Origin of the sequence: Mesorhizobium sp. Cs1299R1N1 (genome assembly GCF_037179655.1) — a bacterium.
Lineage (GTDB): Bacteria > Pseudomonadota > Alphaproteobacteria > Rhizobiales > Rhizobiaceae > Mesorhizobium > Mesorhizobium salmacidum.
The window spans coordinates 1-55,757 of record NZ_JAPYKR010000020.1; the positions used below are offsets into that span (position 1 = coordinate 1).

Annotated in this window: 36 protein-coding genes and 18 pseudogenes; 28 read left to right on the forward strand and 26 right to left on the reverse strand. The window is 58.1% G+C overall.

Translation table 11 applies throughout. The features are described from left to right. Positions 1–194 precede the first annotated feature (194 nt). The 5 genes and pseudogenes from O7A70_RS30000 to O7A70_RS30020 form a co-directional block, all read right to left on the reverse strand. Positions 195–884, reverse strand: coding sequence for a response regulator transcription factor (locus O7A70_RS30000; RefSeq protein WP_337143577.1), 690 nt, complete (start codon positions 882–884; stop codon positions 195–197). 654 nt (positions 885–1,538) lie between these two features. After that, the gene (locus O7A70_RS30005) at positions 1,539–2,531 is read right to left on the reverse strand and encodes an adenosine kinase (protein WP_337143578.1); all 993 of its coding nucleotides are present in this window, start codon (positions 2,529–2,531) and stop codon (positions 1,539–1,541) included. Positions 2,532–2,629: 98 nt separating this feature from the next. Beyond that, positions 2,630–3,826, reverse strand: coding sequence for a methionine adenosyltransferase (gene metK / locus O7A70_RS30010; RefSeq protein WP_337143579.1), 1,197 nt, complete (start codon positions 3,824–3,826; stop codon positions 2,630–2,632). 51 nt (positions 3,827–3,877) lie between these two features. Continuing rightward, a pseudogene (gene glyA, locus O7A70_RS30015) lies at positions 3,878–5,216 on the reverse strand (serine hydroxymethyltransferase). 85 nt (positions 5,217–5,301) lie between these two features. Next, positions 5,302–5,736, reverse strand: a complete 435-nt coding sequence (locus O7A70_RS30020; RefSeq protein ID WP_337143580.1) for an ArsR/SmtB family transcription factor — start codon at positions 5,734–5,736, stop codon at positions 5,302–5,304. Between the two features lie 710 nt (positions 5,737–6,446). On the opposite strand from O7A70_RS30020, the gene O7A70_RS30030 reads away from it, so the two are divergent. The 5 genes and pseudogenes from O7A70_RS30030 to O7A70_RS30045 all read left to right on the forward strand — a co-directional run bounded on the left by O7A70_RS30030 (position 6,447) and on the right by O7A70_RS30045 (position 17,568). Further along, the gene (locus tag O7A70_RS30030; RefSeq protein ID WP_337143611.1) at positions 6,447–6,767 is read left to right on the forward strand and encodes a Mu transposase C-terminal domain-containing protein; all 321 of its coding nucleotides are present in this window, start codon (positions 6,447–6,449) and stop codon (positions 6,765–6,767) included. A 143-nt stretch (positions 6,768–6,910) separates the two neighbouring features. Beyond that, a pseudogene (locus O7A70_RS30035) lies at positions 6,911–7,863 on the forward strand (TniB family NTP-binding protein). After that, entirely contained in the window at positions 7,860–8,348 is a 489-nt protein-coding gene (locus O7A70_RS34275) for a TniQ family protein (RefSeq protein ID WP_442921227.1), read from the forward strand. The pseudogene O7A70_RS30035 and the gene O7A70_RS34275 overlap by 4 nt, the downstream one beginning before the upstream one ends. 814 nt (positions 8,349–9,162) lie before the next feature. After that, a complete protein-coding gene (locus O7A70_RS30040) occupies positions 9,163–9,918 on the forward strand; it encodes a 4'-phosphopantetheinyl transferase family protein (RefSeq protein WP_337143582.1) in 756 nt (251 codons plus the stop codon). A 1,875-nt stretch (positions 9,919–11,793) separates the two neighbouring features. Continuing rightward, positions 11,794–17,568: an alpha/beta fold hydrolase gene (locus O7A70_RS30045; protein ID WP_337143583.1), complete on the forward strand. Its 5,775-nt coding sequence runs from the start codon at positions 11,794–11,796 to the stop codon at positions 17,566–17,568. A 115-nt stretch (positions 17,569–17,683) separates the two neighbouring features. On the opposite strand, the gene O7A70_RS30050 is transcribed toward O7A70_RS30045, so the two are convergent. After that, positions 17,684–18,082 (reverse strand): hypothetical protein, encoded by a 399-nt coding sequence (locus O7A70_RS30050; protein WP_337143584.1) that lies wholly within the window; start codon positions 18,080–18,082, stop codon positions 17,684–17,686. Beyond that, the gene (locus tag O7A70_RS30055) at positions 18,043–18,519 is read right to left on the reverse strand and encodes a reverse transcriptase domain-containing protein (RefSeq protein WP_337143612.1); all 477 of its coding nucleotides are present in this window, start codon (positions 18,517–18,519) and stop codon (positions 18,043–18,045) included. Before O7A70_RS30055 ends, O7A70_RS30050 begins: the two co-directional genes overlap by 40 nt. Between O7A70_RS30055 and O7A70_RS30060 the strand changes: the two are divergent. From O7A70_RS30060 to O7A70_RS30070, 3 genes and pseudogenes are all read left to right on the forward strand, one after another. Beyond that, positions 18,509–18,943, forward strand: a pseudogene (locus O7A70_RS30060) (transposase); the annotation flags it as partial. The gene O7A70_RS30055 and the pseudogene O7A70_RS30060 overlap by 11 nt on opposite strands. Before the next feature lie 507 nt (positions 18,944–19,450). Next, positions 19,451–19,573: pseudogene (locus O7A70_RS30065) on the forward strand (IS630 family transposase); the annotation flags it as partial. A 710-nt stretch (positions 19,574–20,283) separates the two neighbouring features. Then, a complete protein-coding gene (locus O7A70_RS30070) occupies positions 20,284–21,048 on the forward strand; it encodes a TetR/AcrR family transcriptional regulator (protein WP_337143585.1) in 765 nt (254 codons plus the stop codon). A gap of 176 nt (positions 21,049–21,224) precedes the next feature. On the opposite strand, the pseudogene O7A70_RS30075 reads toward O7A70_RS30070, so the two are convergent. Further along, positions 21,225–21,970: pseudogene (locus O7A70_RS30075) on the reverse strand (IS630 family transposase); the annotation flags it as partial. A 1-nt stretch (position 21,971) separates the two neighbouring features. Here O7A70_RS30075 and O7A70_RS30080 point away from each other — a divergent pair. The 4 genes and pseudogenes from O7A70_RS30080 to O7A70_RS30085 all read left to right on the forward strand — a co-directional run. After that, positions 21,972–22,453: pseudogene (locus tag O7A70_RS30080) on the forward strand (IS6 family transposase); the annotation flags it as partial. A 284-nt stretch (positions 22,454–22,737) separates the two neighbouring features. After that, positions 22,738–22,980: an SDR family NAD(P)-dependent oxidoreductase gene (locus O7A70_RS34280; protein ID WP_442921228.1), complete on the forward strand. Its 243-nt coding sequence runs from the start codon at positions 22,738–22,740 to the stop codon at positions 22,978–22,980. Beyond that, on the forward strand, positions 22,934–23,422 hold the full coding sequence (locus tag O7A70_RS34285; protein ID WP_442921229.1) for an SDR family oxidoreductase: 489 nt from the start codon (positions 22,934–22,936) through the stop codon (positions 23,420–23,422). The genes O7A70_RS34280 and O7A70_RS34285 overlap by 47 nt, the downstream gene beginning before the upstream one ends. A 367-nt stretch (positions 23,423–23,789) precedes the next feature. Further along, complete coding sequence (locus O7A70_RS30085) at positions 23,790–24,893, forward strand: mandelate racemase/muconate lactonizing enzyme family protein (RefSeq protein ID WP_337143586.1); 1,104 nt, start codon at positions 23,790–23,792, stop codon at positions 24,891–24,893. A gap of 321 nt (positions 24,894–25,214) precedes the next feature. Here O7A70_RS30085 and O7A70_RS30090 read toward each other — a convergent pair. The 8 genes and pseudogenes from O7A70_RS30090 to O7A70_RS30125 all read right to left on the reverse strand — a co-directional run. Continuing rightward, positions 25,215–25,490, reverse strand: a pseudogene (locus O7A70_RS30090) (transposase); the annotation flags it as partial. A gap of 145 nt (positions 25,491–25,635) precedes the next feature. After that, positions 25,636–26,381, reverse strand: a pseudogene (gene istB / locus O7A70_RS30095) (IS21-like element helper ATPase IstB). Between the two features lie 15 nt (positions 26,382–26,396). Next, a complete protein-coding gene (locus tag O7A70_RS30100; RefSeq protein WP_337143587.1) occupies positions 26,397–26,738 on the reverse strand; it encodes a hypothetical protein in 342 nt (113 codons plus the stop codon). 92 nt (positions 26,739–26,830) lie between these two features. Continuing rightward, a pseudogene (locus O7A70_RS34290) lies at positions 26,831–27,031 on the reverse strand (Mu transposase domain-containing protein); the annotation flags it as partial. A 346-nt stretch (positions 27,032–27,377) separates the two neighbouring features. Continuing rightward, entirely contained in the window at positions 27,378–28,370 is a 993-nt protein-coding gene (locus tag O7A70_RS30110) for a tyrosine-type recombinase/integrase (RefSeq protein WP_337143589.1), read from the reverse strand. Further along, positions 28,367–29,233 (reverse strand): tyrosine-type recombinase/integrase, encoded by an 867-nt coding sequence (locus O7A70_RS30115; protein WP_337143590.1) that lies wholly within the window; start codon positions 29,231–29,233, stop codon positions 28,367–28,369. The genes O7A70_RS30110 and O7A70_RS30115 overlap by 4 nt, the downstream gene beginning before the upstream one ends. A gap of 124 nt (positions 29,234–29,357) precedes the next feature. Further along, a complete protein-coding gene (locus tag O7A70_RS30120) occupies positions 29,358–30,626 on the reverse strand; it encodes a site-specific integrase (protein ID WP_337143591.1) in 1,269 nt (422 codons plus the stop codon). A gap of 155 nt (positions 30,627–30,781) precedes the next feature. Next, positions 30,782–31,423: pseudogene (locus O7A70_RS30125) on the reverse strand (helix-turn-helix domain-containing protein); the annotation flags it as partial. Between the two features lie 315 nt (positions 31,424–31,738). Here O7A70_RS30125 and O7A70_RS30130 point away from each other — a divergent pair. From O7A70_RS30130 to O7A70_RS30155, 6 genes and pseudogenes are all read left to right on the forward strand, one after another. Further along, positions 31,739–32,386: a TetR family transcriptional regulator gene (locus O7A70_RS30130; protein WP_337143593.1), complete on the forward strand. Its 648-nt coding sequence runs from the start codon at positions 31,739–31,741 to the stop codon at positions 32,384–32,386. 611 nt (positions 32,387–32,997) lie between these two features. Continuing rightward, positions 32,998–33,774 carry an SDR family oxidoreductase gene (locus O7A70_RS30135; RefSeq protein ID WP_337143594.1) on the forward strand — a complete coding sequence of 259 codons (777 nt, stop codon included), beginning with the start codon at positions 32,998–33,000 and terminating at the stop codon, positions 33,772–33,774. Positions 33,775–33,854: 80 nt separating this feature from the next. Next, positions 33,855–34,754 (forward strand): 3-keto-5-aminohexanoate cleavage protein, encoded by a 900-nt coding sequence (locus O7A70_RS30140; protein WP_337143595.1) that lies wholly within the window; start codon positions 33,855–33,857, stop codon positions 34,752–34,754. 97 nt (positions 34,755–34,851) lie between these two features. Continuing rightward, positions 34,852–36,339 carry a carnitine 3-dehydrogenase gene (locus O7A70_RS30145; RefSeq protein WP_337143596.1) on the forward strand — a complete coding sequence of 496 codons (1,488 nt, stop codon included), beginning with the start codon at positions 34,852–34,854 and terminating at the stop codon, positions 36,337–36,339. A gap of 137 nt (positions 36,340–36,476) precedes the next feature. Beyond that, a pseudogene (locus tag O7A70_RS30150) lies at positions 36,477–36,791 on the forward strand (transposase); the annotation flags it as partial. Positions 36,792–36,811: 20 nt separating this feature from the next. Beyond that, positions 36,812–37,462 (forward strand): annotated as a pseudogene (locus O7A70_RS30155) (MFS transporter). Between the two features lie 98 nt (positions 37,463–37,560). On the opposite strand, the gene O7A70_RS30160 reads toward O7A70_RS30155, so the two are convergent. Both O7A70_RS30160 and O7A70_RS30165 read right to left on the reverse strand, forming a co-directional pair. Further along, a complete protein-coding gene (locus O7A70_RS30160) occupies positions 37,561–38,325 on the reverse strand; it encodes an SDR family NAD(P)-dependent oxidoreductase (protein ID WP_337143597.1) in 765 nt (254 codons plus the stop codon). 632 nt (positions 38,326–38,957) lie between these two features. After that, positions 38,958–39,293 (reverse strand): oxidoreductase C-terminal domain-containing protein, encoded by a 336-nt coding sequence (locus O7A70_RS30165; RefSeq protein ID WP_337143598.1) that lies wholly within the window; start codon positions 39,291–39,293, stop codon positions 38,958–38,960. 386 nt (positions 39,294–39,679) lie between these two features. On the opposite strand from O7A70_RS30165, the gene O7A70_RS30170 reads away from it, so the two are divergent. The 6 genes and pseudogenes from O7A70_RS30170 to O7A70_RS30195 all read left to right on the forward strand — a co-directional run bounded on the left by O7A70_RS30170 (position 39,680) and on the right by O7A70_RS30195 (position 45,904). After that, positions 39,680–41,251, forward strand: coding sequence for an ABC transporter substrate-binding protein (locus O7A70_RS30170; protein ID WP_337143599.1), 1,572 nt, complete (start codon positions 39,680–39,682; stop codon positions 41,249–41,251). Between the two features lie 24 nt (positions 41,252–41,275). Next, a complete protein-coding gene (locus tag O7A70_RS30175; RefSeq protein ID WP_337143600.1) occupies positions 41,276–42,232 on the forward strand; it encodes an ABC transporter permease in 957 nt (318 codons plus the stop codon). A gap of 33 nt (positions 42,233–42,265) precedes the next feature. Further along, the gene (locus tag O7A70_RS30180; RefSeq protein WP_337143601.1) at positions 42,266–43,123 is read left to right on the forward strand and encodes an ABC transporter permease; all 858 of its coding nucleotides are present in this window, start codon (positions 42,266–42,268) and stop codon (positions 43,121–43,123) included. Positions 43,124–43,304: 181 nt separating this feature from the next. Further along, positions 43,305–45,020, forward strand: a complete 1,716-nt coding sequence (locus O7A70_RS30185; protein ID WP_337143602.1) for an ABC transporter ATP-binding protein — start codon at positions 43,305–43,307, stop codon at positions 45,018–45,020. 84 nt (positions 45,021–45,104) lie between these two features. Further along, a pseudogene (locus O7A70_RS30190) lies at positions 45,105–45,431 on the forward strand (helix-turn-helix domain-containing protein); the annotation flags it as partial. Positions 45,432–45,484: 53 nt separating this feature from the next. Then, entirely contained in the window at positions 45,485–45,904 is a 420-nt protein-coding gene (locus O7A70_RS30195; protein ID WP_337143603.1) for a UPF0149 family protein, read from the forward strand. Between the two features lie 348 nt (positions 45,905–46,252). On the opposite strand, the pseudogene tnpC reads toward O7A70_RS30195, so the two are convergent. The 4 genes and pseudogenes from tnpC to O7A70_RS30215 all read right to left on the reverse strand — a co-directional run. Next, positions 46,253–47,025: pseudogene (gene tnpC / locus O7A70_RS30200) on the reverse strand (IS66 family transposase); the annotation flags it as partial. Between the two features lie 205 nt (positions 47,026–47,230). Beyond that, on the reverse strand, positions 47,231–48,046 hold the full coding sequence (istB, locus tag O7A70_RS30205) for an IS21-like element helper ATPase IstB (RefSeq protein ID WP_337143604.1): 816 nt from the start codon (positions 48,044–48,046) through the stop codon (positions 47,231–47,233). Next, complete coding sequence (gene istA / locus O7A70_RS30210) at positions 48,046–49,551, reverse strand: IS21 family transposase (RefSeq protein ID WP_442921230.1); 1,506 nt, start codon at positions 49,549–49,551, stop codon at positions 48,046–48,048. The genes istB (O7A70_RS30205) and istA overlap by 1 nt, the downstream gene beginning before the upstream one ends. A 213-nt stretch (positions 49,552–49,764) precedes the next feature. Further along, positions 49,765–49,953 (reverse strand): annotated as a pseudogene (locus tag O7A70_RS30215) (IS66 family transposase); the annotation flags it as partial. A 145-nt stretch (positions 49,954–50,098) separates the two neighbouring features. On the opposite strand from O7A70_RS30215, the pseudogene O7A70_RS30220 reads away from it, so the two are divergent. Next, positions 50,099–50,492: pseudogene (locus tag O7A70_RS30220) on the forward strand (helix-turn-helix domain-containing protein); the annotation flags it as partial. Then, positions 50,489–50,566: pseudogene (locus O7A70_RS30225) on the forward strand (IS6 family transposase); the annotation flags it as partial. The pseudogenes O7A70_RS30220 and O7A70_RS30225, both read left to right, overlap by 4 nt. Before the next feature lie 62 nt (positions 50,567–50,628). Here the strand turns inward: O7A70_RS30225 and O7A70_RS30230 are convergent. The 3 genes from O7A70_RS30230 to O7A70_RS30240 form a co-directional block, all read right to left on the reverse strand. After that, positions 50,629–51,429 carry an NAD(P)H-binding protein gene (locus tag O7A70_RS30230; protein WP_337143606.1) on the reverse strand — a complete coding sequence of 267 codons (801 nt, stop codon included), beginning with the start codon at positions 51,427–51,429 and terminating at the stop codon, positions 50,629–50,631. Positions 51,430–51,721: 292 nt separating this feature from the next. Beyond that, the gene (locus O7A70_RS30235; RefSeq protein ID WP_337143607.1) at positions 51,722–52,813 is read right to left on the reverse strand and encodes a GlxA family transcriptional regulator; all 1,092 of its coding nucleotides are present in this window, start codon (positions 52,811–52,813) and stop codon (positions 51,722–51,724) included. Between the two features lie 72 nt (positions 52,814–52,885). Further along, positions 52,886–53,578, reverse strand: a complete 693-nt coding sequence (locus tag O7A70_RS30240; RefSeq protein ID WP_337143608.1) for a corrinoid protein — start codon at positions 53,576–53,578, stop codon at positions 52,886–52,888. Positions 53,579–54,162: 584 nt separating this feature from the next. Between O7A70_RS30240 and O7A70_RS34295 the strand changes: the two are divergent. Both O7A70_RS34295 and O7A70_RS30245 read left to right on the forward strand, forming a co-directional pair. Further along, a pseudogene (locus O7A70_RS34295) lies at positions 54,163–54,326 on the forward strand (DUF4158 domain-containing protein); the annotation flags it as partial. 244 nt (positions 54,327–54,570) lie between these two features. Beyond that, complete coding sequence (locus O7A70_RS30245; RefSeq protein ID WP_337143609.1) at positions 54,571–54,912, forward strand: hypothetical protein; 342 nt, start codon at positions 54,571–54,573, stop codon at positions 54,910–54,912. A gap of 96 nt (positions 54,913–55,008) precedes the next feature. Here O7A70_RS30245 and O7A70_RS30250 read toward each other — a convergent pair. After that, the coding region (locus O7A70_RS30250; protein ID WP_337143610.1) for a M24 family metallopeptidase at positions 55,009–55,757 on the reverse strand (749 nt) is incomplete at its 5' end.

Here is a 55,757-nt window from a genome sequence, read left to right on the forward strand (position 1 = left end):
CTGATCAAGTGTGGTAAGGGATTTGCTTGCATCAAAGGATGGTGACATGGGGGCGCTCCTTAGGTAGCTACTCAACAGCGCCGAGGGTGCCACACGCTCGCCGCCGCCCATAGCATCTACAGCGCTATTGAGGGCGCGCTCGCGAGCAGCTTTTGCTCGGCCGAGCTACTACCCCACGGGCTACGATCCTCATTTCAGATTTCCTGCTCTTCGAGCGCGTAACCGCCCGAGCGTATGGTTCGGATGACGTTGTGGGGCGAGAGCGCCTTTCTCAGTCGGCTGATATGGACGTCAACTGTGCGCGGGCCAACATAGATATTTGCCGGCCAAGCGGCGCTAACCAGTTCGTCGCGGCTGCATACCTTGCCAGGGTTTTCCATCAGGTGGCGCAGCATGTTGAACTCGAGTGGGCCAAGATGGAGCTGCTGGCCACTGCAGTGTACCCGGCGGCTTCTGGGCTCCATATTAAGCTGACCGCAGGTCAACGCCACGTCGTTCCCGCCGTTGGGGAGCAGGCGAGTCCGCAGTTTCCCATCTAAATACGCAAGCAATTTACCCGGCGCGAAGGGCCGCAGGAAAGTTTCGTCAATGCCGGCTTTGAGCAGATCGAGCTGCTGGTGCTCGGCGCCGGAGGCGATAAGGGCAATCACGGGCAGTGCGTCGGTTTGCAGCTCGCCTTTCAGCCGGGCGCAGATCCCCGGGCCGCCAATGCTAGCCGGTTGGCAGTCCAGGACGACAGCCTGCGGCTCGCACTCAGTCATCTGCCGGATCGCGTCCTCGACGCCACCGGCCAGCATGGTTGCGAAGCCGTCCACCTCAAGGATGTGACTGAAGAACAGGTAGAACTCGGCATCCTGCGAACAGATCAGGATTAACGGCTTCATCTGCGTCCTACATTAACGGAACATTGAACGCCGGTCGTCACGGAGCTCGCTCGGAATTGCGGCTTTGCTACGCCTGCCCTGGGCTCTGTCAGTGCCACTGGACATTTCCCTCACGGCCAGCGTCCGATTGGCAATTTGGTGCGCCCTGGGAACGAAGATCTACCCAAACACACCACAAGCGGGTCGTTGGCGGCCACGATGGCGACGCCGGATCAGCTGCTCGATCAGGTCGGCCAAGCAGACCCACCCGGTACGATCCGGGCTGGTGCGATAGGGAGCCCACGTAAATCGCAGCGATCATTTCGGCGCAAACTCCTCCGGTGCCACTCGACGCCTCGTTATGCGCGCAGTAGCTGATGCTGACCTGACAAGGTCGGTTGCTACCTTCGTTCCAGTTCGCTCCGCGCCATCAAGTGCCTCTCGGCAGTTCCTTTTCTCAAGACCAGAAGATCAAAATTTGTGCCAACACGAAGGCAGCCGCAGAGAAGATTTTGCGACTTTTATTTCAGCGGTTTAACGGGAATGCAGCAGAAGATCAGGCAGAACCACAATGTCGCGGACCCGACAAAGCGCAAGTTGCTATGGCCCGCCTAGCTTCTTTCGGTCCTCGCGCCAATGACAATGCCGCAGCGGCAGAGTCTTCGAGATGGCTGCCTACAACAACCCCGCCTGCTCGGCCTCTTTGCGCAGATTTTGTCGTGGCCTTGGGCCGATCTGCTGGATCACCAATCCGGCCGCCAGTGAGCCAAGATCGCCGCAGATCTGGAGGTCGCGTCCCTGTGTATAACCATGCAGGAAACCGGCGGCGTAGAGGTCGCCGGCGCCCGTCGTGTCGACCAGTTCCTTGATGGCGGTCGCCTTTATGACCACGGTCTCGTCGCCGCGCACGATGACCGAGCCCTTTTCGGAGCGGGTCACCGCCGCGATCCTGCAATCCTTGCGGATCTGCTCCAGCGCCTCGTCGAACGACGAAGTCTGGTAAAGCGACTTGATCTCGTGGCTGTTGGCAAAAACGATGTCGACCGTGCCTGAACGCATCAGGTCGAGGAACTCGTCGCGGTAGCGGTCGACGCAGAACGAATCGGAGAGTGTCATGGACACTTCGCGGCCGGCCGCGTGTGCCAGCCTGGCCGTCTGCCGGATGGCTTCCTTGGCGCGCGGCGGGTCCCACAGATAACCCTCGAAATAGGTCACCTTGGCGCCCGACGCCTTGTCGGCCTCGACATCTTCCGGCCCGAGTTCGACGCAGGCGCCGAGATAGGTGTTCATCGAGCGCTCGCCATCGGGCGTGACGAAGATCATCGAACGCGCCGTCGGCGGCTCGCCCTCGAGCGGCCTGGTGTCGAAGGCGACGCCCTGCGCGTGGATATCGTGCGCATAGATTTCGCCCAGCGCATCGTTGGAGACCTTGCCGAAGAAGGCGGCGCGTCCGCCGAAGGAGGCGACACCGGCCGCCGTGTTGCCGGCGCTGCCGCCGGAGGCCTCGATCGCCGGGCCCATGCGGCTGTAGAGCAATTCGGCGCGGTGGGTGTCGATGAGGTTCATCGCGCCCTTGATGATGCCATTGGTCTCGAGGAAGTCCTCCTCGCACTGGGCGATGATGTCGACAATCGCATTGCCGATGCAAAGCACGTCATAATCCGGCATCAATGTCTCCGCCAAAAACCCGGTCGGCTCCATGCCCGCGCGGGGAACCCTTCAATTCTACAATGGTCCAGCGCTTGCAGATTGATCAGGCAGCAGCCTCAAGCCGCATCCAGACCTGCCTCCCGCCTCAAGAGATCGGCTCTATCCGTCCTCTCCCAGGTGAACTCAGGCTCTTCACGGCCGAAGTGGCCGTAGGTCGCGGTCTTGCGGTAGATCGGGCGCAACAGATCGAGCATCTTGATTATGCCTTTGGGCCTTAGATCGAACAGCTCAAGAATGAGGCGCTCGATCCATTCCTCTTCGATCGTCGCCGTGCCAAACGTGTTGACGAAAACCGAAACCGGTGTGGCCACACCGATCGCGTAAGCAATCTGCACCTCGCAAACTTCGGCAAGTCTGGCAGCCACGACATTCTTGGCAACGTAGCGGGCCGCATAAGCAGCCGAACGGTCAACCTTGGAGGGGTCCTTGCCGGAAAAGGCACCACCGCCGTGGCGTCCCATCCCACCATAGGAATCGACAATGATCTTGCGTCCAGTGAGGCCGCAGTCTCCGCGAGGCCCGCCCACCACGAACCGTCCCGTTGGGTTGACCAGGAGCCTGACCCCTGTCGTGTCCAGGTCGATCGGCAAGACAGGCTTGATGATCTCCTCGATGACGCCTTCCCGCAGGGCTTCCTGTGAGACCTCCTCGTCATGTTGGGTCGACAGGACGATGGTATCCAGCGCAACCGGGCGCAAACCTTCATAACGTACCGAGACTTGCGATTTTACGTCGGGACGCAGCCAGCTAAGCTGTCCTGCTTTGCGGACCTCTGCCTGCCTTTTCGTCAGGTGGTGAGCGAGCTGGATCGGCAGGGGCATCAGTGTATCGGTCTCGCTGCAAGCGTACCCGAACATGAGACCCTGATCCCCCGCGCCCTGGTCGAGATCAATCCCGCGTCCTTGATCGACGCCCTGGCTAATGTCAGACGACTGTTCGTTGATAGCCAGAACGACAGCGCAACGGCGACCATCAAACCCGATGGCATCATCATCATATCCAATATCAAGAATGGTATCGCGGGCAACTTGGCTGTAGTCAATCTGGGCGTCACTGGTGATCTCGCCAGCCAGCACGACCATCCCTGTCTTCACCAACGTCTCACAGTTTTTCACCAACGCTTCACAAGCGACGCGCCCTTTGGGATCCTTGAGAAGGACCGCATCGAGAATGGCATCCGAGATGTTGTCGGCCAACTTATCCGGGTGTCCGGCGCCCACGGATTCGGAGGAGAATACGAATTGTCTAGCCATGAAATTAGTCTCGCTTCGGGTAGGAGTTGTACGGGTTTGGTTTAGGCGGCTTTAGCGTTCGGTGATGCCGGGCACAGCGAACGGAGCACAGAACTCCGCAACGTCTTTCCGCACGCTGGCATGCACATCTGGGTCCTCGGGATGGCGGCAGACCAGGTCAATGAAGCCGGCAATCTGGAGCATTTCTCCCTCACGCATGCCCATGGACGTCACTGCTGGTGTCCCCAAAGCGGATTCCGCTCGTGACCGCCGGCTCGCGCGGGTCGCCAGGCACCATGTTAAAGTTTGTAATGATGCCTGCCTCTGCCAGGCGCTCGGCATAGGCTTTACCTGACAGCGGCCAATCCCGCAGATCAAGGATCAGCATGTGATTGTCGGTTCCGCCGGTGACCAGGTGGTAACCACGGTCGAGAAGCGCTTGGGCGAGAGCCTTCGCATTCTTGACGATCTGCTGACCGTAGATCCGGAAAGACGGAGTCGCGGCCTCGTGCAGAGCAACAGCCAGTGCGGCGATGGTATTCATATGGGGCCCGCCTTGCAGATGAGGGAAGACCGCGCGATCTAACCGTTTGGCGAGATTGTGCTTGCTCTTTGGATGGTAGAGCGCCTGATAACGATCGTCATTCCGCGACAGAATAAAGCCACCGCGCGGACCGCGGAGCGTCTTGTGAGCGGTGCTGGTGACGACGTCGCAATGCTGCACGGGATTCGGATGCACGCCTGCTGCGACCAGACCGCTAATATGTGCGATGTCGGCGACAAGGTAGGCGTCCGCCTCATGAGCGATCTCGGCCATTGCCGCGTAGTCAAAGAGACGCGGATAAGCAGTTGCGCCGACCCAAATCAATTTCGGCCGTTCCCGCTTGGCTGTCTCACGCAGTCGGTCGTAGTCAATTTGCTGCGTCTTTGCGCTCAGTCCGTAGGGGACGCGTTGATAGTCGGTGCCGGAAAAGTTGACGGCCCAACCATGGGTCAGATGGCCGCCTTCCGGAATCGGGAGGCCCATCACTTTGTCTCCGGGACTCAAAAGCGCGCGATAGACAGCCTGGTTCGCTGGCGAGCCCGAATATGGCTGGACATTAGCGTGCTCACTGCCGAACAATGCCTTTAAGCGCTCGATGGTGAGGTTCTCAAGCTCATCAACGATCTCGTTTCCCGCGTAATAGCGCGCATCCGGATACCCTTCGGCGTACTTATTGGTGAAGATCGAACCGATCGCTTCCAGGACGGCCGAGGAGGCAAAATTCTCGGACGCGATGAGCTTGAGCGTCGTCCGCTCTTGCTGCTCCTGTCTTCGAAGCAGTTCGTGCACGCGGCTATCTACCCTCGCCAGGGAAAACGGTCGCTCGCCACTGAATTGTGCAATTGCGCCGGCGGCGGAGCTGTTCATGGGGCTTTGACCTCCTACCGGGTTGAACTATTCGCGTCAGCCGGGAAATCCCCTTGGATCGCGTCTTGCATCTTTTCGAGGCGTTTTAGGTCCACCTCATGATATCCATCCTGGTAGGGGAGGAGATCGACCAGCAATTGAACGAACCTGCCGTCGTTGCTTCCTCCATTGAGATGAGGACCGCGGACGGTTGTCCGTTGCAGCAAAGAAAGTCAGCTTTTGCGAGCAGCCGCACGTGTCGCTCAACGCGTTTCCGAGGCAGATCGAGAATCTGCGCAAGCTTGCAAACGGTTAGGTCGGAATGCGCGCAAAGGTCCAGAATCCTCAGACGATCAGGATGCGCGGCCGTGATGAGACGTTTCTCAGTATCTTCATCGGCCAGCATCACGCCATATGTCCGCAGACAAGGCATAAATTCGCTGTTCAATTTGGACGAACGTTCTTCTTCTTGCCATTGCCTGTATATCCCGGATTGCAATTCGACCGTCGGAGCATGAATGGCAGCAAATATTGCCGCCATTGGACCTTGGACGTTACGCGGAGCGTAGCATCACAGACGATTGTCGGGCGCGAAGAGTTTATGAATTTCGTTGGAGGATTTGTTGCAACGCAAGCAAGAAGGCCGCCTCGTCATGTCTGCGGCCGTTGCTGTGGTATTGACCGTTGGCGATGGCGTCCGCTGATCCTTGCGCGTCAGCCGCTCGGACGGCCCTGGCTGACACTAGCATTGGACTCGGATGGTGACGAGCCTCTATCTGACCATAGAGGCGCCCTCGCGATTATCGACAAGCCTATGCATATTGCACTCCGTATTCGACAAGTGCCATGTGGTTGCAGGAGAGGTGTATCCATGAAGCGTGGCCAGTGGCCGGACTGCCAGGAACGATACATGTCGACAACGGCTCCGACTTTCGAAGTCATGCATTCGAACGCGCTTGCCGGGACAATGGCATAAAGATCGATTGGCGGCCGCCGGGGACTCCCCATTTCGGCGGCCACATCGAACGGTTGATTGGCACGCAGATGGGCGCGGTTCACCTGCTGCCAGGATCGACCTCCAGCAACATCGAGGAACGGCGCGAGTATGATGCCAAACGCCACGCGGCACTGACACTCCGAGAGCTTGAGCGCTAGATCGCACTTGAGATCGTCGGGCAATACCATCATGCCATCCATGGCGCACTGCGTCGGCCACCGATTGCGGTCTGGCGAGAGCACGAAAATGAGTTGGTGTTGCGTCTGCCGAAAGACCGTATGCAATTCTGGATCTCGTTCCTGCCGGAGGCAGAGAGAACGTTGCGACCGACCGGCATCCATCTTTTCAACATTCGCTACTGGTCGCCCGCTCTGTCTGCCGACATTGGACGGACCAAAGCCCGCCTGATTGTGAAATACGACCCCCGCGATCTGTCGCGCGTTTTTGTCAGGCGACCCTCAGGCAACTTTGTGGAGGCGCGCTATGCCGATGTGACGCTTGCGCCGATTACATTGTGGGAGGCGCAGGCTGCACGGCGTAAACTCCTCCGTTCAGGTGTTGCGACGACCGTTTGAATCCGCCCTCAACGCTGAGGGCAAACGCGACATTGACAGGCACGTCCTTGTTCGCACAGCGCTTGTCCAGCGCGAACTGATCCAGGAGGCGAAACTCAAGACACAAGGGCGTCCGCAGCTTCCGAAATTGGATGTGGATGACGATGAATTGGGCTCGCTTCGCGGCATCGATTCAAGCAAACCTGTTCCCTCCGTCGAAGATCTGGATTGAGCCCCTTTTGACCACGGATAATATCCATCTGACGCACGCGGCCAAAGACCTCCTCACCGAGCCCGACGTTCTGCGCGTTCGCGCAATCCAGGCTCGCCGCTGGATTTTCTATCCGCGCGCCAAGCAGGCGCTCGATCGCCTCAACCTACTGGTCGATCATCCTCGCGGCACACGCATGCCTTCGGTGGCCATCTACGGCGACAGTGGCATGGGCAAGACGATGATCCTCGAGAAATTCTGCGATAATAATCCCTCATGCTTTGATCCGACGACCGGCGTACAGGCTATGCCGGTTCTGGCAATCGAGATGACCGGGAAGCCAGGGGAGCGCCGTCTATATGCCGAGATTCTGGCTGCACTTGGCGCGCCACAGGCACCCCGCGCCGACATCGTGCAGATGGAGCAAGCGGCGTTGCGACTTATGGCGGCGGCGTTCAGGTCCTGGTGATCGACGAGATACGTAACATTCTCGCCGGCTCGTACCGCGAACAGCGGGTCGTGCTGAACACGCTCCGATTTCTCAGCAATCGACTTCAGATTTCCCTGGTTTGCTTCGGCGTTACCGAAGCCCGCGAGGCGATAAGCGGGGACGTTCAGCTTGCCCGCCGGTTCAGCGAGCTGACCTTGAACAGATGGGCGGCCAACGAACAGTTCGAAGCGCTGGTTTCGTCCATATTGCGGAATATGCCGCGCCGCCGACCGACAGTGCTGACGCCGAAATCTCTGCGCCGAATTCTGCAGATCAGCGGCGGCATCACTGCAAATATTTTCCACGCGATCACGAGCCTGGCGGCCGATTCGATCGAGAGCGGCACCGAGCACATCACCGATGAAGCGGTGGAAAGCTGGTCGCCGCCAGTCAGTGCCGAAACAGCATACGCATGATCGGAGAGCTCGGCGGCACGAAGCCGCTTCCTGTCATTCTCGAACCTGTGCCGGATGAGCTCCTGTCGTCATGGATAGCGCGCCATGTGGGTTTCTATGGCGTCTCCCCGCTCACTATGCTCCGCCATGCCATTCCGGAAGCAAAATCTTTGCGGCTGACCGATACAAAGTTGGGGGCAACCGACGCCGGCCACGTTGCGAGGCTGTTTCGAACCCAGTCGTCTGCAATTTTGGCAATGACCACATCAGGTTTCCCAAGTTCAGCAGCACGGCTCGTCACGCGCTATTCAATGTTGCTTCGCTTGTGCCGAGCAAAACAGAGGGCAGGGCGCAACAACTGCGGTGCAGCGAAGTTGGACGCAGGGTTGGCGGATAACCTGTCCCGTCTGCGGACTACGGCAACACGACATAAGAGACGCAGCATCTGCGCTTATAAGCCCGCTATCGCCGTTCGAGGGTCTTTGGAAAGATGCCCTCCACGGTGAACGCCTCATCGATCATGCGCTGAGTGGATCAGCTGCCGGTTGGGCATCGCCGATCGATATCGTCCGATTGCTGCACCCGGCAGAAGGTACCGGAGGGTTCATCGACGAAGGGTCGTTCGCCGCCTATACGGGTTGGAACATGTAGATTGGCATCCCTACCCGGGCAAAACTTCGGCCCGCGGCGACTTCGTTTGGTGTCCGCCTATGGATCCTTCCGGCGCTCCGGAACTGGGCTCTCGCCCGGCATGGTCCCGAGCTCTCAGTGAATTTTCGCTGCGTGAACGAAAACGCGTCGGCCGAAGCCGAATTTTACAAAAAAATACACACCCATCGTCGCACTGGAGTGGTAAACATCATCAAGGAAGGTGGAAGCGATTTCACCGTTGACAGAGAATGTTGGTGAGCATTGGCAATTCGCTCAGGCAATGGCAGCCCTCTGGTTCGTTGCGAAAGGCAGCAGATGCCAGGCCGCCACGACACGATGGGGTCTTTTAGGCTGGAACCTTTAACGATTTCCAATCTTCAGGGAGTTGCCGACGCAATCCAACGAGCAGAAGCAGCAGCACCGAAAGAGGAAGTATCAGAGCATTCCCGTCCGTACTAGCCAAGATCCATCCTCGGGTTATGAATGACGGACGCCCCGCCGGTTTCATCAATGTAACTGACGCAGATCGACCTGCTAAGAGTGCAAGAACACATCAATGTCGTATGCTGTCGCCCTTCGATCCGCATTGACGCCGACAGTCAGGCTACCGACGTCCAAGCACTTGGCGTGATTGACCTTGGTGAGTGCATTCTTCCGCGCCTGTGAAGCATGACCAGCCCTATCGATGGTGAACTTGATCGCCTAATCGCCAGTTCCCGCGGGTTTTTCGTCAATGTCGATTTGCATGATCCCAGGCTGCCCGATGCTATTCTTTTGCATGGGAGGTTTGATTTCGATAGCTTCACGGAGAACCTGTTTGACCTGATGGCGATAGAGCGTCCCATCTGCCTGTTGCGGGCATTGCCCATACGTCGTGCCGAGTTTCTCGCCGGTCGATCGATCGCTCGCGCCGCTTTGCAAATGATGGGTCAAGCCGCTCCCCAGATTCCGATCCGGCCAGACAGGGCCCCTCTGTGGCCTCCAAGTTCTGCGGGTTCGATATCCCACGCACGAGGGCATTGCGCGTGTTTCGCAATCGCCGACGGGACATGGCAAGCCGGCGTTGACGTGGAGGCGCTGGCCAGCGGCCATGCTCTGGAATCGCTTCTGAGCACCACCGTCAACGAGGATGAACGTGCCTTGATAGCTCGACAGTCGGCTGTTTCTTCAGACTGCCTGGTCACGCTGCTTTTTTCAGCGAAGGAAACGCTATTCAAAGCGCTCTATCCGACTGTTAGGGACTTTTTCGGATTCGACTGTGCCCAACTGCACACGGTGCCTCGAGACGGGCGTCTACGACTGCATCTGACACGAACCCTTTCTCAGGAATTGCCCAAGGGCGGACACTTTGACGTTAGCTTTGAAATCAAAGCGGGCCACGTGTTGACCTGGTTGGCGGTGCGCCGCGATGACGTGTCGAGATAGGTCCTGTCGGCTAGCGTGGTTCAGTACGAAGGGACGTGCAATCTCCTACGCGCCCGAGCGAACGTCGTTCCTTAACCGTTAGCCAGCCTGGCGCGGAAGGGGCGACGAAGTGCCGTCGATGGCAATGAACGTGTGCAGCTTGCCAGGTTTCGGACACCTCTTGCTGCGCAAAAAAGCACGACTCCGACCTTTGACGTCTTTTGGGGCGCACGTTTACCGCCAGCTCTATGCCTGATGTTGCTAGTCCATTGGCCATCTCAAAGAAGCGACGTACTTTAAGGGGACTGATTGCCGCCCGACCGACGCATAGGTGCACGTCTCCTACGTTGATCGGGCCGACCTGACAAAATGCCTTTTCCAGCCGCCCAATCATCGTCTGAATTCCTTCTTCGAAGACGTCAAGACGGCACGTATACCCGTTCGATGGCCCGCGACTCTCTTTCAGCGGCAGGGCGTCATACTGGCGGATCATACGCGCTCTCACGGTGATTGCCGCGCCGCACCTAGCCGCTGACCGCAGCGATCATCAACGAGCGCCGATCTTGAACGAGACCAAGCAGTAGGTGTTCGCTTTTGCTTCGACAGCGGTGCTCACACACGGCGGGCAGCGCTCAAAATACTTTTAAAATGACAAAATAGCTTCGAGTTCGGCGGCATAAACATTTGAACGATTGCATTAAGATTGTGATAAAAGCTTTACCGTCACTGGAACTTAGTTACGCACAATTAACTTAAGATTTACAAACATGCCTTCCCGAAGTCGCATCGCATTGCTATCCTTTGTGTCGAAAAGCCCGGTCTAACTTGGGGACCCAATCCGATCTCGCGGGTATAGCTGGCTTATTGGGGATGAGTTGATGCGAGACCGCGTCGCGTAAACGAAGAATTCCTCGCTGATCCCGTCGTACGGATCAAGGAGAGAGTGGAATGATGTTTCTGCTGAATAACGCCCAACTGAGCGATTTCCAGGTAGCTTACCGGAGCCTTTTGTGCCGCGCCACCCACCTCAGCCGCTTATTATCGAGGAGCCCAACGAATCCGGATGCGTCATGGTCGTCAATGGTGGCGCAAATAGCGTGGAGCCTGGGTACTTCGGTCTGTTCCGTCACGATAACCGCATCGCGGCCAAGTACTCACGGAAGAAGTCTCATGAGAACCTCGGATCAAGCCGCGCTAGAGCGCATCAAAGCTTCGCATGCACTCGACGCCGCCGCCGCTCGGTTGGCTAACTTTTATCGCGGCTGGGCGAGGTCCTATGATTCGAATGTCGGCCGTGAGGAGTATCGCGCCGCGGGTCTTTGCAGATCTCGCAAGCGCCGTGCAGACGGCGTATTTGCCCAAAGACCGTGCAGTCACGGAAATCCTAGGCGCAGGGTGCGGAACCGGCCTCGTCGCTGGGCAGATGAAGCGCCTCGGGCTCAGGTACCCGATGGTTTCGAGTCTCAGATGAGGTGGTCGAGTAGGCTCGGCAAATTCGTGTCTACCTCCATGTCAAAGGCGATGTCGATCTCAACGGGGCCGCGTTTCAATTACCCCAGTTCGAGTACGACACCACAGTTTGTCGCGGCGTTTTCACGCTCGGGTATGTCTTACCCGACGGACTGCGCGAACAGGTTCGCGTCACCATTCGAACGGCTCCGTTATCACAAGAACTCGCAGAGCTATGCGACGGAACATATTTTGAGACGTGTGCAACGTATGCAGAAGGTGGCATCATTGCACGATGTACTGTGTAACAGTTTAGAGTTACATCGTGTATTGTTGACTGTCTGTCTCATAAAAGACAATATAGAAGTATTCGAGTTGTTGGGAATTATGAGCAAAACAGAGTTCGAGGTATATCGTAAATTCGATTGAAGTGGAGTGATATGAAAAATGGAACAATCTTGCATAGAAGCTGAGGAATTGCTGAATGTTGTGAAGAGTTCAATTGATCCGTCGTATCGGATAATTTGTTTCCCTCATGGAGGGGGGAGCACCCAGTCGTTCCGTACTTGGTCGGAATATCTCCCCGACGACGTTGAGCTTATTTGCCTCGATCTTCCCGGACGCGGCAAACGGTCAGCTGAGCCCCTCATCCGCAGCATGGACGTACTGGTATCCATGGTCACTGAGGCGCTCCGCGGATACAGCGACCGGCCTTTTGTTTTCTTCGGTCATAGCGTAGGTGCCCTCGTGGCTTACGAGATCGCCCGCTCCCTGGAGAAGGCCGGTCGGCCATCTCCCTTCCATGTTGTCGTGTCTGCTCACCCGTCGGCGGATGTGCCGGCGGATGATCCTCCCATGTATAAATACGCGGATGGCAAGTTAACCGATGTAGTCCGGAGCCTGGGGTTGGTTTCCAAGGAGGCGCTGGCAAATGAGGAACTCCTCCATAACTTTATCTTGCCTCCAATGCGGGCCGACTTTGAACTTGCGGAGACCTACGACCGGAACTTACCAACGCCTCTCGGAGCTGCAATCACCGCAATGGGGGGAGTGCAAGACGAAACGATGAACGCCAATGACCTAGGCGAATGGCGTCGGCTTACGATGTCGCGCTTCGCCCGGATTATGTTTGATAGCGATCACTTTTACACCCATTCCATGACGGAGGAAGTGGTGTCTACCCTCCTGCGTGAAGTTGGGGAAGTAAAGGCACAACTCCCAGCTTCCATTCGAATTGGCGAGACCTTGCCTTATCCCGAACTACCACTGCATGAACAATTCCGTAAACAAGCGGCGCTCAATCCGGAGGCCCCTGCCGTCGTCTCCGAGATTGGGGTCTTAACCTACCGTGAGCTCGACGACCTGAGCGAGATTCTATCTAGACACCTCCTCGGACACGGTCAGAGCCGAGTTTCGCGCGTTGGTATCCTAATGGATACCTCACCTGAATACGCCGTGGCGCTGTTCGGCATTCTTAAGACAGGGGCGGCTTACGTCGTTCTTGACAAAGCTCAGCCCATTGCAGCGCTAAATCGGATGCTTGAGAAGGCATCTGTGGAAATCGTCGTCACCAACAACCGTTTCGCAGGTAGACTCCCGCCTGACTGGTCGGGTCTTGCGCTGTCGCTCGATGATGGTTGGGTAGCGAAACTCGGCAAGGGCAGTCCGGCCAATCCCCCAGCGGTGGATCTCGATGCGCCGGCCCAGGTCGTATTTTCGTCTGGAACGACTGGGGAGCCGAAGGGGATCGTCTGCCCACACCGAACCAATGTATGCTCTCACGAGTGGTACTACCACGCGCTGCCATACGCGCCTAATGAGCGCGAGGCCGTTAATATCTTCTTGGTCTGGGAGATAATGCGGCCGATCCTCGCCGGGATGCCAGCCTATCTGATCCCGGACGACGTTATCTACGATCCGTACCAGCTGGTCGACTACCTAGAACAAAATCGAATTTCCAGAACATTGTTAACCGCTTCCCTGCTTGATGTGCTTCTCAGCAGCGGCGTCCTCGACGTCCCCTCCCGCCTTCCGGATCTCCGATTGATCTACCTAGCAGGCGAGGTGGTAACAGCAGCGTTGCTTGCGCGTACGAAGGACGCATTGCCGCATGTCAAAATTATCAATACCTATGGCATAGCGGAGACACATGACGTCACGCATATTGATTTGAGCGAGATCGATCTTGCGACAGTACAAAATGTCGTCCCGGTCGGTCCACCTCAGCACAATGTCAGTGTCTATGTCCTCGGGGAGCAGCGCGATCCCGTACCGATGGGCTTCCTCGGCGAAATCTTCGTCGGCGGCGATGGAGTGGGGCATGGATATCTCAACAGCCCGGAGATGACACGGGAAAGGTTCCTTCCCGACCCATTCCGCGCTGGTGGCACGATGTTCCGCACTGGCGATCTTGGCCGCATGCTGCCCGGTGGCCAATTGGAGGTTATCGGGCGTTGCGCTTTCATGGTGAAGATCCGAGGTTATAGCGTCGTCCCCGGGTCTGTAGAAGCTGCTTTACTTCGGTACTCCGCGGTCTGCTCCGCCGCCGTACTGCCGGAGCTCGACCCGACCACCGGCCGGCCTGATCGACTGATCGCCTATGTGGTCTTGCGGAATGGGGCCAAGGGCTGGGAGGCTGCTTTGCGGGCTCATTTGAAGTCTGAGCTGCCACACTACGCGATGCCGTCGGACTTCGTCGCGGTGAGGGAATTGCCCATCGCTGCCAATGGGAAACTTGATCGGTCGCGCCTCCGCGAGCTGGCGGAACAGGCGTGCGCTCCAGTGACAGGTGCCGATGAGGTCGAGGCGGCACTTCGCGCGGCTTGGCGCGGCCTTCTCCAGGCTGAAGCTGCTGATCCGGGCGACAACTTTTTCGACTGCGGCGGACACTCCCTTCTGGCTGCCCGTCTCTGCACCCAGCTTCGTGAGAGTCTGAAGGTGCAACTCCGCGTAGTGGAGGTCTTCCTCAATCCGACTTTCAAAGAGCTCGCGGCTCTTCTCCACAAGCGCCGCGGCGAGCAGGGACATCCCCAAATCCGGAAGCTTCCTAAAGCACCGCCAGTCTCAGCGGGCAGGGCGAATACTAAGGCGTTCGACGGGCGACGCGGCTCCGGGATGGACATTGCGGTGATTGGTCTGGCCGCGCGTTTCCCCGGTGCGGAGACCGTCGATGCGCTCTGGGAAAACCTCTGCCAAGGGGTCTGCTCGATCGCCCCGCTCTCCGCGCAGGAACTCAAGGCTCGGGGCATTCCGGAGGTTATCCTGAAGCGCTCCGATTATGTGCGCGTGGGTGCCCATCTGAACGATGTGGATCTTTTCGATCCGGATTTCTGGAACCTCTCAAGGCGTGAGGCAACCCTGATGGACCCGCAGCATCGCCTGTTCCTCGAATGCTGTTGGAAGGCACTTGAGTCGGCCGGGTATGCGCCCACCCAGGATGAGGGTCGGACGGGTGTGTTCGCAGGGTCGTCCTTCCCCCTCTATCTACTACACCACTTGAAGGGCGGCGGCCTCATCGATTCCGTTAACGCTCCGCTCGCTTTCCTGACGGAGCTCGGCAACGATAAGGACTATCTTGCCTCGCGCGTTTCCTACATGCTGAACCTCAGAGGCCCAAGCATGGCGGTGCAAACCTCATGCTCTACTGGGCTGGTGACGATTGCGGTCGCCGCTCAGTCGCTCGCGGCCGGCTATTGCGACATGGCTCTGGCAGGCGGGGCGAGCATCACCTTCCCTCAAGCGGGTTATCAGTTTGTCAAGGACTTCATCAATTCTTCGGACGGTGTGTGCCGAACCTTTGATGCCGATGCCAGCGGCACGGTGCTCGGAGATGGGGTAGGGGTCGTCGTTCTCAAGCGCCTCGAAGATGCGCTTGCGGCGAACGACCCTATCCACGCAGTGGTAAAAGGATGTGCCATAAACAACGATGGCCGCGCCAAATCGTCCTTCTCGGCGCCTAGCGCGCGAGGCCAGGCCGATGTTGTGCGCCAAGCACTAGCCTCCGCGGCACTCGGCGCTGAAGACGTGGAATACATCGAGACGCATGGCACTGGCACCAAGGTCGGCGACCCGATCGAGGTCCGCGCCTTGGCAGACGCTTTCGCGGGGCAAGTGGAAACGGGCGGCGCCTGTGCGCTCGGGTCAATTAAACCGAACATCGGCCATGCCAACTTCGCCGCTGGGGTCGCGAGCTTTATCAAGACAGTTCTCATCCTTCAGCACGGGGTAATCCCCCCGACTATCAACATCAACCAGCTGAACGAAGATCTGGGTCTGGAAGACACGCACTTCTTCGTCAATGAGCAGCTGAGATCTTGGCCCCGTCCGCAGGGGCGCCTTCGAACTGCCGGAGTCACTGGCCTCGGTATCGGTGGAACTAACTGCCATGTCGTGCTGCAGGAATGGAACAGCGACAGCGCAAGGGCTTGGCCCGGATCGGTCGCGCGGGGATCTCACGCCCTTTGCCTTTCTGCAAAGACTCCCTCGGCGCTACGCCGGGCCTGCCGGAATCTAGCCGTGTTCCTGCAGCGCAAGCGCGAGATCGATCTCGGTGACGTCGCCCACACGCTACGCGTTGCGAGATGCCAATTCGATTATCGAACAGTCGTTGTGGCGCGCAACTTGGACATGGCCATCGCGAAGTTAGAAGAAAAGGCGGATCGTGCAGCTGATCGGACCCTTTCCTCACCGTCGATCGGGTTCATGGTGCCAGGCTGCGGAGTGCAGTACACGCGAATGTTCAAGGATCTCTTCGATCACGTGCCGGACTTCCGCAATGCTTTCCTGACTTGTGCGGCCGCTAGTCGCCCCGTTCTGGATCGTCACCTGGAGACGGTTATGTTTGGAGAGGACGCCGGATACGCGACCGCTTCCTTCGAAGAAATCAGTGTCATGATTTTCTCAGTGCAATACGGCGTGGCGTGTTTGCTAGAACTGTGTGGAGTGCGTCCCGATTATCTCGTTGGACACACCATGAGCGAATACGTCGTGGCCACCCTTGCGGGCATACTGAAACTTGAAGATGCTATTCGGCTGACAGTAGTTCGTAGCCGCGCGATGGCGAATGTTGGTATCGACGGTGCTATGCTTGCGGCCAGATGCGGCCCGGACGAGGCTGAGCGTATGCTTATGGAGGACGATTGGCGTGATCGAGCTGAAGCTGGCGAGATCAGCGTTGGTGTCGTGAACTCAAATACCGGTGTCGTTTTCACTGGCAAGCGAGAACTTATCCAAAAGCTTCAGGAGAGGCTCGAACAAGTACGGTTTCCCAACCAGGTCATTAATCCAGCTGGCGTCCTCTTTCATTCTCCGCTGATGAAACCAGCGGCTGAGATCATCGATGCGCAGGTCCGCATCGTTGAAAAGCGGTTGCCGGATGTGGCCATTGCTCTGAATTCAGGATCCCTGCATGGGGTGAAAGTGCCATTACCGCAGAGCCACTGGAGCGGGCAAGCAACTGGGCCTATCCGATTCGATCGCTCTATCCAGACCATGGTCGCGGCTGGTGTAACCGCACTCATTGACCTTGGCCCTTCGCGCGATCTGGCGCGTTTCGCACATGGAGCGATCAACCTAGAGGATCGCAAGACCAGAATCCCATCGATTGTCCCTGCCGCGCGCGACGAGAACGATGAAGAGTCCACTGACCGCCATGTCCTGCTGGAATGCCTTGCGGCACTCTGGGCCGCGGGTGTTGCGGTGGATTGGAGGCGGGCCAGTGATCAGTTGGAACCGTTCGGTGCTCGTCGGCGCCTTTCCCTTCCAACGTACTCATTTGACGGTCACCGTTGCTGGCCGGATAATCAGACGGCAGGCCCGACGCTTCCACGGCAGCCTGGGGAGCGAGAACGGCACAGGGGGGGGCAATGGGTCGACCACGTTCGGACGATCAAGCCCAACAAGAAGCCAGACGAGCAGCCAGACAAAGAGAAAAGATCTCCGCGCGAAGAAGTCGAAACAAGTAAGGACAACATGTTGCGGAACGGCGATCCGAGGAACCTCTTCCTTGATGAAGTCAAGACTCTTCTCGGCCCCAAGGAAATAGGGTTGGACGACAACTTCTTCGATGTTGGGGGAGACAGCCTTCTCGCCGCAGAACTTCAAGCTCATTTGACGAAAAGCGACCGCTGGAGGTCGCCGAAATTGGATGAGATAATTGAGGCGGCGACATTCGGCGACCTGTACGAGCGAATATGCAGCCGTAACGATCACCCGTCGCAATAATCACAGCGGAAAGAGTGGGAGCATAATACGCTCCCGTACTTCATGGCTGCTCCTTCCAAATGTTTGTGGCGACTCACATCGATCACGTTTTCACATTTCGACAGGAGCGCCGCCATCATCTGGTTCGGCCGAGACCCCAATCACCCCATTTGTTTGGAAAATCGGAAAATTGGGATTGATCGGGATAGGGGGACACCTCGCGGTGCCGCCCCCTCCCACACCACCGGGCATACGGGTCACGTACCACGGCGGTTCGACCGGTCATGCTTGTGCAGAGACAAAGAGACGGGGGAGACCGAGTGACTCGAAGTATTGGTTGCGCAAGGCCTGTTGGACCGCCGGGTGTCCTGACATGCGTCAGAAACCCGTCGGTGAACCCGGCGGCAGGCGCGGCACTGAACTTTGGCACGCCACGACGGCGTAGTTCCTTGAAGCGGTTGTGCCCGTTCCCCCATTGCCGCCAAAGATACGAGCCTAGTCTTCGGCGGATCCACGCTTCCAAGTTGGTGAGCACCCGAGGGGTCTGGCAGAAGCCAAAGTAGCCGCGCCGATGAGGTACGGCTTCAGCTCCTTGATCAGCTGCGGCAGACTGATCCCCCGTGTCCGGCGGGTCATGTCCCGGATCAGCGCCTTGAACTTGTCGAGGGCCTTTGGCGCGATGCGCCGCTCGCTCCCGTCGTTCGAGATGCTGAATCCAAGGAACTTCCGCTCCTCCGGCCGCGCCACCGCGCTCTTCGCCTCGTTGACCTTCAGCAGCAGCTTCTTGGTCAGGAACCGGCTGACCGAGGCCTTGACCCGTTCGCCGGCGCGGCGGCTGCGAACATAGATGTTGCAGTCATCCGCGTAGCGGCAAAAACGGTGACCACGTCGGGCCAGTTCCTTGTCGAGGTCGTCGAGCAGGAGATTGCTTAGGAGGGGCGAGAGCGGGCCACCTTGCGGGGTTCTCGACATCGTCAGCAATGAAGAAGTCTGCAGGCGGCTGAAGAGCGCGCCGGGCGTCGGGCCGATCACCGCGCTCGCCTTCCGCGCCACGATCGACCGGCCTGAGCGGTTCGGCTCGTCGCAGGCGGTGGGGGCGCATCTGGGACTGACGCCGGCACGCTACCAGTCCGGCGAAACCGACATCCAGGGAAAGGTCAGCCGATGGGGCGACGAACTTGCACGCACCGCGCTTTATGAGGCGGCCCACACACTGCTGGTGCGATCGAAGAAGTGGTCGAGCCTCAGAGCATGGGGCATGAACATCGCCAGGCGGCGCGGCATGGCACGAGCCCGGGTCGCGGTCGCCCGCAAACTGGCCGTCATTCTGCATCGCATGTGGGCCGACGCGACCGAGTTCCGCTTTGGAAAGGAGCCTGCCGCGCTGGAGGCGTAAGCCGCGACGAACACCGAAGGAGCAAAAGCAAAGCTTTCGCCCGAACGGGCGATGCCCGGATCGTTCCGTGGGACGATGGGCGAGGCGATCTCGTTAAGAGTCCCGAACCTGCCGGCCAAAACTCGGCAAGGTCGTGAAACAGATTGAGACGCCTCGCTCTCCTGACCCCAACATGCGGCGGCCCAAGCGCCGACCGCGAAGAGAAGCGAGTGACCCAGGAACGGTCCAGAAAAACGTGCAGGAGCATCTTGACCAAAACGACCCCAATCAGAGAGGACTCTAAGCACCGAATGGGGAAGCAATGCATCCAGCGGGGCGACCGGGCGGCGCTGAAGCGGTTGCTGGCGGTGCTGCGCGACGCGGGTATGACTGCACCTGAGCCACTGCCGGGGTTCGTCGCAGAGGATCAGGTATTTGCCGGGTTCAGCAATCGTCTGCTCAGGAACGCCCGCTGGCGTGAGATTCCCATCCGGAAACGTCAAGGGGGCCACATAGGTGGATATTACGCTGCGCGCCGAAGCCGAGCGCACAATCAAGCCTCTGTGGAATGCCGTCGGCCCGCTTCTCGACAAATTCCCACCCGCCGAATGCGAGGACTACTTCAAGGCCGCAGGATATGACCCGGATTAAACCGGACGCGCCAGCCGCTGAACGCAGCGATTGTCAACGAGCGGATTTGAACGAGACCAAGCAGCAGGCGTCGCTTTTGCCAACAGCCGCGCATCACGTGCAGCTGATGTGCTGCCCAGAATATCTCGTAATTAGCTAGCCGCCTTCAATAGCATGTTAACAGTTGAATGAACGCTCTGAATTGTTACAGAAATGTTACGATCGGAAGAAATTATTGCACTTGTATAACTTAACATTTACAAATGAGGTCTTCCTGAAAGTGCCTGCCACTGCTATTCTTCTTGTCCATAAGGTCAGTCTAGCTTGGTGACCCAGTCAGATATCGTCGCGGAGTGTCACTGGCTTATTACGGAGGATTTTATGCGGGACTGGCGTCGCCTAAACCAAGATTTCCTCGCTGATCCCGTCGAGAGCTGGATATATGTTTCTGCGAGATGGGTCCAACCGAGTGCCTCCAGATAGGCTACTGGAGTCTTTGTCTGGCGCTCCCTGCCACGTCAGCCGCCTGATCATCGAGGAACCGACGAACTCGGAAGCGTCGTGCTTTGGCCTGGTCGATCGCCATTAGCGAGCAGGTGATGGAGCATTCAGGCACGATCTCAAACGTGCTACGAGTTTGCGCTTCGTGGCCATCGATGGCCTCGGTCGGAAAATCGGTGCGGCCACGACATTGAAATTTGCCGCTCAGGTAGAAAACCGTCTGGAAGGCTATGCCAAAGATTATTGATGTTGAGCTGACCCGACTTCGTATCGCCAAGGCAGCCGGTAAGGCGATAGCTGCAAAGGGCATTTCCGCAGTTACGATGGCCGATATCGCCAACGCCGCGGGCGTAACGACGGGAATGATTACTCATTACTACGAAGGCAAGGCGGACATTATCGCGGCTGCCTTGCGCGTCCTCTTTCTTAACATGGAACGCAAGATCGCACATCTGCTGGAACAAGGGGAAACCAATCTGGCGGTCCTTCTTGACGCTGCGATACCAGCGTCGAAATCTCATGTCGAGGATAGTGTAATCTGGGTTAATTTTTGGGGCGTCATTGGCACCGATCCTGACTTTTATAAGCTCAATGCCACGCTGCACCGCGAGGGAAAGAAGATCTATGACCAAGTTATCAGGGCGGCTTGGCCGGAGAGCGAAGAGTGGCCAACGGACGTCTTTGAGACTGCACTGTGCTCGATCGTTACATTTGTGTTCGGGCTGAACGCCGGTGGCGTGACAAGTTGTGCCGTTTGGACAGCTTCCGTTCTGCGCTCCCAACTAGAGATACACTCGAGGATGGTTCGATATTGGGCACAAAAACAAGCGCTTATGCGCTATAGAGGCGAGTTTGGCTCAGGAGCAATTGATTCTTCTCATATGTCTATAGAGGGCCAGGAACTCGGCTCGCCGCAAAGGTGTACATCTTCATATTCCGGAGTGTGCCCCTGCTCATTGTTCCTTTCCTCTTTTACTGGGGTCTGCCACGGGTGACGATCTGCCACGAGTGACCTGGTTGCGAGGAGCTTTTTGGGATCTGGTCTTAATCTCACCGGTCCTGACCGCAGTCTTCGTGCTGATCAGTAACAACGCCGCGTATCTAGGGAGATGATCCGAGGTGACCTCAGGAGGGCCCGCAGGAATATTTTAGAAGCCGCCGCATGGCAAAAACGCATGCCGATTGATGTGATGGTCTCGGAAGCTGCGAGGAGTTTCTGCCAGGCGTCGCAGGCCGCATTGATGATACCGTCATAGCTGTCGAAGACCAGTTCTGGCGCATATACTGCCAGACGTTCTCGAGCGGGTTCAGCTCCAGCGCGCGCGACGGCAGGAAGATTGGGGTGATGTTGTCCGGTATGCTGAGGTTTGCGGTGGTGTGCCATCCGGCGCGATCCATGACGAGTACGGCATGGGCGCCCTTTTCGACATGGCGGCTGATCTCGTTGATATGGAGTTGCATGGCGTCGGTATCGGCAAACGGCAGTGCGAGAGCCGCCCCGGTACCACGTGCTGGGCAGATGGCGCCGAACAGGTAGGCGCCCTTGTAGCGCTGGTCGGCCGGCTGTCGCGGCCTCGTGCCGCGTCTGGCCCACTGCCGTACAATCCCGTTCTTCTGGCTTGCGTCGTCCTGAAACCAGATCTCCACCTTCCTGCGCGGCGGCACGTCGCAAAGATGCGCCTTCAGCGTGCGAGGCCAGTTTTTTGAATTCCTCGATTATATGGGCATCCTGCGCCGGATGACGCGGCCGCACATTCATGTGGGAGAAGCCGAGCTTGTGCAGCAGCTTCCCGACATAGCGAAGTCATAATCAATGCCGAAGCGGTCCTTGATGGCTTTCTTCAGGTCGATCCGCCGCCAGCGAACGACGCCATCGACGGCACGATCCGGGCCCTTCTCCACAAGCGCGGCGAGTTGCCGAAACGATGTCTGGCACCTCGACGAGGTCATCATCGCCATCGCCGGCAGGAAACACTTGGCGTGGCGCGCCGTCGACCAAGATGGCTATGTGCTCGACGAAATCGCCCAGAATCGCCGCAACACCAAAGCGGCCAAGCACTTGCTGACGCGGCTGCTGAAGAAGGAAGGCGTCGCGCCGAAGCGCATGATCACCGGCAAGCTGCGCTCCTATGGAGCAGCCAGGCGACAGGTGATGCCGGACGTCGAGCATCGGTCGCACAAGGGATTGAACAATCGAGCGGAGACTGCACATGCCGCTGCGAAAACGGGAGTGGATGATGCAAGGCTTCCGATCCCCAGGAGCACTGCAACGCTTCGTTTCGATCGAATCGGCTCTGAGCAATTCTCCTCGTCCCGCCCCGCTCAAAACGCTCCGCTCTCGCTACACATATTCACCGCCTGCAGGCCATGACGCAATTGAAAGGCCGTGGCCGTGGTTAGCTGACATCAGCGCCGCAGATCTCAACGTGTTTATATTCAGACCACGTGACATCGCCGAGACTGGCAACGGTCAGAGGACCGCTCCCAAACCGCGGCGACCAACTTGACGGTGATCTATCCATTATATAACATCCATGCTAAATTAATGGTCGCTGTTGCCGACATAATGTCGCTTTGCCGGACAGTTCCTCGTGCGGATTAAACGTCAACGACCGGCTGTGATCGGGAAAAGCGTCACAGCAGCCCATCTGCAAAGAAATAAGCTAGAACCTGAAAGGACACACATGATAAACGTTGATCTGTGCAATAAAAAAGCCATTGTCACGGGAGCAGCCTCTGGCATCGGTCTTGCGACTGCGACAAGGCTAGCAAGGTGCGGAGCTAGTGTTGCGATGAACGACCTTGGCACAAACGAGAAGCTGGGCGCGGAAGTCGCAAGATTGAAGGGCGAAGGCCTCGAGGTGTACAGCGCTCCCGGTGATGTCAGCCAGCCAGAATCCGCAGCGCAAATTGTCTCACCTGCCTAATCTGCTCGGCGGCCTTGACTATCTGATTAATAATGCAGGTGCTCCGGCACGAAATTGCCGATGCTCTGATACCCGCGTTCTGGAGGAAGATGCTGGATGTGAATTTGTTGAGTGCATTTTGGATGACCAAGGCCGCTCGTTCCGCACTGGTCGAACGCCAAGGCTCAGTAGTCAATACGGTGTCAGCAAGCGCATTTGCGAGACATTTGGCCAAGGCTCTGGCGCCCCGGGTGAGGGTCAACGGGATAGCACCCGGAATGGTAATTCTCCTTGGGAATGCTCATTCGGAGACCAGGAGGAGGATGCGCGAACGGCCGTTCCGCTTCAGCGCGTCGGTCAAACCGATGAGTACAACGAACTCATTGCTTTCCTTGCGGCGGGCGCGCCGTATATAACGGGCCAGATTATAGTAGCGGATGGTGGCGTGCAGCTTTTGGAATGATGGAAAAAACAGGACCGATCCAGGCAGCCCTGCTCGTGCACGGACGCGGGCCCTTTAGCCGGAGACCCAAGTTCGACCTCGGAACCCTATACACTTACCACGATCCTCTACCGCTGCGGCACGCGAAATCCTGGCAAGCGTAGATGAAGGTCAAGCTTGAACGTACCTTCTGGGGGAAGATCCTCCTTTCTTCACGCAATGACGGTAGCAAGCCGTCCAGTGACAGTTTCGGTCGAATCCACACCTTTGGTCATGAACTCTTACTTATGTGGGCGGCCATAAATACTAATTTGAACGAGCCCTGCTATTTCCTGTAAATAAGGCAGATTGGCTAAACGCGACCAAGACGGCGTCTGGAGTTTTAGCAATGAAAATTAAGCGCATCCGCGTTTTCGAGAAAAAGCTATCTATCCCAGGGGGGGAGGTCAAAGTTGGACAGGCGACACTTTCAGAACTCGACTCCACAATAGTCCAGGTTACTTCAGAATGCGGCGCCGTCGGCTGGGGTGAGACTTGTCCAGTTGGTCCAATTTACGGCCCGAGCCATTCGCTTGGCGCACGTGCGGCCATCATGGAAATGGGTCCGGGTCTAATTGGCGCGTCCCTCAGTCCGGTTTTGCTGCACCGTAAAATGAACTCCCTACTGAATGGACATTCCTACGCGAAGGCAGCGTTCGATATAGCGGCACACGATCTGATCGGCAAGAAAACGGGAATGCGGGTTGCAGATCTTCTCGGAGGTGCAGCAACGGAGCATGTTCCTTTTTACTTTTTTGTTGGCATTGGCGGAGTTGATGAGGTTGTCCGTTCGGTTAAAGACGCTCAGGCCGAGGGGTATGTTCGCATCCAGACAAAGATTGGCGGGCGCCCGGTCGAAGAGGACATAGAGGTAGTTCGGAAGGTCGGTGAGGTTTTGAAAAAGGGTGTGCGTTGGGCGGTTGATGGGAACAGAAGCCTGCCTGTACGAGATGCGATTTTCTTGAGCCGTCAATGCCAAGATCTCCAGTTTGTCTTGGAGCAGCCCTGCAACACAATCGAAGAGATTGCAGCCTTGCGTCCTAAAGCGCAACATCCAATATATATTGATGAGAGTGGTGTTGATTTAAGCACGGTTGTTCGGGTTATTGGATCCGAGCTCTGCGATGGTTTTGGAATGAAAATTACACGGATCGGAGGTCTGCAACCCATGGCAACCTTCCGAGATATTTGTGAAGCCCGCTCCATGCCTCACACCAGCGACGATAGTTGGGGTGGCGACATCATTGGGGCGGCATGCGTGCACCTCGGCGCTACAGTTAAACCAAGCTTGTTTGAGGGTTGTAGTTGGGTGAACGAGATACTGGATGAAAGTCACTATGATCCAAATAGTGCACTTCGTGTTATTGATGGTCATGTTCTGCTCCCCGCCAGGCCGGGCCTAGGTCTGGAAATTGATGAAACAATGTTCGGCGCCGCTATCGCAGATTTCTGAAATAGAGGGGTTTTCGGACTGTTGGAGTAAATATGGTGTCTAGCAGGCTTCTCTGATAGGGGTCGTTGAGGTCAAGCTCCTGATATTTTTCCGGATCTTGTCGCCCCGCGGGTCACTCGCTTCTCTTCGCGGTCGACGTTAGGCCGCCGCATGATGGGGTCAGTAGAGCGCGGTGTCTCAATCTGTTGAACGACCTTGGGAGAGTTCGTCCCAGGATCGTGCCTGCTAACGAGATCACCTTGCCCATCGTCCCCACGGGAATCCGGATCACACCCTTTCGGGCTGAATCAACTCCTTCTTCGTTGGTCCGTTATCCTTGTTTCATGCCGATACGTGGCCCGGCGCCTTGCCGAAGCGGAATTCTGTTGCATCGCTCCACATACGATGCAGGATGACGGCGAGCTTGCGGGCAACAGCAACTCGGGCACGGGCCATACCGTGCCGCTTGGCCACGTTCATGCCCCACGCTCTGAGGCTCGACTATTTCTTGCTGCGCACGAGCAGCGAATGGGCCGCTTCATAGAGCGCGGTGCGGGCAAGCTCGTCGCCACATCGGCTGATCTTGCCCTGAATGTCGGTCTCGCCGGACTGATAGTGCGTATTCCAATGATACCGGACAGTGATTCCGAAACGAAACCGGACGCCTATTCCGATCGATACCGGACGCGATTCCGAGGCGAAGCCGGACGGCTTAGAGCGCCTCTGGGTCGTTTTTGATATTTGTCGACGAAGTCGTTTTCGGTCAAGCAGGAGTTGCGTCTGGGACTGGCAGGACTTTGTGTTTGCGCATGCTTTCGCCGGAAAGTTCGATGCGGTAGGCGTTATGAACAAGGCGATCGAGAACGGCATCGGCGATGGTCGGATTGCCGATCATGTCGTACCAGTGATCCACGGGAATTTGACTTGTGACGATGGTGGAACGCTTCTCGTAGCGATCCTCGACGATTTCCAGGAGATCGCGGCGTTGCTCGTCGTTGAGCTTCTCAGGCCCCCAATCGTCTAAAATAAGCAAATCGATTTTGGCCAGGCTCTTGAGCAGCTTCGCGTAACGGCCGTCTCCGCGGGCAAGGGTGAGCGTGGCGAAGAGGCGCGGCACACGGTGGTATGCGACCGAAAGGTCCTCGCGGCATGCCTTGTGGCCGAGCGCGCAGGCCAGCCAGCTCTTTCCGACGCCGGCCGGAGCAGGCTATGGCGCTGTCTGATCCAGTCGCATGTCCCCAGGTTCATGAAGAGATTGCGATCGAGGCCGCGAGTTGCACGGAAATCGGCATTCTCGAGCTGGGCGTCATGACGTAGTCTGGCGGCTCGCGCTCTGGCCTCGAAGCGCTTCTGACGGCGCGTTGTCGCCTCCCGTTCGAGCAGGAGGGCAAGCCATTCGCCGTGCTCGAGGGCTCTTGCCTCCGGTTGCATCTCCAGTTCCCAGAAAGCGCTGGCCATGCCGGAAAGACCGAGGTCGCGCAGCATGTCGATGGTGGGGTTGGTCAGCATCGTTGATTGTTTTCCTTAGTGAAAGTAGCCGGGGCCACGAAGATTGGCGTGCGCGCCGACGGCGGCAGGTTCGGCGGTGTGCCTGGGCGCTTTGTAGGTTTTGATGAGGGCGCTGATGCTTTTGCAGTTCAGGCCGCCGATCTCGAGCGCACGGGCCGAAACGGCTTCGGCCTGCGCCGTGTCGATCACCTGGTAAAGCTTGAGAACGCCAAGGCATGTTCTGAAGCCCTGTTCCGGATGCGGCCGGCTGGCAAGGATGGCGATGACGAGCCCCTCGGTCTGTGGACCGATCGAGCGAGCCCAGCGCCGGAAGCGCTCCGGCGACCATTCCGCGTAGCGGCGGTGCGAACTGGGCATGTGGTCCGGATCGGTTCCGAAACTGTCCCCACATAGCGGCGCTGATGGGCAGCGACGCGTTTGCCCTTGAAGAAGATCGCGATCGTTCGGCTCGTCGCCCGGACATCCACCTGCTCTCGAATGAGGCTGTGCGGTACGGAGTAGAAATAGCGCTCGAACTCGACATGATAGTCTGTCGATACACGCGCCAGCCGCCACTCGGCGAACTCGTATTCCTCAGCTGGCAGCACGGCGAGCGCTGGACGTTCCATCGTCTCGAACAGGTCGCGACGGCACTGGCCAAGTCGGCGCATGACGTGGGTGTTGATCCGCTCGACAGCCTCCCGGATTGCGGCATTGGCTTCGTCCAGGGAAAAGAAAGTCTGGTTGCGCAGCCGGCCGAGAATGCAGCTTTGAGCGAAACGGACGCCGCTTTCGACGCCTCGGCCGCGCCGGCACAACCCCGACACCGTAGTGGGAAGCCATCATGCCGAAGCTGCGATTGATCTCTGGATCGTAGAAGCTCGACCGGTTCACGCCAGACTTCAGGTTGTCGGGATTTTGTGTCCGACGCCATTATGTGACCGGCAACGGGTTTGAGCCGGTCTTCGAAGGTGGGCCGCGGGCGAGAGGACACATAATGCGCTACAGCGAGTTGAGTCAGTTGAGGAGGGTTTTATCATCCTTCCAGGCAACACGTGGTCGGTGCACCGTTGAAATACCTGAACCACTCACTTCGCAGGCGCGCAGCGCCTCGGCTTTGGCACGCAGCGTCAGCTCGGCATAACGGTTTGTCGTGTCGAGACTCACGTGCCCGAGCCAACTGCGTATGACATTAACTTCGACACCGGATTCCAGTAGGTGGCAGGCAGCGGTGTGCCGGAATAGGTGCGGGCTGACTCGTCGGGATTTTGGCCCGTGTGTATCGAAGGATGCGCCGTGTCGTCGGACCATCTTATAGATCCCGAACCTCGTTAGAGGACGAGCCTTCGGAGCGCAGAAGACTGGCTCGCCTGGCGCTGCGCGACGCGGAGCCAGCATTGCCTGGATATGCTTCACTGTCTCATCCCAAAGCGGGCAGGTCCGCCACTTGTCACCTTTGCCGTGCAAGTGGACTTTGGCCGGCGGCTTGAGTTCGAGGTGCTCGATACGAAGATCGGCAACTTCCTGTACCCTCGCGCCGGTGTTGTAGAGGAAGAGCAATAGTGTGTGGTCGCGCAGCGCGAGATGCCCTTGCCGAGGCAGCGAACGAAACAAGGCCGCCACCTCCTCCCGCTCCAGGAAGTGCGTATCGGGAAGTGATGTGCGCTTGACGGGGATTGCCGCGACTTGCTGACAAACCGCCAGCATCTCGGGTGCACGCACAGCGAGGTAGGCAAAGAAGGTGTTCAGTGCAGCGCGACGTTGATTGCGAGTACGTACCGAGTTGCCGCGTTCTTGTTCCAGATGCTTCAGGAACGCCAGACTCCGTTCGAACGTCAGATCATCAAGGGCCAGCGCAGTAATTCTGCGGCCACGCTGCTCGGACACGAAGCACAGGAACAGGCGGATCGTGTCACGATAACTGCGGATTGAACCGAGCCGCAGCCCCTTCTGTACCGGGAGATGATCGGCAAAAAATGACTGGACCAGTGTACCGAGGGAGAGGGTCATGACCGATCCTCCCCGAGTGTTGCCGCGGCAAAGGCACGGAAGCGTCGGTTGGCGTGTTCGAGAAGCTCCTGGGTCGGCGTCAGATACACCGCAGTGGAACTGATGTCGCCGTGCCCCATGAAAGTCGAGAGTGCAAGAAGCTTTGTCTGAGGATCCAGGCCGAGCCTGTACCAGCGCGTGAGTGTGCCAATGGCAAACGAGTGTCGAAGGTCGTGCAGACGTGGGGGCGAAATGCCAGGTGGGATCCTCAGGTTTAGGCTCGGGATCATAGCGTGAAAGGTCTGGCTGATGGTCCCAGGATTGATTGGGCGACCTCCGCGCAGGCAAAACAGCGGCTGATCGTCCGCGGTACTGGTTGCCAGGGCCGTGGTCTGGCGTTGATGCAGATGCTGCCCCAGGAGCGCTCCGAGCTTCGGCCCAAATGGAACGAGGCGGCTCTTGTAGAACTTGGTCTCCCGGAGAACGAGCAGCCGCCGTTCCAGATCGACGTCTTTGAGGCATAGGCGGCAAGCCTCGCCGACGCGCAACCCCAATCCGTAAAGGACAGCGAACAGTACGAAATACGTGTTGCCACGCTCGATCGTACTGCCGTGGTTCGGAAGCGCCTTGGCAAGAGCGAGCAACCGATTGGCTGCGTCTGTGTCGAAGATAAATGGCGTGCGCTGATATCTTCCGCGCCGTGGTGGGGATCTCAACGGTGTCTGGGCGAGCTTCTCGTGGTCGACGAGATACGAGAAAAGTCGCCCTACCGTACAGCGCAGGTGGTTATAGCTTCTCGGGCGCGACCTTGGACGCGAGAGGAGAAACTCATCGACCAGTGCCGGGGTTATCTCGGCAAGGCCACCAATGTTGTTCTTCGACAAGTAGGCATCGAACAGCGCGAGCGCGTCTTCTCTTCGGCATCATAGCGCCGTCGCAACGAGCGCTTGTGGGCGAGGAATTGCTCAATCTCGTTGCGGAGAAAACTCTGGAATCGTCCATTGTGGCTCACAGCACGTCCTCCCCATTGCCGAGTGCAATCTCGCGCAGCTGTTCGACAGCGATCTTCCCGTAGATCTGGGTGGAGGAGGCGCTGCGGTGGCCGACGTAGTCGCCGATGTGCTTCAGCGGAAAATTGGCGTTCAGCAGTCGCTGCACACAGCTGTGACGTAGGACATGGGAACCGGCGCGTGGCACGCTAATGCCGGCTTTGCGGATGAAATGAGCGGCGCGACAGACAACCGCCGCGGAGCCTATCGGGGCATGTGGAGCGCAGCAGCGCATAAATACCTCGCGACATGTCGTGGCAGGTCGCCCGTTTTTGAGGTATTCGATGATCGCACCCCCCACCGCCGCCGAGAGCGGATAAGTGGTGGTATTGCCTGCTTTGCGATCCCGGATCTTGAGCCGTTCGTTGCGCCAGTCAATGTCATCAAGCGTGAGCGTGGCGACCTCCGCAGCCCGCAGTCCATAGGTTGCAAGCAGCATCATCATTGCGTAGTCGCGCTTGCCGGAGGCGGACCGTCTGTCGATGCCGGCCAGCACCTGCTCCACCTGTTCCCAACTGATCGATCGCGGAACACCAGCGTGCCGGTACGACTGTGGAAACTCGACAAGCGAACTGAGATCCTTGGCCAGAACCCCCTCACGATGGAGGTAGCGCAGGAAGACCCGTAGCACCCCGCAGGCATTGCGCACCGTCGACCAGGAAACGCGGGGCGGAGCGTATTCGGCAATGAACCCGCTGAGCAGGGTGGGCGACAGGTTTGCGAGGTCGCCGACGCCGATGCGCTCAAGATAGGTTGCGAACTGACGCAAACTAAATCGGTACTGGTCTATCGATCTCTGACGAAGCCCCTTCTCTTCGGTCAGGTACTTCAACAACCCCGGCGCCTGACGTTCGAACGGGTTGTCCGGCTTATGGAGACGACCCCGGCCAACGTAGCCGGTGACCGCCAGCCTCAGCATCTGTCGAATGGGATTGCGGACTTCATTGCCGATCCGCTTGCGTCGCCGGCCGGAGCGTCGTCTAGCATGCTCGCCAATCCACGCTTGCACGAATGGCTCGACGTGATCAGGTAGGTTCTTAACTTCCCGGGCTCCACGAGCTTTTGCGAACTCGCCGAAACTCACGACGATGGGAATCCGGCGAAACACGCTGCGATCGGCATAGCGGCGTTCTGCCATCCAGGCGACGTATTGTTCGACTGTGGAGGCAATCCAGGAACCTTGAATGCGATCGATAGTAGCAGGGCGGATGTAGTACTTCTCCAGCATGATAATCTCCTAAGGAAACAACGAGATCACCATGCCATGAGCGCTCCGTTATGTTGCCACTGGCACAACGATAATGTTCGCAAACGCGGGTGTTAACTGCGTTCGTCACATAATGGCGTCGGACACAAAAGCTCGATTTTGTTCCCTGGAACAAAATCGTAGACAATCAGGCGCGGGACGCCGCCAAAGAAGCGGAACATGCGCACATGCGAGCCAATCCAGTCCGGCAAGGTCTGGCTCCAGGTCGCCTCGGCAAAGGCGTAGCTCGATGCGCCGAGTACCCCGAGAAAGATCTCGGCCTCGCGGATCTCGCCGGTCTTGCGGTCCACGATCGGCAGCTTCTTACCGGAATAGTCGACGAATACCTTGTCACCGGCGACATGCTTCTGGCGCATCGTTGGCGTCAGGCGCCGCTCGAAGCCTCTAAACAGGTCACAGAATCTGCTGTAAGCGTAACCTTTAGGATGAACGGCCCGATACTCCTCCCACAGGATCGACAGCGTCACGCCCGGCTTCTTCAGTTCGACCGTCAGTGCTCCCCAGTCGGGCTCGGCGCGTCGGCGTATCCCTTGTTTGACGCCATGACGGGAGAAGAGCCGATGTTCGAGAACATCGTCAGTCAGCTCCGCAGGCAATGGCCAGGAAAGCCCGGCGGCAGTCGCTCGCTCTATGTTGTCCTGCACCGTACTGCGGGCGATTCCAAGCATGGTGGCAATGTCGCGAACGCTTATGCCGTCCGCACTTAGTCGAAGCAGTTGTCTCAATTGTCTCATGGTCAGCCTTCTTCGCTTCGGCATGCATCTCTCCTCTACCGGCGAGGAGATGCATGCCCAGGTTGCTGACCCAAAGGCACTATCCAGGCTTCAAAACTGTCCGGTTTTTAATCGGAATCGCGTCCGGTCAATTCTCGGAATCGCGTCCGGCTTTTGATCGGAATGCCGTCCGGTAAATCGTCGGAATCTGCAATCGGCTGCGCAACCCCCACCAGCTCCGCCGATCGCCCGTTGCTCACTCCGCGCCCTATGGCGTATCATCAACATTGATGCCACAGTCAGAAATGGGTGCCGTCGACTTTGAAACTGCAGCTCAGGTAGGAAACCTTCTGGAGGGCTATGCCAAAGATTATTGATGTTGAGCTGACCCGACTTCGCATCGCCAAGGCAGCAGGTAAGGCGATAGCTGCAAAGGGCATTTCCGCAGTTACGATGATCGATATCGCCAATGCCGCGGGCGTAACGACGGGAATGATTACCCATTACTACGAAGGCAAGGCGGACATTATCGCGGCTGCCTTGCGCGTCCCTTTTCTTAACATGGAACGCAAGATCGCACATCTGCTGGAACAAGGGGAAACCGATCTTGCCGTCCTTCTTGACGCTGCGATACCAGCGTCGAAATCTCATGTCGAGGATAGCGTAATCTGGGTGAATTTTTGGGGGGTCATTGCCGCCGATCCCGAATTTCACAAGCTCAACGCTACGCTGCATCGCGAGGGAAAGAAGATCTATGACCAAGTTATCAGGGCAGCTTGGTCGGAGAGTGAACATTGGCCGGCGCACGTCTTCGAGGCTGCGCTCCGCTCGATTATTACATTTGTGTTCGGGCTAAGTGCGGGCGGAGTGACAAACCGGGCGGTCTGGACAGCTTCCGTTTTGCGCTCCCAACTAGAGATACACTTGGGCATGGTTCGAAATTGGGCGCAACAACAGGCGCTTATGGCTTGCGATAACCAGAATAGAGTCAAAAAAATAAAAGGATAGGTTACCCGCGCTGGCGCTACAGTTGGTGGGCCCGGATTGCAGGCCACCTTGACACGGGAAATTTTGCTAAGCCAAGTCGCAGGCTGAACTGGCCCCTGCACCTGTTACCTGACCGGCGGCGGGAGAGTGCCGGACTGGGGTTCATTATAAATAACAGTCAATACGCCAAACGCCTACCGCGCCGACCACTAACCTAGTTGACGAGGTGGTCTAGATCCGCACCTCCCCAGGATACTCCGCAGCCTGCGTACCCCTCCGGTGAGGCTTTGCCGGAGGGTTACCAGCCTGCGCGAACTGGGTTATTGAAACGCCCGTCACTTGGCGGAAACGTCAGGAAACCAACTCACTAAGCCGGCCGTGAACGAGATGCCCCATTCGTCTTCAGCGCCCAACCCTCCATCGGGACTGGCCAGGAAGTGACTGCTAAATCTGAGAAGGATGGACCTAGCCGCGCTTGACGAGCGTCGTCTTAATATATAATGGTCATTTTATTTCCGAGGGCCGGCGATTGGGACCAAGCCATCCCAGTATTCATATTCGTCTCTTTTCGCAAGTATCCCCACGAAGCGGGGGGAGCGAACAGAACTCTTGATGTAAAAAGGACAGGATAAATGGATCTGGGGCTGGAGAACAAGCGTGTTCTGATTACGGCAGGTGCTGCCGGTATTGGAAGGGCTGTAGCAGAACGCTTTGCTGCCGAGGGAGCAAAAGTGCTCGTCTGCGATATTGATTCCGCGGCGATCAAGAGCGTTCAGCCCGGCACTGGTATCGATGCGATCGCCGCTGACGTTTCGAGGTCAGAATCGGTCGCTCAGCTTTTCGAGGAAGTTGATCGCCGCCTGGGCGGACTGGATATCTTAATCAATAATGCTGGCACCTCTGGTCCGTCGAAGCCGGTTGAAGCTGTGACTGACGACGAATGGAGGGCGACCCTCGCCGTAAATCTGGATGGCGCCTTTTACTGTGCTAGAGCAGCCGTGCCGTTCATAAAGGCGGCCGGGGGCGGATCCGTCATAAACATGTCTTCAACCGCTGGCTTCTTGCCTTATTCGCTGCGCTCTCCTTATTGCACCGCTAAATATGGCGTTATCGGGCTTACCGACGTCATGGCAATGGAGTTGGGCCAGCACAACGTCAATGTCAACGCGATTTGCCCGGGTGCTGTTGATACACCCAGATTGGAACGGGTGCAGCTTATGGCGGCGCAATCGCGCGGAGTGCCAATTGAGCATATCAAGCAGGCAGAGCTCAAACTGTTTTCGATGCGAAGACTGGTGAGCGTCCATGAAATCGCAAGCATAATTCTATACCTTTGCGGCTCTCATGGCCGGATTATTTCTGGACAGTCTATCGCGATTGACGGTCAAACGATATCCTCTGAATACTGAATGACAACTGGTTTGATCAGTGCGGCAGCGTGTTAAATCGCACCGCCGATGATACTTGTGCTAGCCTAAGGAGAAGATCAATGGCGCTATCAATGAACCGAGAAGTCTTTATCACTTGTGCCGTGACCGGCTCAGGTGATACCGCGCCGAAGTCTCGTCACGTACCACGTTCGCCGAAAGAAATCGCAGCGGCGGCTGTTGAGGCTGCAAAGGCTGGTGCCGCGGTTGCTCATATCCATGTCCGCGATCCTGAGACCGGGGCGCCGTCTCGGCGGAACGACCTTTACAAGGAAGTGGCAGACCGCATTCGGCAGGCGGAAACCGACATCGTGCTCAATTTTACAGCAGGAATGGGCGGCGACCTGATATTTGGTAGTGTCGAGCAGCCGTTTCCACTCTCTCCAGCTAGTGACGTTGTGGGCGCCTCTGAACGCTTCAGCCACATCGTCGAATGCAAGCCAGAGATTTGTACGCTCGATTGCGGCTCAATGAATTTCGACCTTGGCGATTTCATTATGGCGAACACGCCATCGACACTTCGCGCGCTGGCCAAGATGATGACTGATTTCGGTGTTCGTCCGGAGATCGAAGTTTTTGATACGGGACAGTTGTGGCTCGCCAAGCAACTTGTCCAGGAAGGCTTGATTGAAAACCCTGTGTTGGTCCAGCTTTGCATGGGAGTCCCGTGGGGTGCCCCTAATGACCTCAACACATTCATGGCGATGGTGAACAGCGTCCCCCCGGATTGGACCTTTTCCGCCTTTTCGATTGGACGTGACGCGATGGCTTACCCGGCGGCGGCCGTGCTGTCAGGGGGCAACGTCCGCGTCGGGCTCGAAGACAATCTGTATGTTGCCAAAGGTCAGTTTGCAACCAACGGCCAGTTAGTCGAGAAGGCCGTCAACGTCGTCGAAAATATGGGCGCCAGAATCATCGGCCCCGAGGAAGTCCGTCAGAAACTTAAACTAACCAAGCGGTAAGGGCATGCTTCTAGGACAGCAGGTCATCGCGACCTGCTTCCTCGGAATATGCTCATCCCAGACTCAATGAACTGGCAATTCGGAAGGTAAACCACAAATGGGTACGATCAGTAGTGCGGCTTGTATTGGGGGGGGCACTATAGGTGGAGCTTGGGCTGCGCGCTTCTTGCTTGCCGGCATCGATACCAGGATCTTCGATCCACACCCGGAGGCTCAGCGGCTCTTGTCAGAGGTTCTGGCGAATGCCAGGCGCGCGTATGGGATGCTAACGAGCGCGCCGCTCCCCACCCAAGGCACTCTAAGTTTCAGTGATTCTCTCGAGGGCGCAGTGCGAGGCGCAGAGTGGATTCAAGAGAGTGTGCCGGAGAAGCTCGATCTCAAGCGCAGCGTGCTGGCCCAGATCGACGCTGCCGCCAATCCCAAGGCGTTGATTGGCTCCTCGACTTCTGGCCTGATGCCGACCGATCTCCAGCGCGACATGAAGCATCCAGAGCGCATGTTCGTCGCTCATCCTTACAACCCCGTGTACTTGCTCCCGCTGGTCGAGCTCGTTGGCGGGAAGAAAACCACGAGAGCGGTACTTGATAACGCCAAGGCCAAGCTTGCGACTGTCGGCATGACGGGAATGATCATCAACAAGGAAATTGAAGCCTTCGTGGGCGACCGACTTCTGGAAGCCTTCTGGCGTGAAGCCCTCTGGCTAATCAAGGACGACATCTGCGATACCGAAACGCTTGATAACGTAATGCGCTACTCGTTTGGTCTTCGCTGGGCGCAGATGGGCCTGTTCGAGACGTACCGCATCGCTGGCGGTGAAGCTGGTATGCGCGACTTTCTTTCCAAGTATGGTCCTAGCCTTTCTTGGCCATGGACCAAGCTGACCGATGTCGTCGACCTCGACGCCGGCCTTGTTGAAAAGATCGCGGCCCAGTCTGACGCCCAGTCGGGCCAGCGTGGCTTTCGAGAGCTCGAACGGATTCGTGATCAGAATCTGGTTGGAATCCTGCAGGCGCTAAAAGCCGGTGATGAGGGACGTGGCTGGGGTGCCGGAAAGTTGCTGGCTGACTTCGAGGCGCATCTATGGAAGGCCGCGCCGAAACTTCAGGCCAATCCCAGTAACGAGCCATTGAAACTTCTCGAAGTGAATGTTCCTTCCGCTTGGATCGACTATAATGGCCACATGACCGAATACAGGTACACCCAGTGCTTCGCCGACGCGTCGGAGGCGCTTCTTCAAATGGTCGGCGTCGACACGGACTATGTGAAAGCCGGCCACAGCTACTATACGGTGGAGACCCACATTAGGCTCGTTGCTGAGGCAAAGCTTGGGGACGCATTATATGTCAAAGCGCAACTCCTGCCGTCGGACGGCAAAAAGATCCATACCTTCATGTGGCTATATCGAGCTTCCGACGACACCCTACTGTCGACTTACGAGCACTTACTGCTCCATGTTTCGTCAAAGGAGAGTCGCTCAGTTCCCCCGCTGCCAGAGGTGATGAGCAAGCTCAAGCCTCTGATCGAGGCGCACGCAGTGCTCCCGGCTCCCGATGGGGCGGGACGGTCGGTTGGGCAGAGGAAGTGATCTGTCGCGCGTAAACTCGCGGACGGGCGGATTTTCCTTGCGGCGCTGGATTTGGGCCGGCAGTGGCGTCAGTGTGCGGATCATCAATCGAACTGGCTTAGGCGAGCGGCAAGCTTAATAACCGAGTCGTCGTATCCATGCCTTTCAAGCACAACGCCAGCCGCCGCCGTCGCATTGGCAAGATAAAATTCAGGGTGACGAACTGGCAGGAGTATGAGGCGGGACTTTGGCGGCGCTGCAGCTTGACCTTGTGGCTGACCTCGGAGGTGATCGCCATGTGGATTGCCCCATGCCGATCGACGCCAGGCGGCCAGCCCCGCTATTCTGATCTGGCGACCGAAACCGCCTTGACGCTCGGCCTGGTGTTAGGCCTGCGGCTGCGCCAGACGGAAGATTTGCTTGGATCGGTGCTGCAATTGATGGGCCTGGATCCCGGCGTGCCCGACCATACGTTTACTTTTATATGATTTAGGTGTCGAGCCTGGGCTGGCTGTTTCAGACTGTTGCCATCAGCTGGCTCATGGCAACCATCTCAAGCTCCGAAGTTATGGTCGCCCTGGTGCAGGCCGCCACGACGCTGCCCGTCTTCCTATTGTTGATCTTTGCCGGCGCCATTGCCGACAATTTCAGCCGGCGCCCTGTCATGGCGATCGGCTGGTGCGTGATAGCATCGTCGTCGATGATGCTGACCGCGTGACCGCAGTTGTGGGGATCGGGTTCTACACCCACGCGGCTGATCCTCGCATGCAGCTGTCTGGCCGGATGCGGGGCTGCTTTCACCGATCCGGCTTGGCACGCTTCGGTTGGCGACATTTTGCGAAAGCGCGAAGTTCCCGCCGCCGTCACGTTGATCTCGGTCGGCTACAATGCCATGCGAAGCGTGGGTCGCGCATTCGGTCGCGTCGTTGTCGCTTCCTTCGGACCGCTGATGGCCTTTGCCCTGGCGACGCTGACCGATTTCGCGATGCCTTGGGCCATTGGCCTCTGCAAATGGAGCGGCTGGTCTTCGCCTCTTCCGCGAGAGCCTTTGACCCCCGCCATTCATGACGGCGCGCGTTTCAAGGCGCTGTCGGGAGAGATCAAGGCGGCAATCGCGCGCGGGAACGAACTCAAAACTGGATAAAAACTGAGGGCAAGGTCAGCGGTCGAAATTGAGTCTCGCCGCTAAAACTAAGGGTTGTTACCCTACACGAGCAGGGCCTGCTTGGCTCGGTTCTTCCATCATCCCAAAAGCTGCACGCCACCGTCCGCTACCACAATTTCGCCCGTTATGTACGGCGCGCCTGCCGCTAGGAAAGCAATGAGTTCAGCGTACTCATCGGGCTGACCGACGCGCTGAAGCGGAACAGCCGTTCGCGCATACTCCTCTTGGTCTCCGAATGAGCATTCCCAAGGCGAATTTACCATCCCCGGCGCTATGCCGTTGACCCTCACCCGCGGCGCCAAAGCCTTGGCCAAATGTTTTGTGAGATGAACCAGTCCTGCCTTCGCGCAAGCATACGCCGTGCTACTGCCGTTACACGCAAATGCGCTTGCGGATACCGTATTGACTACTGAGCCGTGGCGTTCGACCAGTGCGGTACGAGCAGCCTTGGTCATCCAAAATGCACTCATTAAATTGACATCCAACATCTTCTTCCAGAATGCGGGTGTCAGAGCATCAAAATCGTCGACAGGGATCGGCAATTTCGTGCCAGGAGCTCCTGCATTATTAATCAGATAATCAAGGCCGCCGAGCTGAACCAGGGCAGAAGAGACAATCTGTGCGGCGGAGTCTGCCTGGCTGACGTCACCGGGCGCGCTGTACACATTAAGGCCCTCGCCCCTTAATCTTGCTACCTCCGCGCCCAGCTTCTCGTTTGTGCCGAGGTCGTTCATCGCAACACTAGCTCCGCACCTTGCAAGCCTGGTCGCAGTCGCAAGACCGATGCCAGAAGCCGCTCCCGTGACAATGGCTTTTTTGTTGCGCAGATCAAAGTTGATCATGTATATCCTTTCAAGTTACTACCTACTTCTTTTCAGATCAGTGGCTGCTGACGCTTTTTCAGTTCGCAGCCTGTTGTTGATGCTTAATCCGCACGAGGGGCTGTCCAGCAAAGCGACATCATGTCGACCAAATCATTTATATGGAATGGATGTAATATAATCGATAGCTCACAGTCAAGTTGGTCGCCGTGGTTAGCGAGCGGTCCTCTGAGCGTTTTGCCGTTGATAAGTTCGCGCTGACTAGCAGGTCGGACGACTTGCGTCTCTGCGCTGATCTTGTTCGGCATGAGATTGAGCAGCCAAACCGCAACGGGCGGATATCCTGCCGTATAGCTTCCGCCTCGCGTATGACCAGGACGCTCTTGTGCTTCTAGAGTTCGGCGGGCGGGAGATCGTCGGAATCTTGTTCGGCATGCAAAAGCAAACGTTTGCCTTCGAGCTTTTATGTAGGCGGCGGCAAACTTGAGCCGTATGCCGAGTTTGTCCGCTTGCGATTGGCCCAGACCGGCGAACTGACACTGGATGGGACTTGCGTCTGAAGCTGGAGGGGCGTGGGGGGCGTGAATCGCCGCACCGCAAGCCTGCGGCTTTCTGACTCCGTAGTATTAGAGGAGTTTCCGGTCTTGTCACCCTCAGCTCTTGGCACGCGTTACCTCCTTGATCGCGGGGAGCAGTGACTTCAGATCGACTGAAACGTCGCTGACAAGCGATAACTGAGGCGATATCCCTATCCCGATCAGGCGCTTGCCGATCATGTAGGTCCGGGCGTCGTTTATTGCGTCGACGCCCAGAAGGATGTTGCCCTTGTAGTACCAGAAGCTGGCAGCCGCACCTTCGCTGGAGCGCGTGATGATGCGTTCATAACCAGTGTTCAGTCCAGTGATCTGAAGCTTAACGTCGTATTGGTCGGACCAAAACCAGGGCTTTGCCTCATAGGGTTTCCCGGCGCCGATCATATTCTCGGCCACTAGTTCGGCATGGTCGATCGCGTTACCTACGCTTTCGAGCCGGATGCGGCCGCCCTTGTATGGAAACGACGCGCAGTCGCCTGCGGCCCAGACGCTCGGGTCCGAGCTCCGACCATATTGGTTCGGCTTCTGCGATGGATAACCCGGTCCGGCCGCTGGCGACTTAACAGCTCTCCATCATCACATAAAGTCATTGGACGCATTACATTTTTGGGCGCTTCCTAACGCTTTGAGATGTGTTACCCCAGTGCCGTGACGGTGAAGAGCCCCGCACATGCTGAAGCATCCATGCGGGCTTGGCAGAACGTTTGTCTATCTGGTTAATGCGACGGGCTCAACACGCTTCGCGTTGTCCCAGCAACTAGAAAAACGGGAGGAGAACTACTGTGAGCGAATGGGGTAAAATGATTACGCCAAACCGAAGAGAAATCCTTAAATCCGCGGCCGGAGTCGGCGCTTTGGCGATCTCGTCGTCGACCGGAATTCTACCAGTGTTCGCTGAAGATCCCGCCCCCAAGAAAGGCGGCCACTTCAAAATTGGGATCGGAGGAGGTTCGCCTTCCGATTCCCTCGATCCTGCAACCTACACGAACTCATACACAGAATTGTTTGGCAAGACCCTGCATGGCTATCTTACACAGATAGACGCTGACGGGAAGCTTGGCGGCGAGCTCGCCGACTCTTGGGATGTGACGAAGGACGCCAAAACCTGGACCTTTAAGCTGCGGAAAGGCGTCGAGTTCCATAACGGCAAAAGCCTGGATGCCAAGGATGTCATTGGTTCGATGAATCACCACCGCGGAGAGCAATCTAAATCAGCCGCGAAAGGCATTCTTGCCTCGGTCGACGACATCCGTGCGGACGGTCCTGAGACGGTCGTTTTCGCCTTAAAAGAAGGGAACGCAGACTTTGCGTATCTTCTTGAGGACTTCCATTTGGCCATTGTCCCGGTGAAGGATGGAAAGGCGGACGTGTCCGGAGTTGGAGCCGGAGGCTATGTGCTCGATCAGATCGACTACGGCGTCAAGGGCACAGGCAAACGATTCGCCAACTATTGGAAATTGGAGGCCGCGTGGTTTGACTCCTTCGAGGCTCTTTCCATCCAAGATGCCACGGCGCGCACCAATGCGTTGACGACGGGGCAAATCCACGCGATGGACCGATGCGATCTGAAAACACTCCATCTATTGGAGAGGAATAAAGATCTGGAGATTACATCCCTCGCCGGGACCCAATTCTACTTGCTGGCCATGCTTTGCGACGTCGCCCCGTTCGACAACGTAGACGTGCGACTGGCGTGTAAGTATGCGATCAATCGGCAGCAACTTCTAGACACCTTGCTGCAAGGACACGGAAAACTTGGTAACGATAACCCAATCGGGCCTGCGTATCGCTATTTCGACAAGGATTTGCCACAACGCGAATTTGACCCGGATAAGGCCCGGTTCCATCTGAAGAAGGCTGGCTTTTCGGAGTTGAAAGTCAGCCTGTCTGCCGCAGATGCTGCATTCGTTGGCGCAGTCGACGCTGCAGTGCTTTACCAGCAGGACGCCACCAAAGCCGGCATCAGTATTGATGTGGTTCGCGAGGCTAATGATGGCTACTGGGACACGGTTAACATGAAGAAACCGTTTTCCGCGAGCTACTGGCTAGGCCGGCCTACCGCTGATTGGATGTTCTCTATGGGTTATGCCGCTAATGCTGCATGGAATAACTCTCGTTGGAAGAACGCCCGTTTCAATGAACTGCTGGTGACCGCGCGGTCCGAGCTTGATGACAAAAAGCGTCAAGGGATGTACTCAGAAATGCAAAGCATTTGCAGGGACGATGGCGGAGAGGTGATCCCGGTCTTCGCTAACAACGTCAACGCGCTGTCGAAGAAAATCGGCCACAAGAAGATCGCTCCCAACTGGGATTTGGACGGGTTGCGTTGCGTAGAGCGGTGGTGGTTCGCCTGATGCTTGACTTGACGCAGCGTTGAGATGGCTTCGATCTCTAAGATTATCGGTCAGCGCGTCGCTTTGGGCGCGCTGACCCTATGGATTGTTTCTCTGATTGTATTCGCCGGAGTACAATTTCTGCCCGGTGATATAGCCACTGAAATGCTTGGGCGGTCAGCAACCCCCGAGACAGTAGCCGCATTCCGCAAAAGTCTTGGCCTGGACCTGCCCCTTTATCTGAGGTATCTCCATTGGCTCGGAGACGTGCTCCAAGGACATTTGGGAACGGCGCTCTCCAACGGCCGGGATATCGGCGAACTGATCCGACCAAGGTTATTCAACACTCTGTTCTTGGCGCTAGTCGCCGCTACGTTGGCGGTGCCTCTAGCTCTGTTAACCGGCCTACTTGCGGCGCTTTATCGCAACACATTCCTTGATCGCATCATCAATGTTTTTACGCTTACCGCGATTTCATTTCCGGAATTCTTCATCGCGTATATCCTCATCTTAGTCTTGGCGGCGAACGCTGGCATCTTCCCCAGCCTTTCTGATGTTGATTCCACGACCAGCTTTGCCGGGCGCCTAAGTGCTGTCGCCCTGCCTGCCCTTACTCTAACGCTGGCGGTTCTGGCCCATATGGCGAGGATGACGAGAACGGCGATCATCAATCTGCTTTCAAACCAATATATTGAGACAGCGCGGCTGAAAGGCCTGCCAGAATGGAGAGTGCTTGTTCGACATGCGGTGCCAAACGCTTGGGCGCCGATCGTCACAGTGATTGTGCTCAATTTGGCATACCTGATCACTGGGGTAGTCGTTGTCGAAGTCGTGTTTGTCTACCCGGGCCTCGGGCAATTGATCGTCGATTCGGTACAAAAGAGAGACATTCCCGTTGTACAGGCCTGCAGTCTGATCTTCGCGGCAACTTACATCCTGCTCAATCTCACGGCCGACGTCGTGTCGATCATAAGCAATCCGCGCCTTATGCATCCGAAATGATGGGCCCTCGTGAACAGCCGATGAGTGAAGCAAATGGCAATCATTGATCCGCGAGCAATTCTTATATCAACAGCCAGGGGGGTTGCCTCGGCGCCCCTGAGTGCAAAGTTCGGGATAGTAGTCCTGGCGACATACGTCCTGGCGGCTTTGTTGGCCCCGCACATGACTCCTTATGGTGAAGCCGAGATTGTCAGTGCGCAATTTGAACCATGGAGTTCCAAGTTCTGGCTTGGCACCGACAACCTGGGGCGTGATATGTTAACACGACTTGTATTCGGTGCTCGCAACACGATCGGCATCGCGTTTTTAACGACTTGCGTCGCGTTCGCCATTGGCGCCTCCGCCGGCTTGGTAGCTGCCACCTTTGGGGGATGGCCTGATCAAATCCTGTCGCGTCTGGTGGATGTTCTGATGTCCATACCACAGCTGATCTTTGCGCTGCTGCTGCTTTCCATTTTCGGCACCTCCGTCTCCGCGATGGTTCTCGTCATTGCTGTGCTGGACTCGACGCGCGTTTTTCGGCTCACTCGGGCCGTAGCGATCAACGTTGCGGTTTTGGACTATGTCGAAGCGGCAAGGCTCCGCGGTGAAAGATCAACCTGGATCATGACACGCGAGATTTTGCCGAACATAGCGCCTACTCTTGTAGCTGAGTTCGGCCTCCGGTTTTGCTTTGTATTCTTGCTAATTAGCGCGTTGTCATTCCTTGGACTTGGAATGCAGCCGCCTACAGCCGATTGGGGTTCGATGGTCCGTGATTCCGCAGGCTTAATTTCTTACGGTGACATAACTCCACTTCTTCCAGCCGGTGCAATTGCTCTACTGGCGGTAGCAGTAAATTTAGTTGTGGACTGGTTCCTGCACTCAGCAAGTGGGCTAAAAGAGGAGTGAGCTCGCTCGCGAGCGCTGACCTCCTGTTTTAGGCGAACTCAATCGCCGGGCCGGTTGCGCAGCCGCTTCCTCGGGAGCACTCTATGAAGCGGAATGTCGCATTCATTCTTTGTGTCTCGCCGATCGTAGCGCCCAAGGTTAAATAGCCGGCGACCTGGCATCAACAAAGCGGACGCAGCAAATGTCGAAGGAATATTCATGGCCGGACAAGTCGGGTAACGCGCCGATCTCTACGGCTGCGCAAGCCAGTCGGCCCGAAAAGCCAAACACGTTGCTCAACATACGCAACCTCCGGATTGAAGCGAAGGTCTGCCCGCCGGGGGAGAGCCCAAAGAATGTGGTTCTGGTCCAAGACGTTTCGTTGACGCTGAAACGGGGCAGGGTTCTGGGGCTGATTGGTGAGTCCGGCGCAGGCAAGTCGACGATAGGTCTGGCCAGCATGGGTTACGGCCGTGGCGGGGTTACAATAACTGGCGGCGAGGTCATCCTCAACGACCGTGATATTCTGAAGGTCGGCCCAAGTGGCATGCGCAAACTCCGGGGCCGCGAGGTCTGCTATGTTGCGCAGTCGGCCGCCGCCGCATTCAACCCCGCCCAAGGGCTGATGGACCAGGTAGTGGAGGCGGCGCTGCTGCACGGCATGGCAACCCGCACCGAAGCTGAGAAGCGGGCGATTGCACTGTTTAAAAAACTTGGCCTTCCTGACCCCGTGAACATCGGCAAACGTTTCCCCCATCAGGTCTCAGGCGGTCAGTTGCAGCGCGTCATGACGGCCATGGCGCTTTGCTCGGAGCCTGACCTCATTGTCTTCGACGAACCCACCACGGCGCTCGACGTTACCACACAAATTGACGTGCTGGCTGCGATCCGGGACGCCATTCGTGATACCGGCGTCGCCGCACTCTACATCACTCACGACTTGGCGGTCGTGGCGCAGGTCGCGGACGAGATTATGGTACTGCGTCACGGCAGGCTCGTGGAGCGGGGTATGACGCAGCAGATCATAAATGACCCGACCGAGCAGTACACGCGAGCCCTCGTTTCGGTGCATCATATTGATCATGAACAGAAGGTTTTCGGTTCTGCGCCTGTCCTGTCTGTCAAAGGCGTGACAGCAGGTTACGGCGACGGAGCAATCAAGGTCTTACGCGATGTTTCCCTAGACCTTCATACCGGACAGACGCTCGCTGTGGTCGGTGAATCGGGCTCGGGTAAATCGACGTTGGCGCGAGTGATCACCGGGTTGCTGCCGCCTTTGGCAGGTAGCATCCAATTCGACGGGCGCGATCTTCCCCGTAAGCTGGCCGAGCGGTCGAAGGAGGACCTTCGTCAACTGCAGATGATCTATCAAATGGCGGATGTTGCGATGAATCCGCGCCAGACCGTTGCAACGATCATCGGTCGGCCGCTCGAATTCTATTTCGGGATTCGTGGTGCAGAGCGCGATAGGCGCGTAGCCCAACTGCTTGACAAGATCGAAATGGACAAGAGCCTTGCCGACCGGTATCCAGCGGAGCTGTCGGGTGGCCAAAAGCAGCGCGTTTGCATCGCGCGGGCGCTGGCGGCAGAGCCGAGGCTGATCATCTGTGACGAGGTGACCTCGGCACTCGACCCCTTGGTCGCAAATGGCATCTTGAAGCTGTTGCTGCAGTTGCAGAAGGACGGGGGAGCAGCCTATCTCTTCATCACCCACGATCTTGCAACGGTGAAATCGATCGCCGATTCGATCTCTGTGATGTATCGCGGGCAAGTGGTCCGCTACGGGACGACGGGGCAGGTTCTCGCCCCACCGTTCGATCCCTATACCGATCTTCTCCTGTCTTCCGTTCCAGAGATGGAGGTCGGCTGGTTGGACAAGGCTATCAGTTCCCGACGCATGGAAAGCGGTGGGAGCTAGAGCAAATCCAGCGATCGATGAATCGATTGTGATGTGACAGATGCTTTCTCGGATGATTCAAGGTCCCCTTTGATGAGGTGGATGATGGCGAGAGCGCTGAGCGAGGATCTTCGGTCCCGGGTTTTGAAGGCTTCCGACGAGGGCATGTCGGGGCGGCAGGCGGCGGCCCGGTTTGGCGTCGGGATATCGAGTGCGATCCGTTGGGTCGCGCGCGCCAAGCTCGGCGAGCGAACGCCCCGGCCGCAGGGCTGGCGGCGAGGTTCAAGTCTCGATGCGCATGAAGCCTTCATCGTCGGGCTGATCGAGGAGCGCAAGGACATCACGCTGGACGAGATGGTCGAGCGGCCGGCCGCCGAGCGGTCGGCACGCATCAGCCGCAGTGCCTTGAGCGCCTGGCTTGGCAGGAACTGGGTGCGCCGCCGAGAGATGCCGCTCCCCTTGGCGGCACGAGCGCCATCGATGACATGGCGCTGTCGGACGAGGCGCTCGAGGCCTGGATGGCCGCCAAGGCCAACCCCCGCCCGCTGGTGCGGACCATGTCGGCGCTGGATGGCTTCGTAACGGCATCGGTCACCGGGCCGCGGTTTGCGGACCCGCACGACTGGATGTGCCCGGTCATGGCCAAAGGCTCTGCTACCGATCACGCCGTGTTTGCCAGCCTCGCCAGGATCCACAACCGGATCAACGAGACGCTGTTCGACAAACCGCAGGATTATGCGCCCCGCTTCACCACCAAACCCAGCGGCGGCATCGACCCACGGCCGTGGTACCAGGGGTTCTACGCGGCCAGGACTCTCAACATCAAACGCTGGAAACGGCTACTCGACCTCAACAACCCCAACCATGGCCTGCTGCTGCCGATCCTGATCTGCTGCCGATCCTGATCTATTGCGTCGACAAAACGGGTAGGCCTGTCCACCCAGGCCGGAGCCCGAGACCGCGCACTTCATCAAGCACGAGGCATACAAAGACATCGCCCTCTTCATCCCCGCCCTTCGCGAAGTCCACTACGTCACTTGCTATGATAACCCGCGGTAATCGGATTTGTTGCAACGTTTTTGTTACTCGCGGCAAGGGATCCTTTGACCATTTCGGAGGATTGCGATGTTTGAAGGCCGCCAGTTCGACCGTACGCATCCGAGGGCGGCCGCTGGATTGGGTCGTGCGCGCGAGCGCAGGCGGCGCTATGATGGTGGCGCGTAAGGTTCAAGCAGCTTGCTAATCAGCAGCGGTTATTCAGGCTCGCGCAGCCTTTTCCACTCCCATGGGAGGAGTTCGTGCAGGCGCAGGGTGGGGTGAGCTGGAATCCGGGCGAGAACGTCGCCAAGCCATGCTTTGGGGTCGACGTCATTGAGGCGGCAGGTTGTGATCATTGTCAGCATGACGGCGGTTCGGTCGGCGCCACGCTGGCTACCGGCGAATGTCCAATTCCGTCTTCCCAGAGCAATGCCTCTCAATCCGCGCTCAGCGGCGTTGTTAGACAAGCAGATCCTACCGTCGTCGAGGAAGCGGGCGAAGTCGGTCCAGCGGGAGAGCATATAGTTCATCGGTTTCAGGACCTCGGAGGAGCGAGAGAGAGTCTCGCGCTCGCGCAGCAACCATGCGTGCATGTCGTCGAAGAGTGGCTTGCTCGTATGCTGGCGCACGGCGCGCCGCTCGGCGGCGATCTTGCCGTTGATGGCGCGCTCGATCTCGAACAGTGCGTCGAGCCGCCTGACGGCCTCCAGCGCGATCGGGGAGATGGGCTTGCCATTCTTTCTTGCCCTCGCGGGCGTTTTCTCGATGTCGGCCAGCTCGAAGAAGCCCCTTCGGGCGTGCGCAAAGCAGAATGCCGGTGTGAGCGGCTGGTCTCGTCGAACAGCGCGTTGAGGCCGCTATAGGCAATCCGCCTGCGGAATGCCTTGCCAATTGGCCAGGTGCTTCTGCGGATGCGCGCCGCGCCGGTCACTCGAGGCGTAGTATAGTAGAGTGCGGCCGGCGGCGCGGTGCCCGCGAAGGGTTGGTCTGTAGCGCGGCGATTATGGAGACCGGTCGGCGGCGATTATGATGGCCGGTGGGAGGCAGCGCCGAGTGGTGTGATTTGGGTATCACCGGGTCGGCTGTCTGGCAACTGGCCAGCGACAATTATCGGAGTTGTAATTGTCGCTGGGGCATCGTGACGGGCGGGAGGCGGCCGCGGATCTGCGGCGAGTAATTGTCGGCACCGGCAATTACGATGACCGGTTGTCCGGGTCTTCTGGCTGATCGTCGACGTTTTGCATGCCGGCGCCGCGGGCGACGGCGGCTCGCTTACGATAGCTCTCACCGTTCATCTCGATGATAGTGGAGTGATGCACGAGCCGGTCTATGGCCGCGACCGTCATGGCGGGACCTGGAAAAACGTCCGACCATCCGGAGAAAGGCTCGTTGGCGGTGATGGCGATTGAGTGTCGTTCGTATCGGTGAGCGATGAGCTCGAACAGGGCACTGGTCTCCACCTGGTCCTTTCGGACGTAAGAGAGCTCATCGAGTACGATGAGGTCGTACTTGTCGAGTTTGTCGAGCATCGAGGGGAGACTGAGCTCGCGGCGAGCGGCCTGAAGCTTCTGCACCATATCGGTGGTTGTGGAAAACAGGACGCGGCGACCGGCATCGATGAGGGCGTGGCCGATGGCGGCGATCACGTGAGTCTTGCCGGTGCCGCTCTGACCGAAAATGAGGATGTTGCCGCCGCTTTCGATCCAGCCTTCGCCTGTGGCCAGGGAAAGCAAATGGGGCTTTCGGATTCCGGAAGGGAAGTCGAAATCGAAAGTGGCGAAGGTCTTGCCGGCCGGCAAGCCGGACTGTTCGCGATGGCGCTGGATGCGTCGAGAGGCGCGCTCGGCCATTTCGATCTCGAGCAGGCAGGCGAGAAGGTTGGCCGCGGGCCAGCCATCGCGATCGGCGGTGTCGGTGAGATGCTTCCAGTTGCGGCTGATGCTGGGCAGACGCAGTGCCGATAGCAGGGTGGGCAGCACGGCGGCGGCCTGAACCTTGGTCCTGCTCATCACAGCACCTGTGCGTTGGCGAGCAAATGGTTGTACCCGGCGAAATCGGGCGGCGGGATGGTGACGTCGACACGGCTTCTGACCGTGGGCAGGAACTCGCTCTTCAGCTTGGCGACATTGGGGAGTTTGCCTCTATCGAGCGCGGCCTCGATACGCAGGGCCAGAGCATCGACGCAGTTGCCGTTGGCGGCAATATCGAGGAGAGCGACCATGTCGCGGCAGGCCTGCCGGGCATCGAGAGCGGCATCGAGCGCCTGCCATGCGCGAGTATAGGCATGGGTGGGGAACAAGGCATTGCGGTAGACCAGATAGCGCAGAGCCTGGGGCTTGCGCTTCAAGTTGCCGATGAAGTGCCGGAAATCGATATTGTGTCCTCGCTCCGCATATTTGACGCGGACCCGGTCGGCAGTCATCACCTTGTCCGGGCCGAGGAAGAACTCAACCCGGTCATCATAGAGATGGGCATGGAGGCGGTAGCCGATGAGGCGCGAGGGTACCGAATAGGTGATACGGTCGACGCTGATGGTGCTGTTGCGGGTGACGTCTGCGCTGACCAGGGTAAAATCCGTGGTTCGCTTCGGCGGCAGCGGCTTGAGGACGCGGCGCTCGTCATCCACGAGCCTGGCGCGGCGTCGGTTCTGCTTGGCCACCTCCTGGTCGACGAAGCGGCGGTAGTCCTCGATGCTGGGGAAATCGCGGCTGCTCCGGCGGCGCAGGGCCTGATCGAGCCGTCGCTTCAGGTGGCCATTGGGAGCTTCGATTGAACCGTTCTCATGGGCGACACCTTTGTTGTTGCGCGTCGGCGTCATGCCATAATGTCGGCACAGGGCTTCATAGTTGCGGGTGAAATCGCGCTGGGCGTCGGCGTCGAGGTTCTTGTAGGCGGCCGATAACGAGTCGCTGCGGAGCTCGGCGGGTGCGCCTCCCAGCTTCCACAGCGCATCCTGCAGATGCTCGGACAGAGCGGTGAAGCTCTCTCCACCAAGTACGACCGCTGAATCCTCCCAGCCGCTGCTGGCGAGGCGAAAATGAAAGAGCCGATGGTCGAAGCGCTGGCCGGCGATGGTGACGTGCAAATCGTCAGCGACGGTGAAATCCAAGAGGCCTTGCCGGCCGCTCTCGTGATGCTGTGGGAAGAAGATCTCCTTCTCGCCCCCATTCAGGGCCCGCCACCGGGCAATCCGGCGCTCGAGGGTCCGCCTGACGCCATCGGGGACGGCGGCCTCCCCGAACTCGTCCTGCACGGTCTCGAAAATGGTGACGGAGAGGATGCCTGCGATCTTCAGCAGCTCCTCCACGCGTGGCCATATCTGTTCGAGGGGGTCAGGCCGGGTACGCCAGTGCCGCTCGCGCTTCTTCTGCGATGGCAGCTGCGGATTCTTGTCGATCCGGCGTGCACTACGTTCGCTGATACCGGCCTTGGCGGCCGCAACGGCCTGGGTGTGGTGACGACGCTGAGACATGTAACGATGTACCTGTTGATCGGTGATGTGGAGGCCAGGCATCGGTACCTATCGCTGCTATGTTCGATAGGTGTTCTGATACCACCACTCCACGCGCCCCGATCAGATCCCCTCGCAAGGGGCTTCTGTCGCGCCCGCCCGTCAGACCCGCTCTCCGGTCGGGGCTCCGCCCCTCCCTACGACCGGGCCCGACGGGCGACCCCACCGGCCATCATAGTCGCCGCTGAACCGGCCACCGTAGTTGTCGCCGCGCAGTTGGTCATCGCGCACGTAAATCCAGATTCGTCCGGTCGTGCACTTACCCTTCGCCAGGATGCGGATGGTGGTGTCATCGCCATGCAGGCGCTCGGCCGAGAGCACGTGCCTTTCGATCAGCTTGAAGATCGGCATAAGAGCGAAGGTCCCATGGCCGACCTGATCGGCCAGCGTCGTAATCGGCATGTCTGTCATCGGTCCTGCAATTCTCCCCGAAAGTGGGCTTTGAAAATTCCCTGATTGGCATGCCTTTCGGTTCATCCCGACAGGGTTTGTCGTGACGGAATGAACCGAGCCGCCATCGGCGTCATGTCCTCTGAGCGAGGGGGCGGCGATGATTCGACTTGGAGAGCTGATGATGATTCTGGAACTGCATCGACAGGGCGTCTCGATTACCGCCATCGCCAGGCGGACGGGGCGCGGCCCGTAGACCGTGCGCAAATATATCGAGCGTGGAGTCGAGGCGCCGGTCTACGGGCCGCGCTCGGTCGGCCGGCCAAGCAAGCTGACATCGTTATATGGACTTCCTGCGGGAGCGTGTGACGGCCTTTCCCGACCTCAGCGCGGCCCGTCTCACCCGCGAAATACGTGAACTCGGCTATGTCGGCGCCTACACCGCGGTAAAGCGCTACCTGGCTGCGATCCGCCCCGAGAATGGACCCAAGCCGTTCGAAGTGCGCTTCGAGACACCGGCCGGTCTCCAGGCGCAGGTCGACTTCGCCCGCTTCGCCGCAAGCGACAGGCGAGGTACGCCTTCAATCCTAATCCGTCCCTGGCCGAGCAGTTCGAAATCCTCGCCGCCTGGTTGGCCTCGCACCAGGCCTCTCTGCGCCCCAACCCAGATCCTTCCTGGCTCGGCCAGGATCATTGTGCCGCTTGTTGAGCCGCGGCGCAAGCAATCTCTAGAGCATCAAGTGGAGTAGGCACCAAGGCCGCGAGGTCTGTTTCATCAGATTCCAAAAACCCGGCCGCTGCCGCCGACGAAATGGACATCAGCATGGGAGGTTGGAAAGGGAACAGAGGCAGAGCCGAAAGCCGCGCGCGTTCCTCCTCAAAGCTACTCGGCAGATAAGGAATTGCTATGCTTTGCGCGAGGTGCGCGATGGAAAAGGCACTAATTCCCGACAGCTCGTAGCAGCGGCCGGCATGCCTAGCCGGATCGCCCAGCACCGCAAGCGCGGCTTCGGCCAGATCCGCTCTTGCAACGGCGGAAATCCGACCCTCACCAAAAGGCGTGGAAATCACCCCGTCCCGCGGCGCGGCGAGAGAGCCAATCAGTTCTGCGTAGAGACCATTGCGGAGGATGGTCCAAGCCATGCCGCTTTTCTGGAGCTCGCGTTCGGTCCAGCGGTGGGCCAAGGCAAAGCCGAGGTGGTCGCTCGCACAGGTAAGACTCGTGTAGACGACATGCTTCACACCCTGCGCGCGGGCAGCACCGAGAACGGCACCGTGTCGACGCATTATGCAATCGTCTTCGGCAGAGCCGGCCGAGATCAGGAGAACGGTCTCGGCGCCGGCGAAGTCAAGCGTATCAGGTCTGTCGAAGTCAATGTTCCGGTCAGCACCGGCGGCCCTGCTGCCGGTGAGAACCCCAATGCCCCTCTGCCGCGCCTGTGCTACGATCTGCGATGCCAACTGACCCGAGGCTCCGGTGATGAGAATCATGGCTTTTTCCTTTGATGGATGCAGTGATCAGGGCCGGCGAATGCCGTCGGCGATAATGCCTCCTTTCGCCGGCCTTCTGTGCAGTGACCTGTGAACACTTTACATAATGATGCCGAATTTGAATTTGAGCAGGAGAAGCAAAAGAGCCGCGCACAAAAGAAGGGATTTCACCGACGCGCGAATTTCTTGCCTCACATTAGCTGTGGCTGGTGTAAATAGGGTCTGTGGCATTAAGAATAGCTCTGCATTTGGCCTTCTTATCTGCTCGGTGTCCCTGATGCTAAGGCAGGATCTACGGGGCTTCCTCGCGATCACCAGCCGCTGGGTGGATACGCAAGTGTGGTCTGCTTCCGCCACGGCACGCTTTGGGACTACAGCCATAAACCTGGCGAAAACATTTCGAAAAATGCGATGCCGACTCGAAGCCACAGGCGATCGCGATCTCCACGATCGGCATGTCGGTCTGCTGGACCAAACGCTTGGCGCGGGCAAGCCTCAAGGTCATGTAGTAGCGCATCGGAGAGGATGAAACGGATCGCTCGAACAGCCGCTCAATCTGACGTCTGGAGCGGCCGACGCATCTGGCAATGTCGCGAAGGGGCAGCGGGTCCTCGACATGTTCCTCCATGATGCGGATGATCTCCGCCAGCGCCTTCGAAGTCACCATTTCGCTGCCGGTGATCGTCCATTGCCTGTCGCACGCCGAGCGCCAGTACCCTGCCGTGGTATGTCTGCAGACAGCCAGCGCGGTCTCCTTGCCGAGATGCTCGCTGATCAGATCCATGACGAGATCGAACGAGGCAAACTCCCCGGCGCAGGTGGCGAATTGCGAATCTCTGACGAACAGGCGGTCAGTTACCAGAAGACGCCCAAACGTCTCGCCAAGGGCGGCCCGCTTGTCCCAATGGATCGTACAGGCGCTGCCTTCGAGCACCCCACTTTCGGCCAGCAGCCATGTCGCGGTGCCTAGTGCTGCAAGCGGAGTGCCAAATCTCTTGCAAAGGCGGAGGATTCTGCTCAGCGAAGTCGACGCCTGGTCTTCGACCCGCTCACCAGCGCAGACCACAACCATGCTGGGTGCCTTGCAGGCCTGGATACTCTCCGCGATCCCTCCAAAGTCGCCGGCGACCGCGAGGCTGAAGCCGCTGGCGCATTCCACTGGCTGTCCGTCTGAACTGAACAGCGTCCATTCGAAAAACCTCCTGCCTGTGACCGCATTGGCAAGGCGAAGCGGATCTACGAAAGACGACAGGCTGAGCTGGGAGAACCCGGGAAGCGCAAGGATAGTTAGGCGGAATGTTTGATCGCGACTGTCGATCTCCAGCCGGCCAGGGCTCCATCCCACGATGCGCGCATGGTCTCCCGCTGAAAAGGGCGCATTCATCAGATCACAGGTCCCTTTCGATGGTCATTAAAAGTTCACCGGCGCCTAACGCCGGCGCTTCCACTATGGGCTTCAACCCCGTGCGTTATGCTTGCGTTTCATGAAGTCCTTGGCGGTCTCGACCGCCACCGCGGCGTCGCGGCAATAGGCGTCGGCGCCGACGGCCTTGCCGAATTCCTCGTTGAGCGGCGCGCCGCCAACCAGCACGACATAGTCGTCGCGAATGCCCTTTTCCTTCATCGTGTCGATGACGACCTTCATGTAGGGCATGGTGGTGGTGAGCAGCGCCGACATGCCGATGATGTCGGGCTGGTGCTGCTCGATCGCATCGAGATACTTCTCGACCGCGTTGTTGATGCCGAGGTCGATCACGTCGAAGCCAGCACCCTCCATCATCATGCCGACGAGGTTCTTGCCGATGTCGTGGATGTCGCCCTTGACGGTGCCGATCACCATCTTGCCCTGTTTCGGCGCGCCGGTGGCGGCGAGCAGCGGGCGCAGGATGAACATGCCGGCCTTCATCGCATTGGCGGACAAAAGCACTTCGGGAACGAACAGGATGCCGTCGCGAAAATCCTCGCCGACGATACGCATGCCTTCGACCAGCGCCTCGGTCAGCACCTTGTAGGGCACCCAGCCGCGATCGAGCAGGATGCGCGTGCCTTCCTCGATTTCTTCCTTCAGACCGTCATAGAGATCGTCGTGCATCTGCTGCACCAACTCGTCGTCGGAAAGTTCGGAAAGGATGATCTCGTCGTCGGACATGTTGGTCCTCTCATTCTCTGTCGAAAAAGGGTCGGTACCCCATGCTCGATGGGGTACCGACCCGGCTTCCGGTGAAGCCTTGGGAGTCTATTGCCGGGCGGCGTCTCCCGCTTTGAGTAAGAGAGGCGCTGATCTCACCAGCCGACGTCACAAATTGCCTGCCGTCCGTCACGGCAATCCCTGGTCAGGCAATGACTTTTAATTGTTTGACCAGGATGCGCTCCACCATGCTCAAGCCACAACTCGATTGGATTGATGTCGATCCTGCGCATTGAGATCATTGATATCGATCGCGTCCATGCTTATAGAGAACGGGACGAGACGCAATTTACTTTTTGTCGTGACCGGTATAACAATTTCTCATGTCGAAGGACTACCGAAGGCTTTTGAGCGCCCTTCGGGCATTTGAGGCGGCGGCCCGGCATCTGAGCTTTACCAAGGCCGTAACGAGCTCCCGGTTTCCCAGGCGGCAACAGCTGCCACATCCTGACGCTGGGGGGCCACTTCAAGGTCCAGCTGTTCAAACGTGGCAACCAGAAGTCCCGTTTGCAGCACCAATCCGGGTTATGTGAGATCGGCCCCGCCTGCCGAAAAGTCTCGTCCGACCTCACATAACCCTCCCGATTCCGGTCAATAAAGACAGTCTGATCAGACTCTATTCTCTCTCACCGGCAGATTTGCTGGAAATCCACTACGGCGGCGCGCACACAATCGGTTTGGCTTCGCGATCCAACTCTGCTTGATGCGCTAGCCCGAGGGCCTGCCGCGGCGTTTGGCTTGTCGCCCTGGGCCGACATGATTCCAGCGGAACGTTGCCGGCGGCGGTACCGAACGCAACGTCGGCCCTGCGCACGTGGAGGGTTGCGCCCCCCCGCGATCCCGTGCGCGGTCACCCCCAACCGGCAGGGTGCAGCGAACGCGGGCTCTTCCAAGGATGGCAGCGTATGTGCCGGCCTCGCAAGCTATGTCTGACAGAAGAACGCCGCAATCAAATGGATGACCTGATGAACCTGCAGCGGCCTGTGGGCGATCGGCGCATTGCTGAACTCTTCGGGGATATCGGGGCTGTTCAGTCCAACAATGAATACAAAGGGTATGTTTCGCCGTACCAGGTGTCGCGCTACGGCGAATGTGGTTTCGCCGTTCAATTCGACGCTCAATACGGCGCCCTCGACCGGGCTGATCGCCATTGCGGCTTCAAGCGCATCCTCGATGGTGAGAGCCGGGAACGTGGTCACGGCCCCGGCCTTCTCGAGCTCATCATTGATAGCGAACGCAGCGGTCAGGTCAGAATCGGCGACGAGGATGCGGCGCTCTGTAAGCTGGTTGTTTGACAACAAGTGCTACCTTCGCTGGTGAAACCGGCCAACGGCGTTTTCCCGCGCCTTCGTGAACCGGAGTTAAGCGTTTGGCCGCGGGCCCCGGACAGCCTACTCCAGCAGGCGTTCCTCGAAAGGGTAGGACGAGAGCAGTTCGTATCCGCCGGCGGTGACAAGTACCTGCTCTTCTAGCTTCACCCCGTCCCGTTCGCCAATCGCGCCGATATAACTTTCGACACAGACGACCATGCCTTCCTCAAGCTCCGCGTCGTAAGCGATCGGTCCGCGGAAACGCGGCTTGACCTGAGGATATTCATCGCACATGCCCACCCCGTGTATGACGCACGGGTAAGCCTGTTCCCGGAACTCTTCCGGAACTGGCCAAGCGGACCCCTGGAGCTCCCTCATGCTCATGCCGGGCCGAATCAGTTTCAGGTTGGTTTGAATCTCTTCATATGCCAGTTGGTAGAGCTGCCGTTGACGACGGGTAGGCGGCTGGTCGCCATAGTAAAAAGTCCGCGAAACGTCGCAGAAGTAGCCGAAGGGGCCAACCATGTCGGTATCGAAGCCTACCAGGTCACCCGGCTCGATGACACGCTGTGTAGCTTCCTGAAGCCAAGGATTGATGCGCGGGCCCGAAGCCAGCATGCGACCCTCGTGCCATCCGCCCATGTTCGAAAGGTTGGTGTAGTTCAGTATGCCCCAAAGCTGGACCTCAGTCACGCCCGGCCCAATGCTGGCCTGCATGCGCGCGATACCATGCTCGGCGACAGCGCAAGCCCATCGGATGCACGCCACCTCGTCATCGGATTTGATGACCCTCGCGCCCTCGACAAGGTCGACGGCATCGATAACCTCTA

Excerpts from the sequence above, each read along its gene's own strand:
- O7A70_RS30000 (WP_337143577.1), bottom strand. The coding sequence starts at position 884 with ATGAAGCCGTTAATCCTGATCTGTTCGCAGGATGCCGAGTTCTACCTG.
- O7A70_RS30005 (WP_337143578.1), bottom strand. The coding sequence starts at position 2,531 with ATGCCGGATTATGACGTGCTTTGCATCGGCAATGCGATTGTCGACATC.
- metK (WP_337143579.1), bottom strand. The coding sequence starts at position 3,826 with ATGGCTAGACAATTCGTATTCTCCTCCGAATCCGTGGGCGCCGGACAC.
- O7A70_RS30020 (WP_337143580.1), bottom strand. The coding sequence starts at position 5,736 with ATGGCGGCAATATTTGCTGCCATTCATGCTCCGACGGTCGAATTGCAA.
- O7A70_RS34275 (WP_442921227.1), top strand. The coding sequence starts at position 7,860 with ATGATCGGAGAGCTCGGCGGCACGAAGCCGCTTCCTGTCATTCTCGAA.
- O7A70_RS30040 (WP_337143582.1), top strand. The coding sequence starts at position 9,163 with ATGACCAGCCCTATCGATGGTGAACTTGATCGCCTAATCGCCAGTTCC.
- O7A70_RS30045 (WP_337143583.1), top strand. The coding sequence starts at position 11,794 with ATGGAACAATCTTGCATAGAAGCTGAGGAATTGCTGAATGTTGTGAAG.
- O7A70_RS30055 (WP_337143612.1), bottom strand. The coding sequence starts at position 18,519 with ATGTCGAGAACCCCGCAAGGTGGCCCGCTCTCGCCCCTCCTAAGCAAT.
- O7A70_RS30070 (WP_337143585.1), top strand. The coding sequence starts at position 20,284 with ATGCCAAAGATTATTGATGTTGAGCTGACCCGACTTCGTATCGCCAAG.
- O7A70_RS34280 (WP_442921228.1), top strand. The coding sequence starts at position 22,738 with ATGATAAACGTTGATCTGTGCAATAAAAAAGCCATTGTCACGGGAGCA.
- O7A70_RS34285 (WP_442921229.1), top strand. The coding sequence starts at position 22,934 with ATGTCAGCCAGCCAGAATCCGCAGCGCAAATTGTCTCACCTGCCTAAT.
- O7A70_RS30085 (WP_337143586.1), top strand. The coding sequence starts at position 23,790 with ATGAAAATTAAGCGCATCCGCGTTTTCGAGAAAAAGCTATCTATCCCA.
- O7A70_RS30100 (WP_337143587.1), bottom strand. The coding sequence starts at position 26,738 with ATGCCCAGTTCGCACCGCCGCTACGCGGAATGGTCGCCGGAGCGCTTC.
- O7A70_RS30110 (WP_337143589.1), bottom strand. The coding sequence starts at position 28,370 with ATGACCCTCTCCCTCGGTACACTGGTCCAGTCATTTTTTGCCGATCAT.
- O7A70_RS30120 (WP_337143591.1), bottom strand. The coding sequence starts at position 30,626 with ATGCTGGAGAAGTACTACATCCGCCCTGCTACTATCGATCGCATTCAA.
- O7A70_RS30130 (WP_337143593.1), top strand. The coding sequence starts at position 31,739 with ATGCCAAAGATTATTGATGTTGAGCTGACCCGACTTCGCATCGCCAAG.
- O7A70_RS30135 (WP_337143594.1), top strand. The coding sequence starts at position 32,998 with ATGGATCTGGGGCTGGAGAACAAGCGTGTTCTGATTACGGCAGGTGCT.
- O7A70_RS30140 (WP_337143595.1), top strand. The coding sequence starts at position 33,855 with ATGGCGCTATCAATGAACCGAGAAGTCTTTATCACTTGTGCCGTGACC.
- O7A70_RS30145 (WP_337143596.1), top strand. The coding sequence starts at position 34,852 with ATGGGTACGATCAGTAGTGCGGCTTGTATTGGGGGGGGCACTATAGGT.
- O7A70_RS30160 (WP_337143597.1), bottom strand. The coding sequence starts at position 38,325 with ATGATCAACTTTGATCTGCGCAACAAAAAAGCCATTGTCACGGGAGCG.
- O7A70_RS30175 (WP_337143600.1), top strand. The coding sequence starts at position 41,276 with ATGGCTTCGATCTCTAAGATTATCGGTCAGCGCGTCGCTTTGGGCGCG.
- O7A70_RS30180 (WP_337143601.1), top strand. The coding sequence starts at position 42,266 with ATGGCAATCATTGATCCGCGAGCAATTCTTATATCAACAGCCAGGGGG.
- O7A70_RS30185 (WP_337143602.1), top strand. The coding sequence starts at position 43,305 with ATGTCGAAGGAATATTCATGGCCGGACAAGTCGGGTAACGCGCCGATC.
- O7A70_RS30195 (WP_337143603.1), top strand. The coding sequence starts at position 45,485 with ATGGCGCTGTCGGACGAGGCGCTCGAGGCCTGGATGGCCGCCAAGGCC.
- istB (WP_337143604.1), bottom strand. The coding sequence starts at position 48,046 with ATGAGCAGGACCAAGGTTCAGGCCGCCGCCGTGCTGCCCACCCTGCTA.
- istA (WP_442921230.1), bottom strand. The coding sequence starts at position 49,551 with ATGCCTGGCCTCCACATCACCGATCAACAGGTACATCGTTACATGTCT.
- O7A70_RS30230 (WP_337143606.1), bottom strand. The coding sequence starts at position 51,429 with ATGATTCTCATCACCGGAGCCTCGGGTCAGTTGGCATCGCAGATCGTA.
- O7A70_RS30235 (WP_337143607.1), bottom strand. The coding sequence starts at position 52,813 with ATGAATGCGCCCTTTTCAGCGGGAGACCATGCGCGCATCGTGGGATGG.
- O7A70_RS30240 (WP_337143608.1), bottom strand. The coding sequence starts at position 53,578 with ATGTCCGACGACGAGATCATCCTTTCCGAACTTTCCGACGACGAGTTG.
- O7A70_RS30245 (WP_337143609.1), top strand. The coding sequence starts at position 54,571 with ATGGATGACCTGATGAACCTGCAGCGGCCTGTGGGCGATCGGCGCATT.